This window comes from Streptomyces sp. NPDC057137 (assembly GCF_042670825.1).
Lineage (GTDB): Bacteria > Actinomycetota > Actinomycetes > Streptomycetales > Streptomycetaceae > Streptomyces.
In genome coordinates this window covers 1-57,671 of record NZ_JBHUUW010000020.1, presented here as the reverse complement: position 1 = coordinate 57,671, position 57,671 = coordinate 1, and the positions used below count along the sequence as shown (strand labels likewise).

At 71.9% G+C, this 57,671-nt stretch carries 36 protein-coding genes (1 of these 36 running past the window's edge); 20 read left to right on the top strand and 16 right to left on the bottom strand.

Features of this window, described 5'->3' with window-relative positions; genetic code table 11:
- The 9 genes from ACFT9I_RS18375 to ACFT9I_RS18335 all read left to right on the top strand — a co-directional run.
- Nucleotides 1-7,727: the 3' portion of an SDR family NAD(P)-dependent oxidoreductase gene (locus ACFT9I_RS18375; RefSeq protein ID WP_382565401.1), read on the top strand. 4,246 nt of this gene lie to the left of the window's left edge; 7,727 of the gene's 11,973 nt are visible here — the last part of the coding sequence; its start codon lies beyond the left edge, outside the window; it ends in the stop codon at nt 7,725-7,727.
- Nucleotides 7,728-7,839: 112 nt separating this feature from the next.
- Nucleotides 7,840-8,022: a DUF5302 domain-containing protein gene (locus ACFT9I_RS18370; RefSeq protein WP_382565399.1), complete on the top strand. Its 183-nt coding sequence runs from the start codon at nt 7,840-7,842 to the stop codon at nt 8,020-8,022.
- A gap of 678 nt (nt 8,023-8,700) precedes the next feature.
- Nucleotides 8,701-9,852 carry a DegT/DnrJ/EryC1/StrS family aminotransferase gene (locus ACFT9I_RS18365; RefSeq protein ID WP_382565396.1) on the top strand — a complete coding sequence of 384 codons (1,152 nt, stop codon included), beginning with the start codon at nt 8,701-8,703 and terminating at the stop codon, nt 9,850-9,852.
- A 49-nt stretch (nt 9,853-9,901) separates the two neighbouring features.
- Nucleotides 9,902-10,966 (top strand): glucose-1-phosphate thymidylyltransferase, encoded by a 1,065-nt coding sequence (locus tag ACFT9I_RS18360; protein WP_382565394.1) that lies wholly within the window; start codon nt 9,902-9,904, stop codon nt 10,964-10,966.
- Nucleotides 10,963-11,961, top strand: coding sequence for a dTDP-glucose 4,6-dehydratase (gene rfbB, locus ACFT9I_RS18355; RefSeq protein ID WP_382565392.1), 999 nt, complete (start codon nt 10,963-10,965; stop codon nt 11,959-11,961). The genes ACFT9I_RS18360 and rfbB overlap by 4 nt, the downstream gene beginning before the upstream one ends.
- Nucleotides 11,958-13,280, top strand: a complete 1,323-nt coding sequence (gene rfbH / locus ACFT9I_RS18350) for a lipopolysaccharide biosynthesis protein RfbH (RefSeq protein WP_382565391.1) — start codon at nt 11,958-11,960, stop codon at nt 13,278-13,280. Before rfbB ends, rfbH begins: the two co-directional genes overlap by 4 nt.
- Complete coding sequence (locus ACFT9I_RS18345; RefSeq protein ID WP_382565389.1) at nt 13,277-14,698, top strand: NDP-hexose 2,3-dehydratase family protein; 1,422 nt, start codon at nt 13,277-13,279, stop codon at nt 14,696-14,698. Before rfbH ends, ACFT9I_RS18345 begins: the two co-directional genes overlap by 4 nt.
- Nucleotides 14,695-15,705 carry a Gfo/Idh/MocA family protein gene (locus ACFT9I_RS18340; RefSeq protein WP_382565387.1) on the top strand — a complete coding sequence of 337 codons (1,011 nt, stop codon included), beginning with the start codon at nt 14,695-14,697 and terminating at the stop codon, nt 15,703-15,705. Before ACFT9I_RS18345 ends, ACFT9I_RS18340 begins: the two co-directional genes overlap by 4 nt.
- Nucleotides 15,706-15,757: 52 nt before the next feature.
- Nucleotides 15,758-17,014 carry a nucleotide disphospho-sugar-binding domain-containing protein gene (locus ACFT9I_RS18335; RefSeq protein WP_382565385.1) on the top strand — a complete coding sequence of 419 codons (1,257 nt, stop codon included), beginning with the start codon at nt 15,758-15,760 and terminating at the stop codon, nt 17,012-17,014.
- An 80-nt stretch (nt 17,015-17,094) separates the two neighbouring features.
- On the opposite strand, the gene ACFT9I_RS18330 is transcribed toward ACFT9I_RS18335, so the two are convergent.
- The 8 genes from ACFT9I_RS18330 to ACFT9I_RS18295 all read right to left on the bottom strand — a co-directional run bounded on the left by ACFT9I_RS18330 (nt 17,095) and on the right by ACFT9I_RS18295 (nt 32,395).
- Nucleotides 17,095-20,544, bottom strand: coding sequence for a CARDB domain-containing protein (locus tag ACFT9I_RS18330; RefSeq protein ID WP_382565383.1), 3,450 nt, complete (start codon nt 20,542-20,544; stop codon nt 17,095-17,097).
- 285 nt (nt 20,545-20,829) lie between these two features.
- A complete protein-coding gene (locus tag ACFT9I_RS18325) occupies nt 20,830-23,058 on the bottom strand; it encodes a DEAD/DEAH box helicase (RefSeq protein ID WP_382565381.1) in 2,229 nt (742 codons plus the stop codon).
- A gap of 191 nt (nt 23,059-23,249) precedes the next feature.
- Nucleotides 23,250-24,389: a ricin-type beta-trefoil lectin domain protein gene (locus tag ACFT9I_RS18320; protein WP_382565379.1), complete on the bottom strand. Its 1,140-nt coding sequence runs from the start codon at nt 24,387-24,389 to the stop codon at nt 23,250-23,252.
- A gap of 264 nt (nt 24,390-24,653) precedes the next feature.
- On the bottom strand, nt 24,654-25,922 hold the full coding sequence (locus tag ACFT9I_RS18315) for a D-arabinono-1,4-lactone oxidase (RefSeq protein WP_382565377.1): 1,269 nt from the start codon (nt 25,920-25,922) through the stop codon (nt 24,654-24,656).
- Nucleotides 25,923-26,029: 107 nt separating this feature from the next.
- Complete coding sequence (locus ACFT9I_RS18310) at nt 26,030-28,873, bottom strand: NHLP bacteriocin export ABC transporter permease/ATPase subunit (protein ID WP_382565458.1); 2,844 nt, start codon at nt 28,871-28,873, stop codon at nt 26,030-26,032.
- 79 nt (nt 28,874-28,952) lie between these two features.
- Nucleotides 28,953-31,244 carry an NHLP family bacteriocin export ABC transporter peptidase/permease/ATPase subunit gene (locus tag ACFT9I_RS18305; protein WP_382565375.1) on the bottom strand — a complete coding sequence of 764 codons (2,292 nt, stop codon included), beginning with the start codon at nt 31,242-31,244 and terminating at the stop codon, nt 28,953-28,955.
- Nucleotides 31,229-32,035 carry a hypothetical protein gene (locus ACFT9I_RS18300; protein WP_382565373.1) on the bottom strand — a complete coding sequence of 269 codons (807 nt, stop codon included), beginning with the start codon at nt 32,033-32,035 and terminating at the stop codon, nt 31,229-31,231. Before ACFT9I_RS18300 ends, ACFT9I_RS18305 begins: the two co-directional genes overlap by 16 nt.
- A gap of 132 nt (nt 32,036-32,167) precedes the next feature.
- A complete protein-coding gene (locus ACFT9I_RS18295) occupies nt 32,168-32,395 on the bottom strand; it encodes a type A2 lantipeptide (RefSeq protein WP_382565371.1) in 228 nt (75 codons plus the stop codon).
- A 1,024-nt stretch (nt 32,396-33,419) separates the two neighbouring features.
- Between ACFT9I_RS18295 and ACFT9I_RS18290 the strand changes: the two genes are divergently transcribed.
- The gene (locus ACFT9I_RS18290) at nt 33,420-34,724 is read left to right on the top strand and encodes a hypothetical protein (RefSeq protein ID WP_382565369.1); all 1,305 of its coding nucleotides are present in this window, start codon (nt 33,420-33,422) and stop codon (nt 34,722-34,724) included.
- A gap of 9 nt (nt 34,725-34,733) precedes the next feature.
- Here the strand turns inward: ACFT9I_RS18290 and ACFT9I_RS18285 are convergent, their stop codons facing one another.
- Entirely contained in the window at nt 34,734-35,741 is a 1,008-nt protein-coding gene (locus ACFT9I_RS18285) for an abortive infection protein (RefSeq protein ID WP_382565367.1), read from the bottom strand.
- A gap of 148 nt (nt 35,742-35,889) precedes the next feature.
- Here ACFT9I_RS18285 and ACFT9I_RS18280 point away from each other — a divergent pair, with 148 nt between their 5' ends.
- Nucleotides 35,890-38,559 (top strand): ATP-binding protein, encoded by a 2,670-nt coding sequence (locus tag ACFT9I_RS18280; protein ID WP_382565365.1) that lies wholly within the window; start codon nt 35,890-35,892, stop codon nt 38,557-38,559.
- Here the strand turns inward: ACFT9I_RS18280 and ACFT9I_RS18275 are convergent.
- From ACFT9I_RS18275 to ACFT9I_RS18265, 3 genes are all read right to left on the bottom strand, one after another.
- Entirely contained in the window at nt 38,544-38,744 is a 201-nt protein-coding gene (locus tag ACFT9I_RS18275) for a hypothetical protein (protein ID WP_382565363.1), read from the bottom strand. The two genes, ACFT9I_RS18280 and ACFT9I_RS18275, sit on opposite strands and share 16 nt — an antisense overlap.
- Before the next feature lie 68 nt (nt 38,745-38,812).
- Nucleotides 38,813-40,219 (bottom strand): D-alanyl-D-alanine carboxypeptidase family protein, encoded by a 1,407-nt coding sequence (locus ACFT9I_RS18270; protein WP_382565361.1) that lies wholly within the window; start codon nt 40,217-40,219, stop codon nt 38,813-38,815.
- Between the two features lie 290 nt (nt 40,220-40,509).
- Entirely contained in the window at nt 40,510-41,196 is a 687-nt protein-coding gene (locus ACFT9I_RS18265) for a formylglycine-generating enzyme family protein (RefSeq protein WP_382565359.1), read from the bottom strand.
- Between the two features lie 311 nt (nt 41,197-41,507).
- Here ACFT9I_RS18265 and ACFT9I_RS18260 point away from each other — a divergent pair, with 311 nt between their 5' ends.
- From ACFT9I_RS18260 to ACFT9I_RS18240, 5 genes are read left to right on the top strand one after another with little or no spacing between them, the layout of a single operon-like run.
- Entirely contained in the window at nt 41,508-43,274 is a 1,767-nt protein-coding gene (locus ACFT9I_RS18260) for a sensor histidine kinase (protein ID WP_382565356.1), read from the top strand.
- Nucleotides 43,271-43,678, top strand: coding sequence for a roadblock/LC7 domain-containing protein (locus tag ACFT9I_RS18255; protein WP_354605978.1), 408 nt, complete (start codon nt 43,271-43,273; stop codon nt 43,676-43,678). The genes ACFT9I_RS18260 and ACFT9I_RS18255 overlap by 4 nt, the downstream gene beginning before the upstream one ends.
- Nucleotides 43,675-44,046, top strand: coding sequence for a DUF742 domain-containing protein (locus tag ACFT9I_RS18250; protein WP_354605977.1), 372 nt, complete (start codon nt 43,675-43,677; stop codon nt 44,044-44,046). Before ACFT9I_RS18255 ends, ACFT9I_RS18250 begins: the two co-directional genes overlap by 4 nt.
- Nucleotides 44,027-44,638: an ATP/GTP-binding protein gene (locus ACFT9I_RS18245; protein WP_078074195.1), complete on the top strand. Its 612-nt coding sequence runs from the start codon at nt 44,027-44,029 to the stop codon at nt 44,636-44,638. Before ACFT9I_RS18250 ends, ACFT9I_RS18245 begins: the two co-directional genes overlap by 20 nt.
- 57 nt (nt 44,639-44,695) lie before the next feature.
- A complete protein-coding gene (locus ACFT9I_RS18240) occupies nt 44,696-46,279 on the top strand; it encodes a cytochrome P450 (RefSeq protein ID WP_382565353.1) in 1,584 nt (527 codons plus the stop codon).
- 54 nt (nt 46,280-46,333) lie between these two features.
- On the opposite strand, the gene ACFT9I_RS18235 is transcribed toward ACFT9I_RS18240, so the two are convergent.
- Both ACFT9I_RS18235 and ACFT9I_RS18230 read right to left on the bottom strand, forming a co-directional pair.
- Nucleotides 46,334-47,416 (bottom strand): terpene synthase family protein, encoded by a 1,083-nt coding sequence (locus ACFT9I_RS18235; RefSeq protein ID WP_382565351.1) that lies wholly within the window; start codon nt 47,414-47,416, stop codon nt 46,334-46,336.
- A gap of 477 nt (nt 47,417-47,893) precedes the next feature.
- Entirely contained in the window at nt 47,894-49,468 is a 1,575-nt protein-coding gene (locus ACFT9I_RS18230; protein ID WP_382565349.1) for a CAP domain-containing protein, read from the bottom strand.
- Nucleotides 49,469-50,048: 580 nt separating this feature from the next.
- Here ACFT9I_RS18230 and tdh point away from each other — a divergent pair.
- From tdh to ACFT9I_RS18215, 3 genes are all read left to right on the top strand, one after another.
- A complete protein-coding gene (gene tdh / locus ACFT9I_RS18225) occupies nt 50,049-51,080 on the top strand; it encodes an L-threonine 3-dehydrogenase (protein WP_382565347.1) in 1,032 nt (343 codons plus the stop codon).
- Between the two features lie 65 nt (nt 51,081-51,145).
- On the top strand, nt 51,146-52,333 hold the full coding sequence (locus ACFT9I_RS18220; RefSeq protein ID WP_382565346.1) for a glycine C-acetyltransferase: 1,188 nt from the start codon (nt 51,146-51,148) through the stop codon (nt 52,331-52,333).
- Between the two features lie 77 nt (nt 52,334-52,410).
- Nucleotides 52,411-53,325: a LysR family transcriptional regulator gene (locus ACFT9I_RS18215; protein WP_382565345.1), complete on the top strand. Its 915-nt coding sequence runs from the start codon at nt 52,411-52,413 to the stop codon at nt 53,323-53,325.
- A gap of 103 nt (nt 53,326-53,428) precedes the next feature.
- Here ACFT9I_RS18215 and ACFT9I_RS18210 read toward each other — a convergent pair whose 3' ends face one another.
- Both ACFT9I_RS18210 and xylB read right to left on the bottom strand, forming a co-directional pair.
- Nucleotides 53,429-54,550, bottom strand: a complete 1,122-nt coding sequence (locus tag ACFT9I_RS18210) for a hypothetical protein (protein WP_382565343.1) — start codon at nt 54,548-54,550, stop codon at nt 53,429-53,431.
- Between the two features lie 178 nt (nt 54,551-54,728).
- Complete coding sequence (xylB, locus tag ACFT9I_RS18205; protein ID WP_382565341.1) at nt 54,729-56,204, bottom strand: xylulokinase; 1,476 nt, start codon at nt 56,202-56,204, stop codon at nt 54,729-54,731.
- Between the two features lie 249 nt (nt 56,205-56,453).
- Between xylB and xylA the strand changes: the two genes are divergently transcribed.
- Entirely contained in the window at nt 56,454-57,623 is a 1,170-nt protein-coding gene (gene xylA, locus ACFT9I_RS18200) for a xylose isomerase (protein WP_382565339.1), read from the top strand.
- Nucleotides 57,624-57,671: the final 48 nt, after the last annotated feature.

Here is a 57,671-nt window from a genome sequence, read left to right as displayed (position 1 = left end):
TTGCCCCCGAGGGTTCGGTGCTGGTCACGGGCGGTACGGGTGAGTTGGGCCGGGCGCTGGCCGGGCACTTGGTCCGTGAGCGGGGTGTCCGGCATCTGGTGCTGACGTCGCGGCGCGGTCTGGAGGCGCCTGGCGCGGGGGAGTTGGTGGCGGAGCTGACCGACGCCGGCGCCGAGAGCGTGCAGGTGGTCGCCTGCGACACCTCGGACCGGGATCAGCTGCGTGCGCTGTTCACTTCTTCGGCGCGGTTGTGGACGGGTGTGTTCCATCTCGCGGGTGTGCTGGACGACGGGGTGATCACGGCGCAGGACGCGGAGCGTCTGGAGCGGGTGTGGGCGCCGAAGGCCGGGGGTGCGCTGCATCTGGACGAGCTGTCGCGTGAACTGGGTCTGGAGCTGGCGGAGTTCGTGCTGTTCTCGTCCGCCGCCGGTGTTCTGGGCGGCGCGGGTCAGGCGAACTACGCCGCTGCCAACGCGTTCCTCGATGCTCTTGCCGTACGCAGGCAGGCGGACGGTCTGCCCGGCCTCAGCCTCTCGTGGGGTCTGTGGCAGCAGGCCGGTATCGGTCTGACCGCCGGGCTCGGCACCGCCGAACTCGCCCGGCTTCGACGCGGCGGCATCGGAGCGCTGAGCATCAAGCAGGCTCTGGCTGCGCTGGACACCGCGCTCACCCTGCCGCACCCCCATCTCGTGCCCGTGAAGTTGGAGTTGGCGGTTCTTCAGCGGCGTCCGGAGGAGGTCCCGGCGTTGCTGCGGGGGCTGGTACGGGCTCCGCGCAGGCGGGCCGGCGAAGCTGCCGGCGCGCAGGCGGGGCTGCGGGAGCAGCTCGCGGCCCTGGCCGGAGCGGAGCGTGCCCCGTATCTGATCAGGCTGGTCCAGCGCGAGGCGGCCGTCGTCCTCGGCATCGACAACGCCGACGGAGTCGGCGCCGGACAGGTCTTGAAGGACCTTGGACTCGACTCCCTCATGGCGGTCGAACTGCGCCGCCGACTCGCCGCCGAGACCGGCCTCTCGCTGCCCTCCACCCTGGCCTTCGACCACCCCACCCCCACCGCCATCGCCGAACTCCTCCTCGACAAACTCTCCCTGACCGCAAACGCCGTCAGCCCGTCCAGGACGGCCGGTGCCCGCCGGCGGACCGCCGGCACGGCCGACGAACCCCTCGCCATCGTCTCCATGGCCTGCCGGCTGCCCGGTGGCATCTCCACACCCGAGGCGTACTGGTCTCTCCTCGCCTCCGGCGGCGATGCCGTCGGCGGTCTGCCGTCTCGCTGGGAGAAGCTGGACATCTACGACCCCGACCCGGAGGCGGTCGGCAAGAGCTACGCCCGCGAGGGCGGCTTCGTCCACGGCGTCGAGGACTTCGACGCGGCGTTCTTCGGCATATCCCAGCGCGAGGCGCTGTCGATGGACCCGCAGCAGCGGCTCGTCCTGGAGACCGCGTGGGAAGCGCTGGAGCGGGCCGGGGTCCGCCCCGACTCGCTGAGCGGCAGCAACACCGGGGTCTACCTCGGCGCCATGAGTTCCGACTACGGCGAGCAGGGACAACTCGACGCCTTTGACGGGTACCTGAGCACGGGCAACGCGAGCAGCGTCGTCTCCGGCCGGGTCTCCTACACGCTCGGCCTCCAGGGTCCGGCCGTCACGGTCGACACCGCCTGCTCGTCCTCCCTCGTCGCCCTCCACCTCGCCGCCAACGCGCTGCGCCAGGGCGAATGCGATGTCGCACTCGCGGGCGGCGTGACCGTTATGAGCACCCCTTCCCTCTTCGTGGAGTTCTCCCGGCTCAAGGGCATGGCCCCGGACGGTCGCTGCAAGTCGTTCTCGGCCGCAGCCGACGGCGCGGGGTGGGCCGAGGGCGCGGGTGTTCTGCTGCTGAAGCGGCTGTCCGTGGCCGAGCGGGACGGCGACCGGGTCCTCGCCGTCCTCCGGGGCAGCGCGGTCAACCAGGACGGCCGCAGCCAGGGCCTCACCGCCCCGAACGGACCCTCCCAGCAGCGCGTCGTACAAGCGGCGCTCCAGGCTTCCCGGCTGACCCCGGCCGACATCGACGCGATCGAGGCCCACGGGACCGGCACCCCGCTCGGTGACCCGATCGAGGCGGTGGCGCTGGCCGAGGTGTTCGGACCGGGCCGCTCCGACGACCGGCCCGTGTGGCTCGGCTCGTCGAAGTCGAACATCGGCCACGCCCAGGCCGCCGCCGGAGTCGCGGGCGTCATCAAGATGGTGCTCGCGCTCCAGCACGAGACACTTCCGAAGACACTGTCCGTGGAGGAGCCCAGCCCGCACATCCAGTGGGACGGCAGCGGCCTCGGCCTCCTCGGCAAGGCGCGGCCCTGGCAGCGGGACACCGCGCGGGTCCGCCGTGCGGGTGTGTCGTCGTTCGGCCTCAGCGGCACCAACGCCCACCTCGTCCTGGAGGAGGCGCCCGCGCGGGACACCGCCGAGGCGAAGGCGACCCCGGCGGACACCGTTCCAGGACTCCCTGGAGGCTCCGGCGTCCCCCTGCCGCTGGTGCTGTCCGGCCAGAGCGCGGAAGCCGTCCGCGACCAGGCGGGCCGCTGGGCGGAGTGGCTCACCGGGCGGAGCGACGTACGGCCCGCCGACGTGGCCGTCACGGCGGCCCGGCACCGTACCCACTTCGAGCACCGGGCGAGCGTCCCCGTCACGTCCGTGGCCGAGATGACCCAGGCCCTTCGGGTGCTCGCCGACGGCCGGACACCGGCCGGCGCCGCCCAGGGCGTGGCGGTCGACGGCGGTACGGCGGTGCTGTTCACCGGGCAGGGCAGCCAGCAGATCGCGATGGGCAGCCAGCTGTACGCGGCGCTGCCGGTCTTCCGCCGCGCGTTCGACGCGGTGTGCGCGGCGCTCGACCCGCACCTCTCGCGGGCGCTGGGCGATGTGCTGCTGGCCGACCGGGACAGTCCGGACGCGGTGCTGGTCCACGAGACCGAGTTCACCCAGCCCGCCCTGTTCGCGCTGGAGGTCGCCCTGTTCCGCCAGTGGCAGGAGTGGGGCGTGGAACCCGCCGCGGTCGCCGGCCACTCGGTCGGAGAACTCACCGCCGCCCACGTCGCGGGTGTCCTCAGCCTCGCGGACGCGGCCCGCCTCGTGGCCGCCCGCGGCCGGCTGATGCAGGCGTGCGAACGCGGCGGGGCGATGGCCTCGGTCGAAGCCGCGGAGAGCGAGGTCATCGACGTCCTCGCCGAGGTCGGGGGCCGGGTCTCGATCGCCGGGCTCAACGGCCCCCGGCAGACGGTCGTCAGCGGCGACGAGCGGGCGGTCGACGCCGTCGTGGCGCGCTTCGCAGGCCAGGGCAGGCGCACCCGCCGGCTGACCGTCTCGCACGCCTTCCACTCCCCGCACATGGACTCCATGCTCGCCGCGTACGAGTCGACGGCCGCGACCTGCGCCTTCAACCCGCCCGCCATCCCGCTGGTCTCCACGGTCACGGGCGCCTGGGCCACGGCCGAGGAACTGTCCGCGCCCGCCTACTGGGTGCGCCAGGTGCGCGACGCCGTCCGCTTCCTCCCCGCGATGCGGACGCTGGAACAGTCCTCCGTCGCGCGGTATCTGGAGTGCGGGCCCGCGGGCGTGCTGTCCGCCATGGGCGCGGAGTGCGTGAGCGGCGAGGCCGTCTTCACCGCCTCCCAGCGCGCTGCCCGCTCCCCGGAGGAGCCGGTGGACGAGGTGCGCGCCCTGATGGGCGCGCTCGGGGCGCTGCACGTGGCGGGGCAGGACGTCGACTGGGACCGGGTCCTGGACGGCGAACCGCTGCTCGACCTGCCCACGTACTCCTTCCAGCGGCGGCGGTTCTGGCTGGAGCCGGCCCACGGTGCCAAGCGCGACATCCGGCAGTCGGGTCTGACGGCGGGGGACCACCCGTGGCTGTCGGTGGCCTTGGCACTCGCCGGCGGGGAGGGGCACCTGCTGACCGGGCGGCTCTCGGCGGCCGAGCACCCGTGGCTGCGCGACCACGCCGTCCACGGCACCGTGCTCGTCCCCGGCACCGGTCTGCTCGACATGGCGCTCTCCGCCGTGCGCGCCGTCGCCGCGTCGGGCGTCGGTGAACTGACCCTCGCCCAGCCGCTCGTGCTCGCCGAGAACGTTCCGCTCCGGATCCAGGTCAGGGTCGGCCCGGCCGAGGACGGCCGGCGCTCCATCGGGATCCACAGCCAGCCGGAGACGACCGGGGAACCGGACGTCTGGACCGTGCACGCCACCGGTCAGCTGACCGACGACGCGCAGGAGGCACGTCCCGGCGAGCTGTCCGAGCTGCGGAGCTGGCCGGTGCCCGGCGCCGAGGCGCTGCCGCTCGAAGGCTTCTACGAGGGGCTGGCGGAGCAGGGACTCCAGTACGGTCCCGCGTTCCAGGGGCTCACCGCTCTCGCGCGCCGCGGTGACGTCGCGTACGGGCGGGTCGTCCTGCCCGAGACCGAGCAGGGCTCCGCCGACGCCTTCGGGATCCATCCCGCGCTGCTGGACGCCGCTCTGCACGTGCTGGCCGCCGTGGACACCGGGGAGCGGCCCGAGGGCACCGTGCTGCTCCCGTTCGCGTGGACGGACGTCTCCCTGCACGCGGCGGGCGGCACCGAACTCCACGTCCGCGTCGAGATTCAGGATTCCGGGAGCGACGGGAGCGACGGGACCGACGGGACCCACGGAGCCGACGGAGCGGAAGGGGCCGGCGGGTCCGGTGGCCGTACGGTCTCCGTGCTCGCCGCCGACCCCGGGGGCCAACCGGTCTTCCGGGCGGCCGGACTGGAGATCCGGCAGGCGGACGCCGCGCGGCTGCGCGCGGCCGGACCGTCCGTGGCCGACCACCTGTACCGGGTCGACTTCCAGCCGGTGGACCTGCCCGAGGCCGCCCCGGCCGCTGACGGCACCGTCGTACTCGGCGGCACCGGCGAGGTGGCGCGGCTCCTGGACGTCCCCCGCTTCGCGGACGTCGACGCGCTCCTGGCCGGAGGCGACCGCCCGCCGCTGCGGATCGTCGTCGACGCGACGGACCCGGCGCCGGGCACCGCGACCGACACCGCCGGGGAGACCCCGGGGGCGGCAGCCCGTACCGGCACCCTCGGGGCCCTCCCCGTACTCCAGCGCCTCCTGTCGGAGGACGACCTGGCCGACACCGAGCTGGTGTGGCTGACCCGCGACGCGGTCGCCGCCCGGCCCGAGGACGCGGTCGGCGCGCTCGACGCCGCCCCGCTGTGGGGCCTGATCCGCGCCGTACGGGGCGAGTACCCGGACCGGGTGCTGCGCCTGGTCGACCTCGACGGCGCCGGGACGGAGCCGGGAGCACTGGCGGCGATCCTCGCGTACGCGAACGAGCCGGAGCTGGTGCTGCGCGCCACCGGCGGCCACGCCCCGCGCCTGGTGCGCGCCGGGAAGGAGGCGGCGAAGGACGGCCCCCTCACGCCGCCCGCCGACGGGCCCTGGCGGCTCGACATCCGGGAGAAGGGCAGCCTGGACAGTCTCGAACTGGTCCCGGTGGAGGACCGGTCCGAGCCGCTCGGCGAGCACGAGGTGCGCGTCGCGGTCCGCGCCGCCGGTATGAACTTCCGTGACGTTCTCAACGCCCTCGGCATGGTCCCCACACCCGCGCTGGGTCTCGAATTCGCGGGCGTGGTGGAGGAGACGGGACCGGCGGTCACGCATCTGCGCCCCGGCGACCGGGCGATGGGCCTCGCCCTGGGCGCCTTCGGCACCGAGGTGCGCGGCGACGGGCACCTGATGACGAAGCTGCCGGACGCGATGACCTTCGAAGAGGGCGCGACGATTCCGCTCGCCTTCCTCACCGCCTACTACGCGCTCACCGAACTGGGCGGCCTCGGCGCCGGCGAGAAGCTGCTGGTGCACGCCGCCGCCGGCGGCGTGGGCATGGCGGCCGTGCAACTCGCCCACCATCTGGGGGCGGAGGTGTACGGCACGGCCGGCCGCGCCAAGTGGCCGACGCTGCGGGGGCTGGGGCTGGCGGACGAGAGGATCGCCTCCTCCCGGGACACGGACTTCGAGCAGCGCTGGCTGGCCGAGACCGGCGGGGCCGGTGTGGACGTCGTCCTCAACTCGCTGGCCGGGGAGTTCACGGACGCGTCGCTGCGGCTGCTGCCTCGCGGCGGCCGGTTCCTGGAGATGGGCAAGACCGACATCCGGGACCCCCGGAAGGTCGCCTCGGCACATCCGGGCGTCGCCTACAGCGCCTTCGACCTGATGTCGCTGGAGCCGGTCCATCTGCACCGGATGCTCACCGAGCTGTCGGAGCTGCTGGACCGGGGCGCGGTCGTACCGCTGCCGTATCTCTCCTACGACGTACGGGAGGCGCCCGGCGCGTTCCGTTACATGGCGCAGGGGCGGCACACCGGCAAGATCGTCCTCACCGTGCCGCGTGGGCTCGACCCTGAGGGCACCGTGCTGATCACCGGCGGTACCGGCGAACTCGGCCGGCGCGTCGCCCGGCACCTGGTCCGCGTCCACGGCATCCGGCACCTGGTACTGACGTCCCGTCAGGGGCCGGCGGCGCCCGGCGCCGCCGAGCTGACAGCGGAACTCCAGGAGGCGGGCGCCTCGTCCGTACGCGTCGTGGCGTGCGACGTGGCGGACCGCGAGGACGCCGCCGCGGCCGTGGCGGAGGCCGGGCGCGCGCACCCGCTGACCGGCGTGGTGCACCTGGCGGCCGTGATCCACGACGGGGCTCTGGCCAACCAGACCCAGGACACGTTCGCCCGGGTTCTCGCCCCGAAGGTGACCGGCGCCTGGCACCTGCACGAGCTGACCCAGCACCTGGACCTGGCGGCCTTCGTGCTCTTCTCGTCCGTCGCGGGCACCCTCGGCTCGCCCGGCCAGGGCAACTACGGCGCCGCCAACGCGTTCCTCGACGCCCTGGCCGTCCACCGGCGCCGCCGCGGGCTGGCGGGCACCAGTCTCGCCTGGGGTCTGTGGGAGCAGGACGGGGCCGGACTGACGGCGGGGCTCGACGAGGCGGGGCTGGTCCGGATGCGCCGTCAGGGCGCCCTGGCGATGAGCGAGGATGAGGGGCTCGGACTGCTGGACGCCGCGCTGGTACGGCCCGAGGCCCACCTGGTGCCCGCCAAGTTCGACCTGAGCCGGCTCCAGAGCGCCGAGGAGAGCCAACTGCCCGCCCTGCTGCGGCTGCTGGTGCGGTCCAGGCCCAAGCGGGCCGCCCGGTCGGAGAACCGGTCGTCCGGGTTCCGGGAGCAACTGGCCGCACTGCCCGAGGAGGAGCGTCTCACCTCCCTGCGCGGCTACCTCCAGCAGGAGATCGCCTCCGTACTCGGCCTGCCCGGCCTGGAGGCCGTACCGCTCGACAAGCCGATGCGGGTGTTCGGCTGGGACTCGCTCATGGCGGTCGAGCTGAGGAACCGCATCGTGAAGGACCTGGCGCTCGTCGTGCCGAGGACGCTGGCGTTCGACTACCCGACACCGGAGGCGATCGCCGACTTCCTCCACGGCCAGCTCTCCTTCGACGAACAACCGGTGGCCGACGACACACCCCCCGGTGACCCGGCGCAGGCGGCGCAGTGGGCCCTGGCCCGGATCGGCGCCGACCAGCTCCACCGCAGCGGTCTGCTGGAGCGGTTGCTCGAACTCGCCCGGCCCGGCCGGGAGCAGCCGGCCGACGACGCCGCCACCGCCGCACTCGAAACCGCCGAGGAACTCACGGACGACGAGATGGACCGGGCGCTGGACGCGGTCCTCGGCACCCGCTGATCCCGCCCGGCCCGGGACCGGCACAACCCGTCGCCTGTCCGAAACCAGGTCTCGCCGGTTCTGGAATTCTGCGCCAGGCTGGCACTGTCCCCCCGATAAGAAGGAGACGCATATGACGGAGACGCCGAGCAACAACGCGAACGAGGAGTCGGCTCGCGACAAATTCCGCGAGGCGCTCGAGCGCAAGAACGGCCTCCTCAGGACCCAGCAGGCCCATGAGGAGGGCCGTATGAAGGTCAAGAGCATGAGTGGTCAGGCGGGCAAGAAGCGGTACTTCCGGCGGAAGACCGGCTGACCCCGCGGTTCGCCCGCTTCTCGTCATGCCGTCGGCACGGTGTTCCCGTGTCGGCGGCATGACTGTTTTCCGGCGGGAAAGCACGGCCCCCCGGATTGCGGCTCGAAAGTCGCCACAAGAACACTGGAGGCCGGATTCATTTTCGCTCGAAACTCACTGGAGAATCGCTGGAGTTCCGCTTGAGGAAGCGCCCGGAATCCTCGCGGAGGCGGCCCGCAGGGGTCCCCGAGCGCCCTTCGCCCCACCGTGGACCGGGCCCTGCCACCTATTCAGGCCACCTGCGCCGACCCGACGGCCGCCGCGCGGACCGCTGCCGCGGCGCCGCCGCGTGGCCGTCGGGTATCCGCCCCCATTGCTGGACCCACGAGTGGACAAGGCTTCCGTTTGGGCGTGTCGAAGAGGTGCTGCGCAGGACTTCGGCCGCCGATTTGACTCCACTGTTTCCCGGTGAATTCGAGTCGCCGGCGATGAGTTTTACTTCTCGTCCGGACGGTGTGCCATCCCGATGCCGCCGCGTAATTCGGGTAACCGAAAATGGCGCATGCGGTGGTATGCGGCTCGAAGCTCGCTGGAGCTGCGTTGACCGGGCCGAAGGCGGGAGTTTACCTTCTCTTTAATCAGCGATGGGGTATCCATTGCGAGGTGTCCCGTTCACGCCGCCTCAGGAGAGTCGCCAGCATGATCAATGTGTTTCAGCCCGCACTCGGTGAAGAGGAACTTGGCGCCGTCGCAGAGGTATTCGCCGAGAACTGGCCCGGACACGGCCGGCGCACCCAGAAATTCGAGGCGGAATTCGCGCACCATATCGGCGTGGACCCCGACCAGGTGATTTTCCTCAACTCCTGTACGTCGGGGCTCTTCCTCGCGGCGCAGACGCTCGAACTGGGACCCGGCGACGACGTGGTGCTGCCCTCGGCGGTCTTCGTCGCCGCGGCCAACGCGGTGGCGGCGTCGGGCGCGCGCCCCGTCTTCTGCGACGTCGACCCCCGCACCTCCAACCCGACCGCCGCCCACATCGAGCAGGCCCTCACTCCCCGTACCAAGGCGGTGCTGGTCCTCCACTACGGGGGCTATCCCGGCGACATCGAGGCGATCGCCCGGCTCTGCCGGCAGCGCGGGGTCACCCTCATCGAGGACGCGGCCTGCTCCGTGGCCTCCCGCGTGGGCGACACCGCCTGCGGCACCTTCGGCTCCATCGCCGTCTGGAGCTTCGACTCCGCCAAGGTCCTGGTGACCGGCGACGGCGGCATGCTGTACGTCCGCGACCCGAAGCTGGCGCGCCGCGCCAGGACACTCGCGTACCACGGCCTCAAACACGACAGCGGCTTCGCCGCCGCCCGAGTCTCCCCCCGGTGGTGGGAGCTCGAACTGGAGGCGTTCGGCCGCCGGGTGGTGGGCAACGACCTGACGGCGGCCCTGGGCAGCGTCCAGCTCGCCAAGCTGCCGGCGAACGTCGCCCGCCGCCGCGAGATCGCCCACCTCTACGACCGGCTGCTCGCCGATGTCGACGGCGTCCAGACGCCCCCCGCCCTGCCGGAGGGGCACCTCTCCACCCACTACTTCTACTGGGTCCAGCTGGCTCCGGAGATCCGCGACGACGTGGCCGCGGATCTGCTGGCCGAAGGCGTCTACACCACCTTCCGCTACCCGCCGCTGCACAAGGTCCCCGCCTACGGAGCCGGGGACACGTCACTGCCGGGCAGCGAACAGGTCGCCGCGCGCACCCTCCTGATCCCGCTGCACCAAGGGTTGGACGACACCGAGGTCCACACGGTGGCGGGCACCCTCCGCAAGGCGGTGGAACACCGGAGCACCGTACGACGGACATGACCCGGACCGCGTTCCGGCAGACCACCGACCCCCACGAAAGGACACCACCGTGAAGGCCCTGGTCCTCGCGGGTGGAGCGGGCACCCGCCTGCGCCCGCTGAGCTACTCCCTGCCCAAACAGCTCATCCCCGTCGCCAACAAACCGGTCCTCCAGCACATCGTGGAGAGCATCCGCGATCTGGGGGTGACCGAGATCGGCATCGTCGTCGGCGCCCGGGACACCGCGCTCGCCGACGCGATGGGTGACGGCTCCCGGTACGGGGTCGCCTTCACCTGGATCCCCCAGGACCGGCCGCTGGGACTGGCCCACGCCGTCCGCATCGCCCGGCCCTACCTCGGCGACAGCGACTTCCTGATGTATCTCGGCGACAACATGCTGCCCGACGGAGTCGCCGGCCCGGCGGCGGAGTTCCGGGCCCGGCGCCCCGCCGCGCAGCTCGTCGTGAGCCGGGTCGCCGACCCCCGCGAGTTCGGCGTCGCCGAACTGGACGGCGAGGGCCGCGTCGTCCGGCTGGCCGAGAAGCCGCGGCAGCCGCGCAGCGACCTCGCGCTGACCGGGGTCTACTTCTTCACCCCCGCGATCCACCGGGCGGTGGAGAACGTCACCCCCAGCGCGCGGGGCGAACTGGAGATCACCGACGCCATCCAGCTCCTGATCGAGGAGGGGCTCACCGTACGGGCCGGCCACTACCGCGGCTACTGGAAGGACACCGGAAGGGCCGAGGACGTCCTGGACTGCAACCGTCATCTCCTGCGCTCGCTGCGCCCCCGGCTGGCCGGGCACATCGGTGAGGAATGCGAGATCTCCGGGGCCGTGGTGATCGAGGAGGGGGCCCGGGTGCTCCGCTCCCGGATCACCGGTCCGGTCGTCATCGGCGCCGGCACCGTCGTCGAGGACAGCCACATCGGCCCCGACACCTGCGTCGCCTCCCACTGCACGCTGCGCGACGTCCAACTCTCCGACTCCATCGTGCTCGACGGCGCCACGCTCAGCGGAGTCAGGGGGCTGTACGGCTCCGTCATCGGACGGCACGCCCTCGTCACCTCCGGCGAAGGCACCGAGCGGCACCGGCTGCTGGTGGGGGACCACACCCGGATCGAGGTGGCGGCGTGAGGCTCCTCGTCACCGGCGCCGCCGGCTTCATCGGCTCCCAGTACGTCCGCACCCTCCTCGACGGCGGCCACCCCGGCCACGAGCGGGCCCGGGTCACCGCACTGGACCTGCTGACCTACGCGGGCAACCGCGACAACCTCCCCGCGTCCCACCCGCGGCTGGAGTTCGTCCACGGCGACGTCTGCGACCAGGCGCTGCTGCGTGAACTGCTCCCGGGCCACGACGCGGTCGTCCACTTCGCGGCGGAGTCGCACGTGGACCGCTCCCTGCGCTCGGGTGCCGACTTCGTCCGCACCAATGTCGGCGGCGTCCAGAGCCTCCTGGAAGCCTGCCGGACCACCGGAGTACGGAGGGTGGTGCACGTCTCGACCGACGAGGTGTACGGCTCCCTCGCACAGGGCTCCTGGACGGAGGAGAGCCCGCTCGCCCCCCGCTCCCCGTACTCCGCCTCCAAGGCGGCGGGCGACCTCGTCGCGCTCGCCTACGGGCACAGCCACGGCGTGGAGGTGTCGGTCACCCGGGGCGTCAACACCTACGGCCCCCACCAGCATCCCGAGAAGCTCATCCCGCGCTTCGTCACCAACCTGCTGGACGGGCTCCCCCTGCCCCTCTACGGCGACGGCCGCAACATCCGCGAATGGATGCACGTGCGGGACCACTGCGACGCCGTCCACCGGGTCCTGTGCGACGGCCGGCCGGGCGAGATCTACAACATCGGGGGCGGCACCAGCCGGACCAATCTGGCCCTCACCGAACAACTGCTGGAGCTGTGCGGGGCGGACACCTCCATGATCCGCCGCGTCCCCGACCGCAAGGGCCACGACCTGCGCTACTCCCTCGACGGCAGCAAGCTCCGCGAGGAGCTGGGCCACACCCCGCGGGTGCCGTTCGACCGGGGACTGGCGGAGACCGTCGAGTGGTACCGCGCCAACCCCGGCTGGTGGAAGCGGACCAAGGACGAGTCCGAAGGCGACGAAGGCGGGTACGGAACATGACCGGGACAGCCGACATCGACGCCAACAAGGCGCTCGTGCTCGACGCGGCGCTCAAATACCACGTGGACCAGGAGCGGACCGGTGGCTTCGTCCCCGGTGTGAGCGAGATCTGGCCCTCGGGCGCCGTCCTCGACGCGGACGACCGGCTGGCGCTGGTGGAGGCCGCGCTCGACCTGCGGATCGCGGCGGGGGAGAGCAGCAGGAAGTTCGAGTCCCGGTTCGCCCGGCTGCTCGGCGCCCGCAAGGCCCACCTGACCAACTCCGGCTCCTCCGCCAACCTGCTCGCCCTCACCGCGCTGACCTCACCGGCCGTGGGCGACCGCCGGCTGCGGCCGGGGGACGAGGTGATCACGGTCGCGGCGGGCTTCCCCACCACCGTCAACCCCATCATCCAGAACGGCCTGGTCCCCGTCTTCGTCGACCTGGATCTGCCCACCTACAACACGACGGCCGAACGGGTCGCGGAGGCCATCGGGCCGAAGACCCGCGCCATCATGATCGCCCACGCACTGGGCAACCCCTTCGAGGCCGCCGAGATCGCCCGACTCGCCGAGGACCACGGACTCTTCCTCGTCGAGGACAACTGCGACGCCGTGGGCACCCGTTACGGCGGACGGCTCACCGGCACCTTCGGGGACCTGAGCACCGTCAGCTTCTACCCCGCGCACCATCTGACGATGGGCGAGGGCGGGATGGTCGTCACCTCACGCCCCCACCTGGCCCGCGTGGTGGAGTCGCTCCGCGACTGGGGCCGGGACTGCTGGTGCGAACCCGGCCACAGCGACACCTGCTTCCGCCGGTTCAACTACCGGATGGGCACCCTGCCGTACGGCTACGACCACAAGTACATCTTCACCCATATCGGCTACAACCTGAAGTCGACGGACCTCCAGGCCGCCCTCGGCCTCTCCCAGCTGAACAAGCTCGACGCCTTCACCGAGGCCCGGCGGCGCAACTGGCGGCGCCTGCGCGAAGGGCTCGACGGCGTCCCCCATCTGCTGCTCCCGGAACCCACGCCCGGCAGCGAGCCGAGCTGGTTCGGCTTCGTCATCACGGTCGACCCGGCCGCCCCGTTCGAACGGGCCGCGCTCACCGACCACCTGGAGAGCCGGAAGATCGGCACCCGGCGGCTGTTCGCCGGCAACCTCACCCGGCATCCCGCCTACGCGGACCGTGAGTACCGCGTCGTGGGCGACCTCGCCAACAGCGACCTGGTCACCGGCCAGACCTTCTGGATCGGGGTCTACCCCGCCATCACCGAGGAGATGACCGACTACATGGTGGCCACGGTGCGCGACTTCGTACGGAGCAACACATGATCGCCACCCGGACACTGCTCCCGCGCCACGACCCGCACCTCGCCACCCGGCTCGACCGGTCGGCGGCGCACTCCGGGGCCGGCGCGCACCTGCGGACCGAGGACGTCCCGCGATGGCTCGCCGAACGCCGCCGCGCCCACCGCTTCTCCGTCCGGCGGATACCGCTCGGGGACCTCGACGGCTGGCACACCGACCCGGCCACCGGCAACCTCACCCACCGCAGCGGCCGTTTCTTCACCGTGGAGGGGCTGCGGGTGACGGTGGACGAAGGACCCGTCACCGAGTGGCGGCAGCCGGTCATCAATCAGCCCGAGATCGGTCTCCTCGGCATACTGGCGCGGGAGTTCGACGGCGTCCTGCACTTCCTCATGCAGGCCAAGATGGAACCCGGCAACCCCAACCTGGTCCAGCTCTCCCCGACCGTCCAGGCCACCCGCTCCAACTACACCCGCGCCCACCGGGGTTCGCCCGTCCGCCATCTGGAGCACTTCCTCGGCCCGGACGGCACCGAACCACCCGCCGGGGGCCGTCGCGTCCTCGCCGACGTCCTCCAGTCCGAGCACGGCTCATGGTTCCACCACAAGTTCAACCGCAACATCCTCGTGGAGACCGACCACGAGGTGCCCGAATCCCCGGACTTCCGCTGGCTCACCCTTGGCCAGCTCGGCGAACTGCTCCACCACGACAACCTCGTCAACATGGACGCCCGCACCGTGCTGGCCTGCGCCCCCGTCACCCACACCGACGGCTCCGCCTACGCGCGCCACACGGACACCGAACTGCTCTCCTGGCTGACCGGCGAACGGGCGCGGCACGACGTCGACGCCACCCTGATCCCGCTGAAGGAGGTGACCGGCTGGCACCGCGACGACTGGTCCGTCGACCACGACCACGGACGGCACTTCTCCGTCGTGGCCGTCTCGGTGGAGGCCGCGAGCCGGGAGGTCGGCGGCTGGACCCAGCCCCTGTTCGCACCCGTCGGCACCGGGGTCACCGCGTTCCTCACCCGCCGTATCGGCGGCGTCCCCCACCTGTTGGTCCGGGCCGCCGTTGAGGGCGGCCTCCAGGGCGGCGTCGAGCTGGGACCCACCGTCCAGTGCACCCCCGGGAACTACGCACACCTTCCCGAGGCCGCCCGTCCCCGTTTCCTCGACACCGTCCTCGGCGCCCCGCCTTCGGCGATCCGTTACGAGGCGGTGCACTCCGAGGAGGGCGGCCGGTTCCTCGACGCGCGCAGCCGCTACCTCATCGTCGAGTGGGACGAGCCGGACGGCGGGACCGCCGACATCGACACGCCCCCCGGCTACCGCTGGATGACCCCCGGTCAGCTCGGCTCCCTCGTCCGGCACGGCCACTACCTCACGGTGCAGGCCCGCACACTGCTGGCCTGCCTGACCACGGGGGCCCTCCGGTGGTGAGACTCCACGACACCGTCCGCACCGCCACGCCCCCGGCGCCCGGGACCCGGCCCGTCCGGATCGGGGTCCTCGGCTGCGCCGAGATCGCCCGGCGCCGCATGCTCCCCGCGTTCGCCGCGAGCGCCCACACGCGGCTCGTCGCCGTCGCCAGCCGGGACGCGGCACGGGCCCGCTCCACCGCGGCGCCCTACGACGCCCGGCCCGTGCACGGCTACCACCCGCTCCTGGAACGGGACGACATCGACGCCGTCTATGTGCCGCTGCCCGCCGCCCTGCACCACACCTGGGTGGAGGCCGCCCTGCGCGCGGGCAAGCACGTCCTCGCCGAGAAGCCCCTCACCACCGAAGCGACCGGCACCGCGCGGCTGTTCCGCCTCGCCCGGCGCGGCGGACTGGCGCTGGTCGAGAACGTCATGTTCGTCCACCACCCGCAGCACGAGACGGTGCGAAGGCTCGTCGCCGACGGCGCCGTGGGTGAACTCCGTTCGTTCCGGGCCGAGTTCAGCGTCCCCCGGCTCCCCGCGGCCGACATCCGCCACCAGCCCGAGCTGGGGGGCGGAGCGCTGTGGGACACCGGCGTCTATCCCGTACGCGCGGCACTGCACTTCCTGGGCCCGCACCTGGAGGCCGTCGGCGCGGTACTGACCAAGGACCGCGGACTCGGTGTCGACACCAGCGGCGCCGCCCTGCTGCGCACCCCCTCCGGAGTCACCGCACAGCTCGCCTTCGGACTCGACCACGGTTACGCGTCGGCCTACGAACTCTGCGGCAGCCACGGCCGTATCAGCGTCGACCGGGCCTTCACCCCACCCGCCGACCACGCCCCCGTCGTACGGATCGAGTCCCGCGCCGGCCGCCGGGAGATACGACTCGAACCGTGCGACCAGGTGGCCGCCGCTGTGTCCGCCTTCGCGTCGGCCGCCCTGCGAGGGGAGACCACCGGCGCGCACAGCCGGCGCCAGGCGGGACTACTGGCGGCCGTACGCGACCTGGCCGACCCGTCCTGACCCCTCCGGGCCCCCGGCCCTCCACCGCAGAACCCACTCCGAGGAGCTTTTCATGCGCGTTCTCTTCGTCACGGTGCCGCTGGCGAGCCACGTCTACCCGAGTGTCTCCCTGGCCCACGCCCTCCAGTCGGCCGGGCACGAGGTCCGGTTCGCCTCCAAACCCGGGGTCGAACAGCTGATCACCGGCTGCGGCCTCCACGCGGTCACCGTCGGCATGCCCGCCGACGAGGACCATGTGAACGAGGGAGACGTGCCGATCGACGCACTCGCCCTCGACCCGGACGACCCGGAGAGCTGGCGCTCGGTGCGCCGCTATCTCACACCGCGCGTCGTCTCCGCCAACTTCCGCGCCGACGACGGCCGCGGGCGGGGCGGCGTCATCGACGACCTCGTCACCTACTGCCGGAGCTGGCGGCCCGATCTGGTCCTCTGGGACCCGGCGTTCCCCGCCGCCGCCATCGCGGCCCGCGCGAGCGGCGCCGCGCACGGCAGACTGCTGTGGGCCCTCGACACCGTCGGTCACATCCGGCACAGGACGCTGGAGGAGATCGGGGACGACGGCGCCGACCCCGGGCTGGATCCCCTGGTCGCCGCGATGCAGCCCGCCCTGGAACGGTACGGCGTCGAATTCGGCGAGGACCTTCTGCTGGGCCGGTGGAGCCTGGACCCCGTACCCGGGGACGCGCAGCTCCGGGCCCCCGGCCACACGTACCACCCGATGCGCATCGTCCCCTACAACGGCGCCGCCGTGGAACCGGAGTGGCTTCGGACGCCGCCCACCCGGCCCCGGGTGTGCCTGACCTACGGGGCTTCGATCCGGGGGTACGCGCCCCGCTTCGCCACCGTGCCGCTCCCCGTCCTCATGGAGGCGTTCGCCGGGATGGACATCGAGGTGGTCGCCACACTGAACGACGAGGAGACCGCCGAGGCCGGCCCGATCCCGGACAACGTCCGGACCGTCGACTTCGTCCCGTTCACCCAACTGCTGCCCACCTGCTCGGCCATCGTCTACCAGGGCGGCGACGGCACCTTCGGCTGCGCCGCTCCGCTGAGCCTGCCGCAGCTCATCAACCTGTCGCCGAAGTGGGGCGAGATCGCGGTCTCCCGGTTCGTGGAGCGGCGCGGGGCCGGGCTCGTCATCGACCCCGGACGGGCCACCGCCGAGGACATCCGCGAGCAGTTGCACCGCGTACTGACCGAGCCCTCGTTCCGCAAGGGGGCCGAGGAGCTGCGCCGGGAGGTGACGGCCCTGCCGACGCCGCACGCCGTGGTGCCGCTGCTGGAGCGGCTGGCGGCAGCCGACTCCTGACGGAGCGTCACGGGCCTCTTCGCACAACCGCGGGCCGGGGGAAGCTCCCCCGGCCCGCGCCTGTCGCGTCTACGGCGCCGTCAGCGTCGACCACCGCCCGTCAGTTTGCCCGACAGGGGCGCCGCCGCCGGGCCGCCCGTGATCACGAAGCCCGAGCCCGGCTGGGTGACGATGTTGCCGTCCGCCGAGTTGGTGATGGTCACGTTCGTCAGGGCCGCGCTGCCGCGGGCCCCGCTCATCGCCAGGATGCCGGCGCCGTTGTTGGATTTGTCGATCTTGACGTTGTTGATCACGACGCCCGGCATGGTGCCGCCGCCCGTCTTGAACTGGATGCCGTCGTACGTCGAGTCGTAGATGTCGGTGTCCCTGATCGTGACGCCGGGGATGTCCCGGCTCGCCGCGAACAGGGTGATCGCACCGAACTCCTGGTCCTCGTTCCAGAAGGCGCCGCCCGTGCGGTGGAGCGCGTTGTTGGCGATCAGGGTCTGCCCGGAGAAGGGCAGGGGGTCGTGGTCGGTCGCCAGCATGATGCCGGGGTAGTTGGCGGTGTCGGAGACGATGTTGTTCTCGATCTTGTTGCCGTAGCCGCCGTAGACCGCGATGCCGGTCGCGCGCCAGGGCAGTTGGATCGTGTTGTTGGTGAACGAGTTGTCGTGCGCGACGTCGACCGACGTGTCCTTGACGTACCGGTTGGCCCAGACCGCCAGGGAGTCGTCGCCGGTGGTGCGGAACGAGGAGTTGAACACCTTTGAATTCCGCGTGCCGTTGGTGAAGTTGATGCCGTCGGCGTACGTGTTGCGGATCCGCATGCCGGTGAATTCGAGGCCGTCGGCGGGGCCCCAGAGGGACGGGATGTTGTCGTAGTCCCGGCCGACCCAGGCACCCACGTTGGCGTGCTCGATCCAGACGTTGGAGATTTTGGTGTTCTTGCCGAACCGGCCGTTGAGGCCGACGCCGCCCTCGGCGTTGCCGTCGCCGCCGCGGATCCGGCCGGAGCCGAAGATGGCGATGTCGGAGATCTTGGTGTTGTCGTCGATGTCGAAGCCGAAGTTGCCCTCGTGCGGGTGGTTGATCCCGCCCGCGTTCTGCGGCTCGGTCAGGGTGTAGAGCTGTGAGTGCCACATACCCGCGCCGCGGATGGTGACGTTCTTGATGCCGATCTGGTTGAACTGCCCCTGGTTCAGCGGGTCGTCGGTCAGGATCTTCTTCTCCTGGCGCCACTGGCCCGCCGGGATCCAGACGCACGCGATGACATCGTTCTGGTCGGCGGTGACCGCCGCCTGGATGGCGGTCGTGTCGTCGATCCCGTCGCCCGGCACCGCGCCGTAGTCCGTGATCGAGGTGCACTCGGCGGGCTTGGCCGCCGGAGCCGCCACCTGCTCCAGATCGATCAGGTCGATGTAGTAGAAGGACGCGCTGTCACCGGCGTCGCGCTGGAGCTTGAACTTGGTGCCCGCCGGATAGGTCGTGGACAGCAGGGAGTTGGCCTCGTCGAACAGCCGACGGGCGTCGGCCTGCGGCGTGTTGGTCAGGGCCTCGGGGCCGTCCGTGTTGCCGTACAGCCAGCTGTGCTTCGAGGAGAGGTTCAGCTTCTTCACGAAGGTGTTGTTGGCGTACAGGCTGATCGTCGCCTCGGTGCCGCCGCCGTTCGGGGCGTCGGGGATCGAGTTGCGCACCACGATCGAGTTCGCCGGGTTGGTGGACGTGAACTCCACGAACTGGCCTGTGCTGTTGAGACGTACCGACTTACGGCCGGAGGACTCGGAGCCGAAGTTGGTGTGCCCGAAGGTGCGTACGGCGTCGGCCTCCACCAGGGTGCCCTGGTATGTGCCGGCCTCGGCCTCGTACTCGACGTACGGGACCGCCGCCCCGCGCCCGACCACGATCGAGCGGGAGAAGGAGTTGTTGGTCTCGTTGGTCTCCGTCACGACGTTCGTCGCGTCGGCGGTGGCCACGATGTTGGCGCCGCCGCTGGTGGCGGTCCAACTGCCGTTGACGCTCACGTTCGTTGTCGCGCCGGCCGCGATCGACGCGGTGTTGGTGTTCAGCGTCGTACCGCCCACCGCCACCCTGGTGACCGTGGTGGCGCCGGAGGCGGTCGTGCCGCGGTTCTGTACGGCCACGGTGAAGGTGACCGAGGCCCCGACGGCGGGGTTCTGCGGCGTCGAGCTGACGCTCAGCACCTGGAGGTCGGGCCCGGGGGCCTGTCCCACGACCAGTGAACCGGCCGCGGTGAAGCTGTTGTTGTCGTTGTCCTGCTCGACGATCGTGTCGGTCGGGTCCACCACCGCCGTCACCTTGTAGCTGCCCTCGCCGCGCTTGCCGGCGGCGACCTGGACGGTCTGTGAGGCACCCGCGGCGAGAGCGCCCACGGAGGCGCTGCCCGCGACCGTTCCGCCGATGCTGACGTTGACGGTCGTCGGGCCGGACGCGGCCGTGCCGACGTTGCGCACCGTCGCGCTCACGGTGGTCGCGTCGGTCTCCACCGGGGCGGTGGGGGACCACGAGAGCGCGGTGACGGTGAGGTCCGGGTTGGGCGCGGGCACCCCGATGACCTGGAGTTCGGCGACCTGGCCGCCCTGCGCGCCGGTGTTGGAGAAGATCTGGAGCTGCAGGTCGGCGACGCGCCCGGTGACCGGGATCCGTACCGAGTTCTGGTTCGTCGCCGGGTTGAAGCTGTAGTCGGCGCGCGCCTTGAGCGAGGTGAAGCCGGTCGCGCCCTGGGCACGGCCGAGCACCTGGATGTTCTGGGTACGGGCGCCCCACGCCGCGTCGGGGTTCAACTTGACCACGACGGAGGTGATGTCGGCCTCGGCCCCGAGCTTCACCGTCAGGTTCGACGGGTGCCCCGCGGACTCCCAGTACGTGTTGAGCTTGTCGTCGTTGGCGTTGGCCGCGACGAACGTGTGGATCGTGGAGGACCCCTCGATCGGCTTGCCACGCGCCAGGTCGGTGCCGTCGTCACCGGGGTCGGGGTCGCCCGGGTCGCCGGGGTCCTCGCCGGCGGGGCCGTAGATCCCGAACTCGGAGATCTGCGCCGCGGGCCAGCCCGTGTTGCCGGTGATGTTCAGCCGTACGTAACGGACGCTGCTGGAGGGGAAGTCGATGGTGACGGTGTTCGCGGTGGAGGGATTGAACAGCCGTCCCTGCGACGCGGAGAGGGTGTTGTAGCTGTTGCCGTCGGTGCTGCCCTGGACGCTGAGAGCCTGGGTGCGGGCCTCCCAGGTGGTCGGGAGCTTGAGCACCACCTGGTCGACGGCGACGTTCGCGCCGAGGTCGATCCGGAGGGTCTGGGGGAACGCGTTGTTCGGACCCTCCCAGTACGACGCCTGGTTGCCGTCGGTGACGTTGGAGGCGGGGTGGTTCCCCTCGGACCCACTCGCCGACACGCTCTTGCCGGTCGACTGGTTGGGGCGCTCGGCCGCCGTGGCCGAGAGGGGGGTGAGCCCGACGGCGATCAGACCGGCCATGACGATGCCGGTGATCAGTCGCCAACTGAGCTGTCTGGGTCTGAGCTGCTTCCGTCTCATGTGGTCCTCTGTTCGGTTGGAACGAGGGGGCAGGGGTGGCGCGCTGCCATGAAGTTGCGAGAAGAGACTTAAGAAATTGAGCCACTTGCTTACTTTTTTGCGATTCACAGGTTGCAATCATGTCAACGGCTTGTCAACGGTTTTCGCAGAGGTAACACGGCAGTTGTCCGGGGGAGTTGGGCACGGCAGCCGTACAGGCGAGTTGGGCGTGGGAGTCGGGCACGCGACTTGTGCGGGGCACGACGAACGCCCCCGCCGGTCACGGCAGGGGCGTCGGACGGTCCGTCAGAGGGTGGGAGCGGCGGGGCCCGGCAGGAGCGCCATGCGCTCCTGCTCCTCCGCGACGATCTGCCGGGCCAGCGACTGCTCCGAGATGTCGACCGCGTCGGGCGTGGACTCCGCGACGTCGCTGTGCCGGGCGTACGCGTCGAAGAGGCGCTGCTTCGTGCCCAGCAGGTGCAGCATCCGCTGGTCGACACTGTCGGCGGTCAGCAGCCGGTGGACCTGGACATGGCGTATCTGCCCCATGCGGTGCGCGCGGGCGACGGCCTGGGTCTCCAGCGTGTGGGTGACCTGTGGCTCGCACAGGATGACCACGGACGCGGCCTGCAGATTGAGGCCGGTGCCGCCCGACTGGATCTGGCTGAGCAGGACCGCGTGCCCGGACGCCTCGGCGAAGCCGTCCACCAGCTCCTGCCGCCGGGCGGTGGGCACCCGGCCGTTGAGCGGACCGAAGACGGTTGGAGCGGAGCCGGCGGTGGAGGCCGGGCGGAGTGCTTCCTCCGCGGCCGTCAGCACCTCGCGGAAGAAGGAGAAGACGACGACCTTCAGACCGTTCGACGCGGCCTCGGCGACGAGTTCACGCAGCCGCCGGAGCTTGGCCGACGTGGCCGGATCGGCGTACGCCGCGCGCCGCATGGCCATGAAGTTCCCGTCCGTCACGGCCTGCCGGTAGGCGGCGCGCGCGGCGGGGCTGAACTCCTCCCACTCGTCGACCTGTTGCAGCTCGGGCAGTTCGGTCAGGACGTCCTGCTGGTTACGGCGCAGATACGCGGGCGCGACCGCCTTGCGGAAGATCTCGGAGCCGATGGCCGCGTCGCCGTCACGGATGCCGGGCAGCAGCTCGGGCCGCAGATGGCGCACCAGATTGCGGAACTCGCCGACCCGGTTCTCCATGGGCGTCCCGGTCAGGAACAGGACATGGTCCGTACGCGCCGTCCAGCCCTCCACGGTCCGGGAGCGCCGGGTCTCGGGATTCTTCACATAGTGCGCCTCGTCCACGACGAGCATCCCGACCGTCACATCGTCGGGGACCGTGAGGGAGCCGAGGAGGTCGTACGTCGTGACCGCGACGTCCCCGTGCCGCGTCCACTGCCCCAGCGCCACCGACCGGTCCTGGCCGTGCACCCGGTACGCGCGCAGCGTGCTGCGGGACTCGATCTCGCGGATCCAGTTGATGACGACGCTGGCCGGGCAGACCACCAGGAAGTGTGTACGGCCTTCGGCCTTGAGGTGCGCGAGGGCCGCGATCGCCTGGATGGTCTTGCCCAGACCCATCTCGTCGCCCAGGATCACCCGGCGCTGGGCCAGCGCGAACCGGGCCCCGAACGCCTGATAGCCGCGCAGTGACACCCGCCGGTGGGTGTCGTCCAGCCGCTGTGTGCGCACGCGCTCCGAGATGTCACCGGGCAGGAAGCCCTCGGTCGCGTCGACGTCCGGGGTGACGTCGGAGAGTTCGGCCAGGAGGACGAGATAGTCGGCGGGCCGCACCTGGAAGTCGAGCCACGCCTCGTCCGCCGGGAGGACGGGCCGCAGCAGATCCGTGGCCGCTTGGGCGAGCAGGAGCGGGACCTCACGATCGGCGGCGTCGTCGAGGAAGGCGTCGACCAACTGGACGGCCCGCTGCGCCAGTTGCCTGCGCCGCTTGCCGGTGACCAGCATGCGCAGCCGGTCGCCGGCCGGGCGTGCCCGGGGCAGCAGCGGGGCGAGTTCGGCGTCGATCCGCGCCGCCGCCGCGAGGGCGCGGGGGATGTCGGGTCCCGCGTTCACCAGCCGGCTCAACGCGGTGACCAGGGTGGTGGCGTGCGGATCGTCGATGTCGTCGGCGTCCAGCCGGACGGCGACGTGCTCCGCCATGGCCTCCGCGAGCCGCCGCGCGGCGGCGATGGCGTGACCCGCGCTCTGCGTGCCGATGCCGGGAACGCCGCGGAGCTCGTACGCCGTCGCTCCGAGCACCTTCCCGACATCGGTGTACCCGGCCTGTTCGAGCGTGCCCAGCCGGAGCCGGCCCTCGGTGACATCGGCCAGCCGTGAGACGGGGATGCCCGCCAGTTCCTGGCGGACCAGGGCGTCGCGCAGCGGGGTGATGGCGCTCAGGACACCGCCGCGTACGTCGGCGTGATCGGCGGCCACCCGGCGCGCCGAGGCGAGCAGCCGGTCGGCCCGGTCGAGCACGGCGCGCGCGCCGCCGCCCACCGGCACCAGCTTCCCCTCAGGCCCCGCTCCGTCGCCCATGACGCCTCTCGTGGTTCACCGCGACCGGTCGAATTCCGGTCGAGCGACATGATTCCACGGGGGTACGACATCGCCGGGCGGCCGAATTCGGCGCGCCCGGCGATATCGGGACGGTGGTGCGGTGCGTCCTGCGGTCGGTGGTGCGGTGGATCGTGAACCGAGGTGAACCGCCGCGTCGAACCGCCGCGGAACTAGGCGGCCATGGTCCACCGCTGGCCGGCGCCGCCGGCGCAGGTGCGCAGCTCCAGCTTCGTACCGTTGGCCGTTCCGCCGGCCGTCGGCGTCAGGCACTTGCCGGAAGCGACGCCGACGACGGTGCCGTCCGCGTTGACGCGCCACTGCTGATTGGCCGTGCCGCGGCAGTCCCAGATGATGACCGGGGTGCCGTCGGCCGTGGCGGCGCCGCTCGCGTCCAGGCAGCGGTTGCCGTACACGCGCAGCTCGTTGGTGGCCGTGCGGGCCCACTGCTGGTTCGACCTGCGGTGGCAGTCGTAGACGACCGTCCGCGTGCCCGTGGTCGTCACGGCGCCGTCGACGTCGAGGCAGCGGCCCGACTGCGCGTTGACGAGCGTGCCCTGACCGGTTGCCGCGAGCGGGACGAGGCTGGCGGGCACCGAGCGCAGCGCGTTGTACCAGACGGTCGCCATCTTGGCGTAGCCCCCGGCGTTGGGGTGCACGCCGTCGGCGAGGTCGGCCACCGTCAATGCCCTGTACATGTCAACCAAGTGGACGCGTGGACCCTTGCTGTTGACGATGGCGGGCAGCGCCGCGTTGAACGTCTTCACCCGGGCTTCGAGGCCGGCGTTCGTCTCCGGCGTGATCGTCGCGACGAACAGCTCGATCCGCGGCTTCTGTTGGAGGATGCGGTCGATGAGGTCGGAGAGCCGGGCCGGGGCGTTGGCCAGGTCGTAGTTCTGGTTCACATCGTTCGTGCCGATCTGGAGCATGATCGTGCGCGGGTCGCTCGCGGCGAGCCAGCCGTCGATGTTCGAACGGAGCTGGTCGATGCGCCAGCCCGAGTGGCCCTGGTGGTCGTGGTCGCCCAGCTCCGGCGGACCGTTGACCTGCGAGCCGACGAAGTCGACCGTGTAGCCGCCGCCGGCGAGATGCTGCCAGAGATTGATGCGGTAGCCGCCGGGGATGTTGTGCCCGTGGGTGATCGAGTCGCCGAGCGGCATGATCCGGACGCCGCCGTTGGACTCCGTGGGAGCCGCGGGAGCGGCCGGTGCGGCGGTCGCGGGGGCCTGGGTGAGGGTCATGAGTGCCGCCGTGACGGCGAACACGAGGAGGCTGAGGAGAGCTTGCGTACGGCGTGAGGCAGTTCTTCGCAAGGCAGGTCCTTCCTACGGGCCGCCGGGGAATGGGGGGTGCGCGTGGTGCGTCCGGTGGTGCGTGCGCGCATGGAGGGAGGTGCGGGGGGTGAGTGGCGGCCCTGTTGTAGATACCACCGGCCGGTGCCTTCGGCGAGGGATTGCGCAACGATGTTGGCAAATTGGCGGTGTTCGGCCACGGCCCGACGCTCTTCCGGCCAGGAACGAAGGTGAAGGGCCAGGGAACGGAGGCTTGTGATCAGCCCTCGTGATCAGCCCTCGTGATCAGTCCTCGAACAGCAGTCGGCGCAGGAAGTTGTTCATGAACTTGCCCGCCGGGTCCAGGGAATCGCGCAGCGCCAGGAAGTCCGCCATACGCGGGTAACGGCCGCGCAGCTCGGCCGGCGCCGTCGTGAACACCTTGCCCCAGTGCGGCCGCGCGTCGAGACCCTCCAGCGCCGCTTCCAGCCGCGTGATCACCGGCACCACCGACGCCGTGTCCTTGACCCAGGTGAAGTGCAGCGCGACCGTGTCCCGGCCCTCGGCCGGGCTCAGCCACAGCTCGTCGGCGGCCACGGTGCGCACCTCGCAGACCTGGAGCACGGGCGCCATCACCGGTCCCAGCCCGGCCACCGCCCGTAGCGCCGCGACGGCGTGCCGGCGCGGCACCAGATACTCGGACTGCAGCTCCTCCCCGTTGCTGGGGGTGAACTCGGCCCGGAAGTGCGGCAGTCGGGCGTGCCACGGCCCCGGCACCCCGCGCTGCTCGGTGCAGTACGTCGCGGGCATGCCGGGCACGGGATGCATGGGCCCGGTCGCCGGTTCGGCCCAGGGGAAGTCCGGTTCGGGGGAGTCCGGCGCGGGGCCGGCGAGGCGCTTCAGCCAGACCTGACCGAAGCGCGGGGCGCTCCAGTCGGTGAACAGACTCACGCTGTACGCCGCCGAGGTGATCGCGTCGAAGTGCTCCTCCAGCACGGCCAGCGGCAGCCCGGTGTGGACGGACTGCCGTACGTCGAAGGCCGGAACCAGGTCCAGGGTGAGCGAGGTGACCACCCCGAGCGCGCCGAGCGCCACCACGGAACCGGCGAAGCGGTCGGCGTCCCGCTCCCGGTCCAGCGTCAGCGAGTCGCCGTCCGCGGTGACCAGCTCCACGGCGCGTACGGCGGTCGCGAGCGAACCGGAGGCGTCACCGGACCCGTGCGTGCCGGTGGCGACCGACCCCGCCACCGAGATGTGCGGGAGGGACGCCATGTTGTGCAGGGCAAGACCCTGGTCGTGCACCTTCCGGGCCAGTTCCGCGTACCGTACGCCGCCCGCGACGCGCACCGTACCGGCGGCCGTGTCGACGTCCACGGTCCGGGGCAGCTCGGCGAGCGAGACCAGGGCGCCGTCGGTGTCGGCGATGCGGTTGAACGAGTGGCCGCTGCCCAGCGCCCGTACGCGCGAGCTGCCCGCGACGAGCGCGCGCAGCTCGTCGAGCGTGGCCGGGCGGTGCACCCGGTCGGCGGAGAAGACGATGTTCCCCGCCCAGTTCGATCCCGCGCCGTCAGCCACCGGCCACCCTTCTCGTGGATTTCCGACTCGATTCGACCACGCGCCGCCCCCGCACGCGCACGCGCCCCCCGCTCACTGACGGCTGACCGCCCGCGTCGCACCGGCGATCAGGCCAGCTGACGCCGTACCAGTTCGTGCAGTCTGCCGCCGGTGTCCGCCAACAGGGCGGCGGGCGGGCCCTGTTCGACGATTCGCCCCGCGTCCATGACCAGCACGCGGTCCGCGTCGAGGACCGTCGACAGCCGGTGGGCGATCACCAGGCGGCCCGCGTTCAGCTTGCGGGTGCTCTCGATCACGATCCGCTGGGTCTCGTTGTCCAGCGCGCTGGTGGCCTCGTCCAGGAAGAGCAGACGCGGGCGGCGGACCAGTGCCTGGGCGATCATCAGGCGCTGGCGCTGGCCGCCGGAGATGGCGCCGCCTCCGGCGATCATGGTGTGCAGGCCCATCGGCATGCGTTTGATGTCCGCCGCCAGCCCCGCCATCTCGACGGCCTCCCAGACCTCCTCCTGCGAGAACGTCTCGGCGCCGCAGACGCAGTCCCAGATGGAGCCGGTGAGCGGCTGCGCGTTCTGCAGGACGACACCGCACTGGCGGCGTACGGCCGCCCGGTCGAGAGCGGCCAGGTCCTGGCCGTCGTACAGCACGCTTCCCGTGACCGGCCGGTCGAAGCCGATCAGCAGCCGCAGCAGCGTCGACTTGCCGCAGCCGCTGGGGCCGACGACCGCCACGAACTCGCCGGGCTCCATCCGCAGCGACACGTCGTCGAGCACCAGCGGGCCGTCGTCGGTGTAGCGGAAGGAGAGCTTCCGGGCCTCGATCCCGCCGGTCAGCACGCCGGGCCGGGCGCCCGTGTCACCGACCTCGGGCGCCTCGTCCAGGACCGGCTTGAGCTGCTCGAACATGGGCAGCACAGCGGCCACCGACACCAGCGCGCCGGTGAGCTGGGTGACGGAGGTCAGCAGCATGGTCACCGCGGTGTTGAAGGTCAGGAACTCGGCGGCCGACATCGTGCCGCGCGCCGGTCCGGCCAGCAGCATGAACATCACGAGGGAGCAGAACGGCAGATACACCGCGTCCAGGACCGTCGTCAGATTCTTGATCCGGCCCGCCCGCTGCTGGAGTTCGCGCGAGCGGGCGAAGCCGCGCGCCCACGCCGCGTACGCGAAGCCCTCGGCCGCGGCGACCCGCAGCTTCGGGAGCCCGCGCAGGGTCTGGAACGCCTGGTTGTTGAGCTTGTTGCCGAGTTCGACCAACTGCCGCTGCCAGCGCAGTTGCCACAGCCCCATGCCGAGGAACACGGCGCCGATGACGACCAGCATGCCCATCGCCGCCAGGGCGAGCGGGACACTGTGGACCAGCAGCAGCACGAGGCTCATCGCGCCCACCGCCGCCGATTGCACGAGCACCGGCCCGAGGCCCGACAGCACCCGGCGGATCGCGCTGACGCCCATCGCCGCGCTCGCGAGTTCACCGGTGGAACGCTCGGCGAAGAACTTCGTCGGCAGCCTCAACAGCCGGTCCCACACGGCGGGTTGGAGCGTGCTCTCGATACGGCCCTCCATCCGCAGGATGGTGAGGCTCTGCGTCAGCATGAAGGAGGCGGAGACGATGCCGGTGATCATGACGGCGAGCGAGACCTGCGTGATCAGATCGGTCCGGGCACTCGGCACGTACTCGCCGAGCACCCGTCCGGTCGCGAGCGGCACCAGTGCGCCGAGACCCACGGTGACGAGGGTGGTCAGCACCAGATTGCGCAGATCCACGCCGTTGCCGCGCAGCCCGAAGCGGAGCAACCGCCAAGGTGTCATGGCCTCTTCGGGCAGCGGGCGGTAGAACATCACGGCGCGCGGCTCGAAGTCGTCGGCGTTGTGCGCGCCGACGCGCAGCCGCGCCCCGGTGGCCGGGTTGACCGCCTCGTAACGGCCGCGCCGCCGGAGCAGCGCCACCGGGGCGCCGGACTTGGCCCGATGGCCCACCAGCGGTCCGGAGTCGGTCCGCCACCACGGGCCGTCGAGCCGGACGGCGCGGGTACGGATCCGGGAGGCGACCGCGATGCGTTCGACCGGGCCGACGCGGTCGTCGAGGGGGGTGCCCGCGCTGCGGGAGTGGTCGGAGAGGGTGATGCCGGAGGCCGCCGCGACCAGCTGGCAGACCGCGAACGTCGCGTCGCGGGCGGCGTCGCCACCGGCCGCGCCCACGTCGTCGCCCCCGCTGCCGGGGCGGCCGATGGACGCCACCAGCGCCTCGTCCGCCCGCGCACGTACCGCCTCACCGGCCTTGATCCCGGCGGCAGTTCGGTCCTCGTGCGCGCGCTCCTGCCGCTCGATCCAGTGGTCGACGGCCGACAGCAGCCGGTGCTGCTGGTTGATCATCCGCTGCCACATCGCGCCGTCGACGAGCAGATCGCCCGCCGCGTCCGCGCTGTACGAGGCGCCGTACCGCACGCTGCCGGGCGAGACCGGCATCCACAGCACGTCGTCGTCGGACACGGCACCCTCGGTGGACGGGCGGGTGTCGAGCGGCGTCTGGAACAGCGCGCCGAGGCCGCGCGCGGCGCCGAGGGCGAAGGCGTGCTCCAGGGGGGTCGGGACCGGGGCCGCGTACGGATCGGTGTAGGTGGCGGTGTACGGGTCGGTGTACGGATCCATGTACGGGGCGGGTGGCGGCGCGTACAGCTCCCGCAACGCGATCCGCCGCAGCGCGCAGTCCTGCGACGGCCTGCTCAGCAACGTGTGCCAGGGGCCCTCGACCGGCCCGAGGAGCAGCGTCCCCGCTTCCAGGCGGCCGAGGAAATGCCACTGCCCCCGCTCCGCCGCGTCGACGGCGAACAGGTCGAGCGCGCCCCCGACGACGAGCCACAGCACATGCGGGCCCTCCAGCGGCACGTTGCGCAGGCCGGCGCAGTCGACCGGTGTGCCCAGCGCCCCGAGGGCGTGGATCACCGGGTCGATGCCCGTCCCACCCGGCCCTGCTCCCGCCCCTGCCGCCGCTCCGGCTCCCGCTCCCGCCCCCGCCGTCGGGGAAGCCACGTCAGTACTCCTTCACCAGGTGCGCGTACGGCCCCCCGGCGGCGACCAGCTCCTCGTGCCTGCCGCGCTCCACGACCGCCCCGTGGTCGAGCACCACGATCTCGTCGCTGTCGCGCACCGTGCTCAGCCGGTGTGCGATCACCACGCACGCGCAGCCGCGCCGCCGCAGGTTGTCGATGATCACGCGCTCCGTCTCGGCGTCCAGCGCGCTCGTCACCTCGTCGAGTACCAGAATGCTCGGGCGCCTGACCAGCGCGCGGGCGATCTCCAGCCGCTGGCGCTGACCGCCGGAGAAGTTACGGCCGTCCTGCTCGACCCTGCTGTGGATGCCCTCGGGGCGGCGCGCGATCACGTCGTCGTAGAGCGCGGCGTCCTTGAGTGCGGTGACGACGGCGTCGTCGGGTATCGAGGGGTCCCACAGGGCGACGTTGTCCCGGACGGTGCCCTCGAAGAGGAAGACGTCCTGGTCGACGAAGGACACCGACGCGGCGAGCGCGCTGCGGGAGATGTCCTCCAGGCGCTGCCCGTCGATACGGATCGTGCCCTCCCACGGGCTGTAGAGACCCGAAATGAGCCTGGAGACCGTGGACTTGCCGCTCCCGGAACCGCCGACCAGCGCGACCTGCTGCCCCGGCCCCACCGTCAGGGAGAAGCCGTCGAGCAGCGGTGCGTCCAGCGGGCTGTAGCCGAACACGACGCTCTCCAGCTCCACATGGCCCGTCAGCCGTCGCGTACTCGCGTCCGGCTGCTGCCGCGAGTAGAGCGGGTCGACGGGAAAGCTCTCGACGTCCTTCAGCCGGGCCACGTCGGCGGCGAAGTCCTGGATCCGGCCAGCCACCCCGTTCAGCCGGGTGATCGGCGCGGTGAACCGCACCACCAGCGCCTGGAACGCGACGAGCAGACCGATCGAGATGGCCCCCTCCACCGCCCGCAGCCCGCCGATCCAGAGGATCAGCGCGCTGTTGAGCGTCGCGAGCGTGGGCGCGACCACGGCCAGCGCGGCGCTGGGCACACCGAGCTTCTGCTGCTCCTCCAGCGTCGTCGCGTGCTGCCCCGCCCACCGCCGGAAGTACCCGTTCTCGCCGCCGGTCGCCTTCATCGTCTCGATCAACTGAAGGCCGGTGTACGAGGTGTTGGTGAGCCGCGCGCTGTCCGCCCGCAGTTTGCGCGTACCGGTGGCGCGCAACTGGATCACGATGCGCATCGCGACGACGTTGAGCAGCGCCATCAGCACGCCGACGACGGTGAGTTGGGGGTCGTACGACCACAGAAGCGCCGCGTACAGGATCACCACGACCCCGTCCACACCCGCCGCCGCCAGGTCCCGCGCCAGTGTCTCGGCCACCGCGTCGTTGGACTGGAGCCGCTGGACGAGGTCGGCGGGGCTGCGCTGAGCGAAGAACGTGACCGGCAGCCGCAGCAGATGCCGCAGGAACCGGGCACCGCTCAGGGTGGACGAGATGACACGCCCGCGCAGCAGGTTCGCCTGTTGGAGCCCGGTCAGTACGGCGGTGAGTACCACCATCGTCGCCATGGCCGCGAACAGCGTTCCCAGGAGGGACGTCTGACCACCTATCAGGAACATGTCGATGTACGTACGGCTCAGCGCGGGCACCGCCGCGCCCACCGCCACCAGCAGCAGGCTGGCGAGCAGCGCGGCCAGCAGGGTGCCGGCCGTGCCGCGCAGACGCGCGGGCATGGCGCTCATGATTCCGGGCTTACGGCCGCCCCGGCGGAAGTCGGCGGTCGGCTCGAAGACGAGGACCACGCCCGTGAAGCTGGTGTCGAAGTCGTCCGCCGGGACGAAACGGCGGCCCTTGTCGGGGTCGTTGATGTGCACACCCCGGCCGCCGGGCCTGCGGCCCATGCCGTCGTACACCACGTAGTGGTTGAACTCCCAGAACAGGATCGCGGGCGCCCGGACCTCGGCGAGGGCTTCCGCCTCCATCTGCATGCCCTTGGCCTGGAGGCCGTAACTACGCGCCGCCTTCAGGAGATTGGAGGCGCGCGAGCCGTCGCGCGACACACCGCACGCGATGCGCAGCTCCTCCAGGGGGACATGGCGGCCGAAGTGGGCCAGCACCATGGCGAGGGAGGCCGCGCCGCACTCCAGGGCCTCCATCTGGAGGACGGTGGGGGTGCGGACGGCCTTGGGCCTGGGCGTCCCGGCGGCCGTCCGGGCGCGCTTGGCGGCACGGCGCCGTCCGGGCGGCGGCTGCTGGTGCTTGCGCTGCTGGTGCTTCCGCGGGGCCGGGGGAAGCTGGTGCCGCCGCGGGCTCACGGGAGCAGCCAATCGATCGGGTGCTGTTCGGTCAGCCGGATGGAGCCGGTGGCCAGGGTCATGGACTCGACGGCGTACGGCGGTCCGTCCGGCGACGACCAGGCGTAACCGGACTTGGTGGCTGACGATGCGTCAAGTCGCACCAGTACGGCGACAGGTGGGCCCTCGCGGGAGAACTGCTCGCCCAGCTGCGTGCTGCCGAGGAACCCGGTGATGCGCCTGCTGGTCTCGGCGACCCGCCCGACGGCTTCGACCCGGCCGCGCAGCACGCCGTACCGCTGCTTCGGCACCGACTGGACGGTGACGTCGACGGAGGCGCCGACGGGTACGGTCGCTCCGCTCTCGGCGGGCGCGTACAGCATCACGCTCAGCGGGTCGTCGGCGTTCTCGACCCGTTCGACCGCCGCGACATCGGCGCCGGTCGTGATCACGGAGCCGGCGGCGGCCACCAGGGTCGTCAGCCGTCCGGCGGCGATGGTGCGGACCACGGTGCTGCCCTCGGCGGTACGGACCTTGACGAGGGGGGAGTTGGCGGACACCCGCTCGCCCTCCTCGGCGAGTACGTCCGTGATCTGGCCGGCGACGGGGCTCTGGAGGACGTAACTGCCCTGCGCGTGGGTGAGGATGCCGGGTGCGCCGAGGGTCGACGAGACGCTGCCGGTCACCGCCCAGACGGCCGCGGCGGTCATGACGACGACCGTGACGGCCAGGACGAGACAGCCCTGGGGCCGCGCGAAGCGGACCGGCAGATCGATCTCCTCGGGCGACTGCAGCTTGGAAAGGGCCTGTTGGCGAAAGTGCACGACGCGCTTCCCTCATTGCTCGGTGTTCCGACGCTCACGCCCGTTCGCCGGCGTGGGCCACGACCGACGCCGCGTCGGCCGTGTGCCCGGGACCCGGGGCACACGGCCGACGCGGCAGAGCTGGGTCTCAACTCAGAGGCCGGAGACCAGGCCCGTGGCGAGACCGGTCACACCCGACGTGCTGATGCCGGTGGCACCCTCGACGGTGCCGACGACGCCGCCGACCGTGCTGGAGACGGGGACGATGGAGTCAACGGTGCCCGTGACGGTGCCGACGAGGCCTCCGACGAGACCGCCCGACACGTTGTCGAGGTCGCTGTCGGAGATTTCCTGGGTCTCAACCTGGGGGGAGTGGTTCATGATGTGAGATTCCCTTCGCATGGCTTTCACAATGGCCGCGACCGGTTTCGCCGTACTGGCGCACCGGCCGCCGCAGCGGTCGTCATGGCGCTTCCTTCGGATTTCCGGGTATCAGGATTCGGATATCCGGCGAATGGCACCGGGGGTGACTTCCGCAGTGCGATGGATCAAAGCACGCGGGCATGCCGAGTAGCCAACTCGATGCCGAACGAGCGGGCCGGGCCGTGGCGTTGGTCCACCTCGAAGTGCGTGAATGTCCATCGCTTGGTGGCAGCTTCTTCACGCGACCGACCGCCTCGAAATGGACATTCCCCTATCAAGGCCGTACGTGTGGGCCGCAGTAGGTACGGACCTGGCGGCGGACTGTGTTCGCCTGCGTATTCGGTGTGCAGATTCGTCGAAGGAGACAACCGGGGAGACGAGTGCCGGAAGTCCGGTGTGGGCTGCACGGATTCCCTGGTCACGGTATTTCCGGGGAAACGGCGCGGCTTCCAGGAGAAGGCAACATAAACGCATAACGGCGTTGCGCCGGACGCGGGGGAAATCGCCGCCTTCCGGCCGGTCGCCGACCAGTTCACCGCCGTCGGCACCATTTGTCGCTCAGTGTGCGGGATCGCCGCTTCTGTCTGATCCGACCCCCGGAGACCTCTGAAGGACTTTCAGCTCCAGCGAGGAATTCCGTGCGTTCTTCACCGAGATCCGGACCGAGATCCGGCCGTACGCCGATGCCATCGAAGAGATGCGCCACTGGACGCCGACCGAAGTCGTCGGCATCGACGCGCCGGTACGCCACAACCTCCGGGGCTTTACGGCCGGGCCGGGGGCAGCGACGCATTAGCGTTTCTTCCACCGCTTCTACGAAATCGTCGGTTCGGCGGTGTATTCGGCGGCCCGCCGAATACACCGCACACCAAGGCGGTTACGAGAACGCCGGACTCCCCGCCGACCCGGATTTCCACGCGGCGTTCCTCAGCCACCGGTCGTCTCCGCCGTCGCCCCGACCGCCGCGCGGTAGCCTGCGGCGATGACCGGCCCCGGCTCCGACCCCGATCTCGCCCTCGAAACCGTCAGCGGCGCACGCCAGACCCTCACCGTCGTCCTGCCGGTCCGGCTGCACCGCACACCCGACGCCGGCTCCGGCTGGGCCGAAGGGCCGTACCCGTTCGAACTCGGCAGCCGCCGCACCGACACCGCCACCCGGTCCCGGTACTTCGCCCCCGCCTCCGCCCGCGTCCTCTACGGGACCCCGGACCGCCCCTGCCGCTGGCACCGGCCCCTCTCCGTCACCCACGGGGGCCTGCGTCTCCTCGGCCTGGAGATCCTGCGCACCGCCACCGCCCGCAACGCCCAACACGCCCTCGCCGTAATGCACTTCACCCTCGACGGGCCGCTGCTCCCCGTCCTGCGAGCCATCGGCCACCGCCCCACCGCCGGACCCGAACCCCTCACCGGCCCCCTCGACCCCACGGCGCTGCTCGACGGCATCGCCGACGTACGCGACCGGGCAGGCACCTTCGCCCTCGCCCGCCCGTACACCGTCGCGTTCATGACCCCCGAGGCCCACCACACACCGGCGCTGCGCCCGGACCCCGAAGCGCTGCTGCCGCCGACGGCCGACCGCTGGCTCTGGCAGCTGGCCTCCCGGTCGAACCCGGGCGACCTCCCGCTCGCCCCCGAGAGCGCCCCGCACCACGACGCGTCCACCGTGCGGATATCCGCCGACTGGAGCGCCCTCGTGCTACGGCACGGCGCCGCGTTCCTCGGGCACCGGGCCGACACCGGTGACGGAGACTTCTACGACTTCGGCGCCCTGCACGCCCGCACCGTCTACCTCGACGCCCTGCTGCTCGGGTCGCTCCAGCGCGACCACATCGACGAGCTGACCGAAGAACTCTCCGAGGTCTTCGACTCCGAACGCCTCACCCGCCGGGTGACCTCGCTGGAGAAGAACATCGCCCGCTTCCGCAGCACCTACTGGCGCCAGCACCTCACCGCCCACGGCCCCGCCAACGGACTGCTGCTCGCCTTCCAGCACCAGCACCGCCTCCCCGACCGGTTCGCCGAGATCCTCGCGGAGGCCGCCGACTACAGCAGACTCGTGCAGACCCTGGAGAGTCAGCAGATCAGCGGCGCCCTGGGAGTCCTTACCATCCTCGGCCTGCCGCTCGGCACCGCGCTCGGTGTCCTCCAGGTCCTCGGCGACGAATCCGTCCCCCATCTCCTCGCCGCCCTCGCCCTGTCGATCGCCACGACGGCCGCGGCACTCACCACCCGCTACGGCCGCCTGGTCCTGTCCTCACTCCGGGGCGGCGGCGGGAACCAGCGCTAGCGACAGGCATCAGGAGAACCGTCGCGCCAGCGCCCGGAACGACTCCTTCTGCTCCCAGCCGCCGTCGACCGCCTTCAGCAGACCGAAGCTCCCCATGTCCAAGTCGCGCGCCGGGTCCGGGGAGTACGGCTTCGACGCGGCGAACTCGTAGACGTACGCGCCGTGGACGCCGTGCGCCTCGTACAGGTCGAGCAGGTCCGTCAGGTAGTCGGCCTGTTCCTGTTCCGCGCGGACATAGGGGCCGTCGAGGACCGGGGGATCCGCCGACCAGTCGATGATGTCGAAGCCCGACGGGCCGGCCGCCGCCGCGCCCTCGAAGGTGCAGCAGCCGAACTCGGTGATCAGAAGCGGCTTTCCCCGGTCCAGATGGGCGCGCAGGCCGTCCGTGTAGTGCTCGGTGTTGTAGGCCGTCCGGTAGTAGTTCTGACCGACGAAGTCGAAGCCCGACCAGTCCACCTGCTCCCACAGCGCGCCGCCGTACGTCAGCCGGCCGCCGAAGCGCGCGCGGGCCACCTCGACCGCACGGGCGAGGGTCACGTTCAGTCTCTCGCTGAACTCCGGCATACGCGGCCACCACTCCGGGTCCGCCAGCTTGGCCGAGCGCTCGCCGAACGTGTCGCCGGGCATGAGCCCCGAGCCGAAGATCGTCAGCTCGCAGCCCACGTTGAGGTCGACGGCCCCGTGGCGTTGCCGCAGCCCCTCCGCCGCCTCGGCCGTCGCCGCCAGATGCGCCAGCGTCGCGTCCGCGTCGCCCTCGATGAGCCGGGGCTGCAACCAGACATGCAGGCCCGCCTCGGCGGCGAAGCCCGCGTACGCCGTCAGCCGGTCGATGTCCGTGCCGAACAAGGTGACCGAGTTCGCGTGCAACTCGCCCCGGATGAGGGCCATATGGCGCCGTACGACCCCGTCCGGCCAGGGCGGCGGGGCCGAGCCGCGGCCCGAATAGTCCGTTCCCGTGTTGTAGTTGACGCCCTTCCAGACCAACGGCGCCGCGCGGTTGGTGAGTTCTTCTCGCATGGTGTGACCATAGAGACACCGGACGCGTACACGTGATCGATCAGCACCGGCCGAAATCGTCCGGATCCGCGCCGATCCCTGCCCACACGCGGGACGGGCGGGCTAGGGTCGTGACCTGACCTGCACGCCCGTTCACCTAAGGAGGGTGATGGTGCCCCCGCCTTCGGGTTCGGTCGACCTCCCACTCCTCGAACGCGAGCCCGAGATCGCCGCGGCCGCGAACGCCGTCGAGGGACTCTTCGGAGACACACCGACCGGCGGACTCCTCGTCTACCGGGGCGCCGCCGGACTCGGCAAGACCGCTCTGCTCTCCGAGGTCCGGCGCATGGGGGCCGGCCGCTGCACGGTGTGGTCGGCGCGCGGCGGCGAAACCGTGACCTCCGTGCCGTTCCACGTCGTACGGCAACTGCTGCAGCCCGCCCTCACGGCGCACGGATCCGGCGACGTACGGGACCTGCTCGGCGACGGGTACGACATCGTCGGCCCCGCCCTCGGAGTCGCGCCGCCCGGCGAGCGGCCCGCCGACCCGCAGGGCGTCAGGGACGGCCTGGAAACCCTGTTCCGCCGACTCGCCGAGACACTGCCCCCGCTCGTCGTGATCGTCGACGACGCGCACTGGTCCGACCTGGAATCCCTCGCCTGGCTGGCGTCCTTCGCCCGGCGTACGGGCGGCCCGCCGATCCTCGTCGTCGTCGCGTACCGCAGCGAGGACGCGATCGGCGAATGCGCCCACCTCCTGCGGGCCCTCGGCGAGAGCGCCAGACTGCTCGTCACCCTGAAGGCGCTCACCTCCGAAGCCACCGCGAAGCTCGCCCGCGCGACGCTCGGTGAGCACGCGGACGACCCGTTCTGCCGCGAGGTGTGGGAAGTCACCGGCGGGAACGCCTACGAAACCGTCGAACTCCTCGCCAAGGCACGGGACGAGGCCCTGAACCCCGTCGGAAAATCCGCCGACGCCCTCAGCGCGCTCGGCGCCATGACCCGCGGCACCGGCCTCATCGCCAGGCTGGAGGAGCTGGGCACCACCACGACCCGCTTCGCCTGGGCCGCCGCGATACTCGGCACCGACATCTCCCTCGAACTCGTCGTGTCCCTCGCCGGAATGGGGCCCGCGGAGGCCGCCGACTGCGCCGAACGGCTCCGGACGGCCCGCATCCTCATCGGCACCGACCCGCTGGAATTCGTCCACCCCCTCATCGCCACCGCCGTCTACCGCGCCATCCCCTCCGCCACCCGGACCGCGTTCCACGGCCGGGCCGCCTGGCTCGTCACCCGCAGTGGCCGGGGCGCCGCCCTCGCCGCCCGGCACCTCCTCGAAGTCCACCCCGACAACGACGCCGAACTGGTTCAGCAGTTACGCGAGGCCGCCGCCGAACACCTCGCGGTCGGCGCCCCCGACGCCGCCCGCCGCTGCCTCGAACGCGCCCTGACCGAACCGCCGTTGCCCCGGATACGGGCCGAAGTCCTGTACGAACTGGGCTGCGCCACCCTTCTCTCGTCACCGGCCACCACCGTCGGCCACCTCCGCGACGCGATCGACACCCAACTCCTCGACGAGCGCCTGCGCGTCGACGCCGTCTTCCGGCTCTCCCAGGCACTCACCCACAACGACCAGACACGGGAAGCCGCCCGGGTCGTCGCCGCCGAAGCGGCCCGCACCCCGTCCGGACCCGCCCATATGCGCCTCAAGGCCGCGCACTTCCTGTGGGAAGGCGTCCAGGACACCGAGGACGACGGCAGGGCCCGCGCCCGCCGCCTCGCCGAGACCGCCGCCGGACTCACCGGACGCGACAACACCGAACGCGTCCTGCTCATGCTGCGCGCCTTCGACGCCACGGCGCGGGGCGAGAACGCCGAGGAGATCGTCCAGATCGCCGAACGCGCCCTGGTCGACGGCGCGCTCGCCCCCGGCACCGGCTGGACCAGCACATCCTGGGGCTTCGAACCACCCGCCCTGCTCGCGCTCTCCTTCGCCTTCGCCGACCAACTCGACCGTGCCGAGACCCTGTTCGACGAAGGCATGCGCGCCTTCGAGATCTCCGGCTGGAGCGGCGGCCATCTCGCCTTCGCCCATACGCTCGTCGGCTACGCCCACCGCAGACGCGGCCGTCTCGCCGACGCGGAGACGTATCTGCGCGAGAGCCTGCGCCTCGCCGACCGGGTCGGCGACCGGCTGCCGATGCACTGGAACGGCATCTGCATGCTCGTCGACACGCTGCTCGCCCGCGGCCACGTCGAAGAGGCGCGCGAGGCCGCCGAGCGCTACGCCTTCGAACCGCCGTACGCCTCCTCCCTCGCCATCCCCGACGCGCGGTCCGTCCGGGGCCGGCTGCTGCTCGCCCTCGGCCGTACGGAGGAGGCGATCGCCGAACTCGAAACCACCGGGCGGGCGTTGACGGCCCGAGGCCGGCACAACGGGGTGGTGGCCACCTGGGCGATCGATCTCGCGCGGGCACTCGCGGACGTGAACCCGGAGCGCGCGGCCGAACTCGCCGCGTACGCCCGGGACCGCGCCGAGCGCTTCGGCACGCACACCGCGATCGGTGTCGCGCTGTGCTGCTCGGCGTCCCTGGCGGAGAGGCCGGCCGCGGTCGAACTGCTCGCCGAGGCCGTCACCCACCTCGAAGCGTCACCTTGCCGGTACGAGCTGGCGGTCGCACGCGTCGAGTACGGCATCGCCGCGCGATCGGCGCCGGACCTCGGCCGGGGCCGGGTGCTGGCCGAGTCGTGCGGCGCGGACGGACTGGCGGAACGGGCGCGGGCGGCGCTGGACGACATGCGGACGGTCGGGGACGGCGCGGGTCACCGCCAGGACTGAGGACCGCCGCCGCGCCACTCGACCGTGTCGGCGTCGGTCATCCGCGCGGGATCGATACCTGCCCGGCGCAGCAGCTCCGCCACGTCGGCCGCCCGGCGCGCGCGACCGGCGTCATGGCCGTCCACCCAGACCCGTCGGCCGCCGCCGCACGGCGGCTGGACCACGGCCACCACATGATGCGTCATGCGTCCACTGTGTGTGCTGTCGCCGCCGACCGCATCCGCATCGCGCGCCGTGTCCCGCGCCCCCGCGCTCATGGCAGCGGCTGCATCCGGTGCGGGTCCGCCGGTTCCCGGCGTCGCCGCGCGCCGCGCCGTACGAGGAACAGCGCCAGCGCGGCGAGACACGCGGCGCCGATGAACGCGATCGGCACGATGTACCCGAAGGGCGCGGACGGCTCGTCGGCCGGTTCGGACCCTGTCGCCGCCGCGAGGTGCCCCGCCCCCGCCGCCCCCGTCCCCGCTGCCGTCGCCCCCGTCGCCCGCGCTCCCGCCGCCGGCCGTACGGTGTCCGTGCCGCCCGGCCCCGTCGCCCGCCCGGCCCGCGCGACCGGTCCCTGCTTCTCCTCCTCGGCCGCCTGACGCGGCGGGGTCGGCGGCCGGGGCGGCTCCAGCGACCCCACGGGGGTGACGGCGGGCGCGGCCGCGAAGCCCCAGTCCAGCAGGGTCCGGGCCTCCTCGTACACCGCCTGCGAGGCCCCGGACTGCGGATTCATCACCGTCGCCAGCAGTGTGCGGTCCCCGCGCCGGGCCGCCGCGACGAGCGTGTTCCCCGCGTTCGTGGTGTAGCCGTTCTTGACACCGATCAGCCCCCGGTAGCGCTGCACCCCACCGGCGCCCGTCAGCAGCTTGTTCGTGTTCTGGATGCCGAACGTCGAACCGTCACGGCCCGGGAACTGCGCCTCGACGGTCGCGCAGTGCTCCGCGAAGGCCGGCAGTTTCAGTCCGGCGCGGCCGAACACCGCGAGGTCGTACGCCGACGACACCTGACCCGGTTCGTCGTAGCCGTCGGGGGAGACCACATGGGTGTCCTTCGCCCCCAACTCCCTTGCCTTGGACTGCATCTGAGTGATCGTCGAGTCCCAGCCGCCGTTCATCCCGGCGAGGACCCGCACCGCGTCGTTGCCCGAGCTGAGGAAGACACCGCGCCACAGATCAGCCACGTCGTACGTCTGGCCGGGGGCGACGCCCACCAGGCTGCTGCCGTCGCCGATCCCCGCCAGGTCCGCCTCGGTCACGCTGTGCCGGGCGTCCGAGGGGATACGGGGCAGCACGGTGACGGCGAACAGCGTCTTGAGCGTGCTGGCCGGCGGCAGCGCGCGGTGCGCGTCGCGGGCCGCGAGCACCGCGCCCGTGCGCGCGTCGGCGACCACCCAGGAGAGGGCGGAGACATCCTTGGGCGGCGCGGGCGCGCCGGCCGCCGCGCGCACGTGGGTGCCGGGCCGGTACAGCAGTGCGGGGTCCGCCGGCCGCGAGACCTCGCGGCCCGGGTCGGCGCGTGAGCCCGCCGTGACGGTGGAGGCGGCGGTGGTGGCGGCGGTGGCGGTGGCCGTCGGGGTGGACACCGACACCGGGAGGAGGGTCAGCAGTCCGGTCAGCCCGGTGGTCAGAGCCACCGTGCCGGCGAACGCGGGGCGGCGCAGGATCGATCTGATGATCATTCAGCCACCGTAGGAACGGACCGCGTCGCGCGCACGGCTGCGTGAGCCGACCGGAGGTATCCCCGTCCGGCCCCGTCCGGCCGCCGCCGCCCAGGAGCCCGAAGCGGCGCCGGTCCAGGAGCCGGGCGTGTGGGGACATGAAGGCACAGGCCCCGCTGAGGTTCGGGTTGTGGGTGAGGTCCATGGGACGAGTCTGGGCGGTCGGGCCACCGACGGTCTTGAACGAAAGGGGCCTCGAAGCCACTGCCCCATGACCGGGACCGCCCCGGGTCCGAGTCACCGCAGCGCGGTCACCCCGACCGGGCGAGCCGGAACCCGAGGTCGTCGACGCGGAAGGTCGGGTGGCTCTTGCGTCGGCACGACGCCCGGCACCCCCGGGGCACGTCGTACGCGCCGCCGCCCCTGAAGACCCGGTACGGCCCGTAGACCTCGGGGTCGTAAACGTCCCAGCACCACTCCCACACATTGCCGATCATGTCGTGCAGCCCCCACGCGTTCGGGGCCCGGGTCGCCACGTCGTGCACCCGGTCGTCTGAGTTCCCGCGATGCCAGGCGATCTCGTCCAGCTCCCCGTAACGGACACCGGACGTGCCGGCCCGGCACGCGTACTCCCACTCCGCCTCGGAGGGGAGGCGGTACCCGTCGGCCTCCCGGTCGCGGACCACGCCCTGCCCGTCGGCATCCCCCGGCGCGCCCGCGCTCGTGCCCCCGTAGCAGGGGGCCAGCCCGCTCGCCTCCGACAGCAGGTCGCAGAACCGGACCGCGTCCAGCCACGAGACCTCGGTCACCGGGGTCCTCGGCCCCGCCGGACTCTCGGGCGCCTCGCCCAGCACGGCGCGGTACAGCTCGCGGGTGACGGGACACGGCGCCAGCCGGAATGCCCCGACCTCGACGGTCCAGTCCGTCTTCGTGCCCTCGTCCCGAAGGACGATGTCTCCGGCGGGGATCTCGATCATGGGCTCGGCGACGGCCTTCATGCTGTGATCGTACAACCGGCCCCCGGACCTGCCCGGTTCGTCCCGCCGCAGCCGGCAGGGGTACACGGCCCCGTCATTCGAACTGGTGTCGTCACTATGTGTGGGGCTCTCGAAGCTCTCCGTGCAAAAAGCGCGAGTCTATGCCTGTCGAGTGCGCCCGCGCACGAGGTTTATGAATATGCCGATGCGGTGTTCTGCCCGCACTAAGCTCTCGCGGAGCGCGCCGAGTTGATACGGAATCAGGCGCTTGTTCCCATGTGCCGCAATAGTTTCGAATACCCGACCCCTGAATCGACCGCCAGAGGGCTTACATGGTTCGTGTTGAAGCACCCATGAATGATCAAGCGTCACCCACCGTTCGCGCGCTTCTGCTCTCCGCGGCCCTGATGGCGACGGCAACGGCCGTCGTCGTGGTCTTCGTCGCCGACGCCGCCCGGATACCGGTCGCGTTGTACGGCGCCGTCGCCACCGTCCTCGTCGGCTGGGGTGCGAGGGAGATCGCTCGCAGGGGAGAGGCGACGCGCGCCCTGCACACGCGGTACGGGCACCATGTCGCCTTCCTGGAGCGGCGCATCGCCGAGCACGACAGCCAGAGCGTGCGCCTCGGCAAGGAACTGATGCCGCTCGCGATCCACCAGCTCCGCCGGGGGAACTCACCCCAGGAGGTCATGCGCGTCATCGTCGACGGCGACGAGCGCTACCGCGAACTCCCCGACTCGCAGCGCGCGTTGCTCCGCGCGATCCTCGACATCGTCGACGACGAGGAGGCCATGCGCGAGTCCGCGCAGCGCTCCTTCGTCAACATCGCCCGCCGCGTCCAGTCACTCGTGCACCAACAGGCCAGCGAGCTGCGGGAGATGGAGGAGCACCACGGCCGTAACCCCGAGGTCTTCGACGACCTGCTGCGTATCGACCACGGCACCGCCCTCATCGGGCGGCTCGCCGACAGTGTCGCCGTACTCGGCAAGGCCCGGCCCGGACGTCAATGGCCCAGGCCCGTACCGCTGTTCAGCGTGCTGCGCGGTGCGATGTCCCGGATCCTGGAGTACCAGCGGGTCGATCTGCACTCGATCGCCAAGGTCGCCATCGTCGGCACGGCGGTCGAACCGCTGATCCACGCGTGCGCCGAACTCCTCGACAACGCCACCCGTTACTCGCCCCCGCAGACGCGTGTCCATGTGACCGCCGTCGAGGTGCAGACCGGCATCGCCATCGAGATCGAGGACGGCGGCGTCAGCCTCAGCGAGGAGGCGCGGACACGGGCCGAGCGGATGCTCGCGCAGGCGCAGGCCGGTATCGACCTCAACGACCTCGGCGAGACACCGCGGCTCGGCATGGCGGTCGTCGGCCGCCTCTGCCAGATGTACAACCTCCAGGTCTCGCTGCGGCAGTCCGCGTACGGCGGCGTCCGCGCCGTCCTCGTCGTACCGCGCGACGTGGTCACCACCGGGCCCGCGCCCGGCATCGCCCACGGCATCGGCGCGACCGCGATGGGGACCGGTGGCACCGAGCTGCCCGAGATGCGCAAGCGGCGTACCCCGGACGCGGCGGCCCCGGCCCCGGATCCCGGGTCCGGCCCCGCCGCCGAACCCGCGCCCGCCCCGGCCGCCGTTCCCGCTCCCCGCCCGGCCACCGGTCCGGTCCGGCCGGCGCCCGTCAAGGCCGCCATGGAGGACGACGTACCCGTCGTCACCGAGTGGACGGCGAACGGTCTCCCGCAGCGCCGCAGCCGTGGCAGGGCACCGCTGGGCTCGCACAACATCGTGCGGACACCGGCGCCGCGCCGCTCGAACGGCACGTCCGCCGGTACGCAGGGCGCCGCGAACGGGACCTTGCACGGGACCTCGCACGGGACCTCGAACGGCACCGGGGAAGCCCCTGGGGAGCCCGGCCCCGGCATCTGGCTCGAAGCCTTCACCAAGGCGGTCAACGGCGACCCGCACCCGCAGGAGCCGTCGACCGGAGCGACAGGTGCCACAGGTGCGACAGGTGCCACGGGCACAGGGGACGCGCCGCCGGACCGGCCCGGCGACCGCGGCGAATCAGACGACGTGTGGGGCAAAGGGGACCTGAAGTGATCCAGCAGCGTGCCAACTTGGACTGGATGCTCAAGGAGCTCGCGGACGGGGTTCCGCAGGTTCAGCAGATCGTCGTGCTCTCCGCCGACGGCCTGCGGATCGCCCGGCACGGCGGTGACCCCGACGTCGCCGACCGTCTCGCCGCCGCCTGCGCGGGACTTCAGAGCCTCGCCGCCGCCGTCGCCGCCGAAATCCCCATGAGCGACGGCCGGATGCGTCTCGTCGTCATCGAAGTCAGCGGCGGATTCTTCTACTTGATGGAAGCGGGCAAGGGCGCCTACCTGGCCGTACTCGCCGACGAGACGGTCGACGCCGGACTCGTCGGCGCCCGGATGCGGGACATGGTCGTCCGGATCGGCGCCCATCTGACGAGTCCGCCGCGACATGACGGGCACACCGGATGACTCCTCCCCGACGAGAACGCAGGCTGCCCGGGGCGGACGTGGGGGACCCGGAACGGCTGTACGTGATCACGGGTGGCCCGGACGGCGCCAAGCGCGCATCGCTCGACCTCGTCACCATGATCGTGGCACGCGAGGCCCCCTCACCGACGGTGCCGCCCGAACAGGCCGCCATCCTGCGGCTCTGCGGGGCGCCGCTGTCCGTGGCCGAGCTGTCGGCGTATCTCAGTCTGCCGTTCAGCGTGGTGACGGCGCTGCTGACCGACCTCCTCACGACGGATCTGGTCGAGTCACGCGCGCCCGTCGCCCGCGCCACACTCCCCGACAGGTCCCTTCTCGAAGCGGTGATGCATGGACTCCAGAAGCTCTGACACGATCACAGGCCCCCGGAGCGAGGACGTACTTCCCACCACGGCGACATCCGCGGTGAAGGTCGTGATCGTCGGCGGATTCGGGGTCGGCAAGACCACCATGGTCGGGTCGGTGAGCGAGATCCGCCCGCTCACCACCGAAGAGACCATGACCCAGGCCGGCGTCGGCGTGGACGACAACTCCGGGGTGGAGAGCAAGACCGCCACCACCGTCGCCATGGACTTCGGCCGGATCAGCATCAGTGAGCAACTGGTGCTCTATCTCTTCGGCACCCCCGGCCAGGAACGCTTCTGGTTCCTCTGGAACGGCCTCTTCGAAGGAGCCCTCGGCGCCGTCGTCCTCGTCGACACCCGCCGCCTCGAAGTCAGCTTCGACGTGATCGGGCGGCTGGAGGAGCGCGGCGTGCCGTTCGTCGTCGCCGTCAACACCTTCCCCGACGCGCCGAGCCATCCCGTCGAGGCGCTGCGCACCGCGCTCGACCTGCCCGACGAGGTGCCGATGGTCGACTGCGACGCGCGGCTGCGGGCGTCGAGCCGCGATGTCCTGCTGACCCTCATGCGCTATCTGCACTCGCTGGCGCTGCCGGCCTGATCCCCCTCCTCCCGCCCCTTCCTTCTCCCATCCCTGGCTCCCATCCCTGGAGTGACCGTGACAACGCCCTATTCGCACCGGCCGGGAACGGACGACCACGCCGCCCCGCCGCCGGGCTGCCCGGCCCACGGCCTCGTCGCCGACGCCTTCGGCGGCGACCGCCCGGCGCCCTCCGGGCTGCGACGGCTCTACGGCCCCGAGGCCGAGAACGACCCCATGGGCCTGTACGAGAAGCTGCGCGCCGAGCACGGCTCGGTGGCGCCGGTCCTGCTGCACGGCGACGTACCCGCCTGGCTGGTCCTCGGCCACAGCGAGAACCTGCACATGACCCGTACCCCCTCCCAGTTCTCGCGGGACTCCCGCCGCTGGCGCGCGGTCAACGACGGCAGCGTGCCGCCCGACCACCCCCTCGCGCCCGTCTTCACCTGGCAGCCCATCTGCGTCTTCGCGGACGGCGCCGACCACGAGCGGCTGCGCGGCGCCGTCACCGACTCGATCGGCCGGATCGACCACCGGGGCGTACGGCGCTTCATCAACCGCTACAGCAACCGGCTCGTCAACGACTTCTGCCAGGACGGCAAGGCCGATCTCGTCAGCCGCTTCGCCGAACATCTGCCGATGATGGTGATGGCGCAGATCCTCGGTATGCCCGAGGAGTACAACGAACAACTGGTCCAGTCCGCCCGCGACATGATCAAGGGCACCGAGACGGCCGTCGAGAGCAACGCGTATGTGATGGGGGTCCTGGACCGACTGGTGGCCCGGCGCCGGGCGGCGCCCGACGAGGACTTCGCGAGCTGGCTCGTCCAGCACCCGGCCGGGCTCACGGACGCCGAGGTCGCCCAGCATCTGCGGCTGGTGCTCATCGCCGCGTACGAGACCACGGCCAACCTCATCGCCAATGTGCTCCGCATGGTCCTCACCGACCCGCGCTTCCGCGCCCAGCTCAGCGGCGGCCACATGACACTCCCCGAGGCGGTCGAGCAGACCCTGTGGGACGAGCCGCCGTTCACGACCATCTTCGGCCGGTGGGCCGTCGGCGACACGGAGTTGGGCGGGCAGCGGATCAAGGCGGGGGACGCGCTGGTCGTCGGGATCGCCGCCGCCAACGTCGACCCGGTGGTACGGCCCGACGTCAACGCCTCCATGCAGGGCAACCGCGCCCATCTCGCCTTCAGCGGCGGCCCCCACGAGTGCCCCGGCCAGGACATCGGGCGCGCCATCGCCGACACCGGCATCGACGCGCTGCTGCTGCGGCTGCCCGACCTTCAACTGGCCGTGCCGGAGGAGGACTTGCGCTGGTCGGCGTCGCTCATGTCGCGGCACCTCCAGGAGCTGCCGGTGACCTTCGCCGCGCGTCCGCCGCAGGATGTCGCCGGGCCGCCGTCGGCGACGCCGCAGCACGCGCCGCGCACCGAGTGGCAGGTGGAGTCGCCCCGCCCGGTGCCGGCGCAGGGCCCGTCCGGTTCGTCCGGTCCGGCCCCCGTACCGCCGCACGTAGCGCCGCCGGTGCCGGTGGCGCCCGCCGGGTCCCCGCCGTCGGAGGCGCCGACGCCGGGCGGGCTGATCCCGGCGCAGCGCGGGCCCGGCGCCCCGGCGCGGGCATGGCAGGCGGTGGTGCGGTGGTGGCGAGGGTACTGACGGACTGAGGGGCGCGGTGGTGGGAGCGGTCGGACGGTCAGGACGCGGCGTCCCTCAGGACGTGGTGTCCAACTGCTCCCACCACCACGAGATCGTGGGGATCGGCAGCGGTTCCCGGCCCGCGTCGGAGGGGTACGGCTTCCACCAGCCGCCCGGCTGCGCCGCCGGTCCCGACGGTACGGAGTAGCGGGGACAGACCGACGCCCAGTCGAGATGGCCCCGGACGAACTGCCCCAACCCCTCGATGTAGCCGCGCAGTTCACTGCTCGCGTCCGCGAGGACCTGTTCGCTCAGCCGGCCGAGCAGCACCATCACCCGGTCCCGCATCGCGACCGCGTGCTTCAGCGCCGCACTCGGCTCGCAGCCGAGTTCCTGGCAGAGCACGTCGATCAGATTGAGGTCGTCGCCCGCCCGCAGCAGTTCCTTGTTCCGGGAGTAGAGGTCGTTGTCCCAACTGACCAGCGTCCAGACGATCTCGGTGAGCGCCTGGACGCGCGGGTCCGCCAACTCCTCGTCCGTCACGGAGAATCCGCCGACGATCTCGATCATCGCCGTGGACGGCGCCATCCCTATGGCGCGCATCCACAGGGTGATGTAGTCGTTGAGGGACGGGAGTTGGGCGTTCCGGCGCCAGGACGCCTCCCACACCAGGCCCGAGGTGTACACCCGCATGGCGTCCGTCCAGCGGCGCAGCTGCTGCGGGGACGCGTACTGCTCCAGCTCCGTCCGCAGCGCGCGTAACGCGGCGGTGTGCGGGGAGTCGGCGCGGGAGTTCGCGGCCGGGGCCTCGACCGCGCGCAGGATGCGGGAGGTCTCCTGGGCCATCAGATCCGCCGTGGCGTCGGTCTCGTCGCAGACGCCGTCGTCGAGCGAGAAGAGCACGGCGTGCAACTTGGCCATCAGGGTGAGGGGTTCGAGCTTTCCGTACGGCATCGTCGACGCGGCGAGCCCGCCGAAGTCGCAGAGGGCGAGGCGCTTGCGCTGGTGCTCGTCGGTGTCGAGATTCTGCCGCAGCATCCAGTCCACCGTCAGGTCGTTGAGGACATGAACGCCGGGATGCACGGCGGGTTCCACCGGACAGTAGAACGGTACGGCCGGTAGCTGCCGGGCCAAGGCCTGTTCCTCGACGCACGTCATGACCGGCCTCCTGGGGGATGTGTGGGCGCAGGGCTGGTTCAGTGAGAATCTGGTGCGGGGTGGCGTAGGGCGGTCGCTGTTCGAATGGAGCGTATCTGCCCATGACGGTTCGTCAATAACAGTTCGAGCGCCCCACGCCTGGCCAGAATTGACCGTATGTGGAGTGGCCGGGATCACACGCGGAGGCCGTGTCGGGGGGTTCCCATGTCAGGGCGGGTGCGGGGTTTCCCGTGCGGCAGCGGAGAGATCGGTTCCGGCAGAATCTGTGCGGTTGAGTTCAATCCGCGATTGAAATAGTCCTGATCGTGCTCGATACGTCACGGGCCGGTGGCCGAAAGAGACAAAGTACGTGGGGTCCCTCAGCCCGCGCGGGGCGCCCGCCGGGCTCGCCCATCCACTGGGCTCCTGCTGGGCTCATCCGGCGGGGGCATCCGTCAGGCTCATCCGTCGGGCTCATCCGCGCGGCCCGCTCAGCCGTCAGCCGCGCGCACCGAACGCCTGGGTCCACCACGGTCCGCCGGACGCGTCGTGGACACCCACGCCGATCTCCTTGAAGGCGCAGTTCAGGATGTTGGCCCGGTGGCCGGGGCTGTTCATCCAGCCTTCCATCACCTCGGCGGGCGTCTGCTGGCCCCTGGCGATGTTCTCGCCGTAGGTGGTCCACCGGTAGCCCGCCGCCGTGATGCGGTCGCCGGGGTCCTTGCCGTCCGGGCTGTTGTGGTCGAAGTAGTCCTTCGCCGCCATGTCCTGGGAGTGCCGCAGCGCGGCGGTCGCGAGCTGCGCGTTGGCACTCACCGGTTCACAACCGGCCTTGGAACGCTCGGAGTTGACGAGTGTCGTGACCTGCTCGGCGAAGCCGCCGCCGCCTCCGCCCGGCTGGGGTTCGTTCGTCGTCGGCTTCGGATCGGGCTTCGGCGCCGGATCGGCGGTGGAGGGACGCGGGTCGGGTGCGGACCTGCTCGGCTCGGCCGCCTTCTTGGACGGCGAGCGGGTCGGCGAGGGCGACGGGCTCGCGCTGCTGCCGGACGGGGAGGGACTGACGGACTCCGCCGTGCGGCTCGCCGCCGACTTGGGCTCCAGCGTCTCCGGTTCGACGGCGGACGACGCGCGTGACTCGTCCTGGTCCTGCTCGCCCGTGACGTACTGGGCGACGCCCGCGGCGGTGAGCAGCGCGGCGACGGCGGCGGTCACGGTGACGGCGCGGCGCCGTTTCGCCCGCCGGTCGCGGCGCGCGGTGTCCCTGGCCTGCGTACGGCTCCCGGCTCCACCGTCGCCGCCCTCGCTGTGCGAGGACACGGACGTGGTCGGTGACGGGTCCCTGCGCGCGCCGACCGGTACCAGCGCGAGCCCGGCCACAAGGGTGTCGGCGGGCACCAGGCCGGCCGCGTACCCGGAGCAGACGGTGCAGTCGTACGTGTGCCCGGCTATTCGCTCTCGCCAGAGCGGGGACGCCGTGCCGTTCCAGCCGCCGACGATTTGCTCCAGCAGGACACACGGCGGCTCCGCCGACAGCGCGCGCACCACCACGCGAGCGGTGTCCAGTTCGTGCCACATCCGCTCGACCCGCGCGTCCACCTGCTGCGAGTTGGCGGCCAGGGCGGCGGCGACCTCGGGCCGGGTGAGTTCACCGGCGGTCTCCAGCCACCACAGCGCCGCCAGCGTGTGGTGCTCCCGGTCGACCCAGCGCGTGGCCTCGGCGACCTCCCGGTGCTGACCGGACAGCCCGAGACGGCTGATCATCAGATCCACGAAGTCGAAGTCGGCGCGGGGGAGGGCCGGGTCGTACACGTAGTCCGCGTGCTCACGGATCCGGGCGACCGCGGTGGTGACCAGATACGAGCGGAAGTCGGCCGGGCGGCGCAGCCCGCCGAGGCCGTTGAGGACCTGCCGCACCGTGTCCCGTGCCACCGCCCGCACTTCCGGGTGGCCGTGCAGGGCGTGGCCGACGAGCTGGTGGACCAGCGGCAGCGACTCGTCGCCGAGTCGGTCCATGGCCGACCGGTCCCCGGCCTGCGCCGCCTTGACCACTGAGGCCTTGAACGGACTGCTCACGCTGTCTCACTCCCACTCATGACTCGCGGTGGGCACCGATCGTAAGGGGAACGGCGGAGTCGCACCTCCCCGATGCCGTACTCAGCTCCGCACAAGTGGTCGAATTCATATCAGGCCACCCGTCCGGATCCGTGCGCGCGTACGGCGATTCCCGCCGCAGGGCCTACGGCAGCGCGTGCAGGGGAGCGTGGTCGGCCATTTCGTCCCCCAGGCCGAGGTCCCGGAGCGCACGGACCGCGTTCGCCGGGGGGTAGAGACCGGCGCCCAAGGTCTGTCCGTCAGAATGCGGGGCTTCTTCCCAACGGGTTCCTTCCCGGCGACGGGCGGTCCTGTCGTGCGCCACGCACCGGGCAGTTCGATCATCGATTCCAACCGTTGGCCGAATCCGCCCACCAGGGCCACGGCGTGAAGCTGCGCTGTCGACCCGCTTAAGAAATCCTCGATGGACTGCACGGTCGCGGCGGCGGCAGATTGGTGCCGACGTCGATCAGAGTCACTCGCGTCAGTACTCGCGTAAGCACTCGCGTAAGCACTCGCGCCCGTACGAGTGTCCGCGCCCGCACCACCTGGAGCCGCCCGGATGAAGGCACTTGTGAAACTCACGGCCGAGCCGGGGCTGCGGCTCACCGATGTGCCCGAGCCGGAGGCCGGCCCCTCAGACGTACTCATCAAGGTGCTCCGCACCGGCATCTGCGGCACCGACCTGCATATCCGGGCCTGGGACGGCTGGGCGCAGCAGGCGGTGGAGACGCCGCGTGTGCTGGGCCACGAGTTCGTCGGCGAGGTCGCGTCCGTCGGCAGCGACGTCCAGGACATCGCCGTCGGCGACCTCGTGAGCGGCGAAGGCCACCTGGTCTGCGGCCGATGCCGTAACTGTCTCGCCGGGCGCAGGCATCTGTGCCGCAGCACGATCGGACTCGGCGTCGGCCGCGACGGCGCGTTCGCCGAGTACGTCGCGCTGCCCGCGTCGAACGTCTGGGTCCACCGCGCGCCCGTGGACCTCGACATCGCGGCGATCTTCGACCCGTTCGGCAACGCCGTCCACACCGCGCTCAGCTTCCCCCTGGTCGGCGAGGACGTGCTGATCACCGGCGCGGGCCCGATCGGCATCATGGCGGCGGCCGTCGCCCGGCACGCGGGCGCGCGCAACGTCGTGATCACGGACGTCAGCCCCGAGCGCCTGGAGATCGCCCGCAAGGTCGGCGCGACGCTCGCGCTCGACGTGTCGGACCCCGACATCGGCATCGCCGAGGCGCAGCGCCGGCTCGGCCTCAAGGAAGGCTTCGACATCGGCCTGGAGATGTCCGGCCGCCCGGAGGCGATGCGCGACATGGTCGACAACATGACGCACGGCGGCCGGATCGCCATGCTGGGGCTGCCCGCGCGTGAGTTCGCCGTCGACTGGGCGAAGATCGTGACCTCGATGATCACGGTGAAGGGCATCTACGGCCGTGAGATGTACGAGACGTGGTACGCGATGACGGTGCTGCTCGAAGGCGGCCTCGACCTCGCGCCCGTCATCACCGGCAGCTACGGCTACGAGGACTTCGACGCGGCCTTCGACGAGGCGGCCACGGCCACCGGCGGCAAGATCATCCTCAACTGGGCCTGATCCTCCCGGGTCCGGCGCCCGCCCCCTCCTCCGTAAGACCTCCCCTGCTCACCCTGGAGCCCCGCATGTACGCGTCCGTCCGCGACGACCTCCGCGCCACCCTCGACGAGATCCGCGACGCCGGTCTCTTCAAGCCCGAGCGCGTCATCTCCACCCCGCAGAACGCGTCCGTCAGCGTCTCCGCCGCCTCCGGTGACGTCCTCAACTTCTGCGCCAACAACTACCTCGGCCTCGCCGACCACCCCGAGGTCGTGGCCGTCGCCAAGGACGCCCTCGACCGGTGGGGCTACGGCATGGCCTCCGTACGCTTCATCTGCGGCACCCAGGAGATCCACAAGGAGCTGGAGGTCCGCCTCTCCTCGTTCCTCGGCCAGGAGGACACGATCCTCTACTCCTCCTGCTTCGACGCCAACGGCGGCGTGTTCGAAACGCTCCTCGGCCCCGAGGACGCGGTCATCTCCGACGCCCTCAACCACGCCAGCATCATCGACGGCATCCGGCTCTCCAAGGCCCGCCGGCTGCGCTACGCCAACCGCGACCTCGCCGAGCTGGAAACGCGCCTCAAGGAGTCCCAGGACGCGCGCCGCCGCCTCATCGTGACGGACGGCGTCTTCTCCATGGACGGCTACGTCGCGCCCCTCGCCGAGATCTGCGACCTCGCCGACCGCTACGACGCCATGGTGATGGTCGACGACTCGCACGCCGTCGGCTTCGTCGGCCCCGGCGGCCGGGGCACCCCCGAACTGCACGGTGTGATGGACCGCGTCGACATCATCACCGGCACGCTCGGCAAGGCACTCGGCGGCGCCTCCGGCGGCTACGTCGCCGCCCGCGCCGAGATCGTCGCGCTGCTGCGCCAGCGCTCGCGCCCGTACCTCTTCTCCAACTCCCTCGCCCCGGTCATCGCCGCCGCCTCGATCAAGGTCCTCGACCTGCTGGAGAGCGCCGACGGGCTGCGCGAGCGGCTGAACGCGAACACGGCGCTCTTCCGTACGGAGATGACGGCGGCCGGGTTCGAGATCCTGCCCGGCGACCACGCCATCGCCCCCGTCATGATCGGCGACGCCGCCGAGGCCGGGCGGATGGCGGAGCTGCTGCTGGAGCGCGGGGTGTACGTGATCGGGTTCTCGTACCCCGTGGTCCCGATGGGGCAGGCGCGGATCCGGGTCCAGCTGTCGGCGGCGCACTCGACCGAGGACGTACGGCGGGCGGTGGCGGCGTTCGTGGACGCGCGCGAGGCGCTCAAGGCCTGACGGCCCGCGGCCGGGCCCGGTCCGGTCCGGGTGGTCGGGCCGCCCGGTCCGGCGCCGCGACCTGGCAGTATGGCCGAATGATCGACCCCCGGCGGCTGCGCATCCTGCGCGCCGTGGCGGACCACCGTACGGTGACCGCCGCGGCGGCGGCGCTGTACCTGACCCCGTCGGCCGTCTCCCAGCAGCTCGCCGCGCTGGAGCAGGAGACCGGCCACGCGCTGCTGACGCGCAGCGGCAGGGGCGTACGGCTGACGGCGGCCGGAGAGATCCTGCTCACGCACGCCCACGAGGTCCTCGCCCAGCTGGAGCGGGCCGAGGCGGAGCTGGCGGCGTACGCGGGCGGCGCGGCCGGTGAGGTCACGGTCGCCGCGTTCGCCACGGGGATCGCCGAGGTGCTGGCCCCGGCGATCGCGCACCTCGCCGGGTCGCACCCGGGCATCCGCGTACGGGTGCGGGACTCCGAGGGCGACGAGAGCCTGCCGCTGCTGCTCGACGGCCAGGCGGACGTGGCGCTGGCCGTCGAATACCGGGGCGCGCCCACCGAGGACGACCCGCGCCTGTCGCGCGTACCGCTCTACGCCGAGCCGTTCGACGCGGTCCTGCCCGAGGGGCATCCGCTCGGCCGCGAGGCCGAGGTACCGCTCGCGGGGCTGTCGGACAGCGACTGGATCAGCCCGTACCCGGGCAACCCGTGCCATGAAGTGATGCGCCTCGCCTGCGAGTTGGCGGGCTTCGAACCGCGCCTGGTGCACTCGTCGGACGACTTCCGCGCGGTGGTCGCCCTCGCCGGCGCCGGCGCCGGGGTGGCGCTCGTGCCGCGCTCGGCGCTGCGCGGGATGGAGCTGAAGGGCACGGTGGTACGCCCGGTGTCCGGCCCGCCCGCCACGCGCCGGGTCTTCGCCGCGGTCCGCAGGGGCGCGGACCACCACCCGCTGATCCGCCCGGTCCTGGACGCGCTCACGGAGTCGGCGTCGGGCCTGACGACGGGCTGACCGAGCGGTCCGGCGCTTGCCGGCACCCCCTGGGCCGTGCCTGACAGATCCGGCCTGGCGCGCCCCGCCCTCCGGGCGGCCGGCGCCACTCGTCAGACACGCCCTACGCGAGCAGCCACACGATCAGCGCCAGCACGATGATGATGACCGCTCCGGCCGCGATCAGCCGCTGCTTCAGCCGGTTCGAGAGCGTCGAGACGACTTCGAGGCTGCGGGCGCCGGGGAAGACGTGGAAGACCCGGTTCGGGTCGTCCATCAGCTCCACACAGGCCAGCGGGCAAGTTTCGAGAGTCACCCGCCGGGACAGTTCCACCCTCCCGCGAGCCAGGTGGGTCGCCACGGCGGCACGGTGCTCGCCGTCCACGCCGAAGGGCACCGCGTCGTCCGCCGGGACGTCACGCGGCTGCCACCGCGCCGCGGAGGTCAGCCGGTCCCGGACCTTGTCGGGCCAGTCCGGCTTGGGCAGCGACAGGGACGCCGTTTCGTGCGCGTACTCGACCGTCCCCTCCACCCAGTGGGTGAGGCTGCCCTTGCCGCCGCACACGTCGTGCGTCCCGACCCCCTGCCCCGAGCAGCGCGCACAGGTCTCGCGCCCCCGGCCTTCGCAGTGCGGGCACCGGATCCGGCCCCGGCCCGAGCAGCGCGGGCACGCGGCCTCCGGCGTGCCGCACACCGTGCACGTGATCCGTTGAGCGCCGGGTGCCGTGGCTCCCGGACCGGTCGCGGCGGGGCGGGCCTTCGTCGTACGCGTACGGCGCCTGCCCGTCTTCTCGCACTCCGTGCACGGTGCGACATTCAGGCACACGTCGCACGGCGGCGGCTCGTTGCGGCAGGTGCACGGATGGCCGCCGCTGCCCGAGCAACCGGCGCACTGCTGCTGGCCGTTGTCGCACGGACAGGGCACCGGCCGGTAGGAGCCCGCGCGGATCAGGGTGAGCCTGCCGGGTCCTTCGGGCGCCGGCAACGGGTGGTCCGTGATGGCGCCTTCGTAAAGAGGCAACGCCGACAGATCCTTCGTACCGAAGGCGGTCCGGGGTGTCTCGTGGCGTCGTTCGGTGAAGCGGACGACCTCGCAGCGCAGCAGTTGCCGTCGCTTGACGTCCCGCAGCCGGACGCCGCCGATCGCCGCCCCGCCGCCCCTGGCCGCGTACGGGGCGAGGGCCTTGAGTATGTCCGCGTCGGGCAGCGCGTCATCGAGCGCGTCGTCGTACGGTGCGTCGGACATGGGCGGGTCTCGTCCCTCCTCCGGCGCGCGGCGACGCCGCGCAACCCGCAGGGTAGGTCGGCCCCTGACCCGCCATCAAGAGGGCGATCCGGGCCAGGCACCGACGCGATTCCCCGCGCCGGTGCCCCATGCGCCCCGTTCGTCCCGCAGGTCCTAGGACGCCCGGCCCCGCGCGCCCCTACGACAGCAGGCTCGGCGCAGCCAGGTCCAGCACCGAGCCGACGCGCTCCCAGGTCTCCATGTCCCGTGCGACCGACGGGAGTTCAGGGCCGTCCCCGGTCTTCCAGGACGCGGCGATCGCCACCGGGTCCTCGCCGGTGGCGGCCGACGCCGCCAGCGCCGCCGCGCCCAGGGCGACCAGTTCGCCGCTCTCCGGCACGATCACCGGGCGGCCGGACAGGCGCCGTACGGTCTCCACCCACGTACGGCCCTGGGCGCCGCCGCCCACCAGCCGCAGCGGCCGCGTCGCCACCGCCGGGTCGGCCGGGTCGAGGCCGCAGGCGCGCAGGACCTCGTCGAGCGCGCGCAGGACCGTGTACGCCGCACCCTCGTACGCGGCCCCCAGCAGCTGCTGCGGCGTCGTGTCGTGCCGCAGGCCCGTCAGCAGACCGGAGGCGGTCGGCAGGTCGGGGGTGCGTTCGCCGTCGAGGTACGGCAGCAGCACCGCCTCGCCGCCGGGTGCCACGTCGTCGCGGTCGAGGCGCAGCAGCTCGGCGACCTTGTCGACGGCGAGCGTGCAGTTCAGGGTGCAGCCGAGCGGCAGGAACGTACCGTCGGCCGCCGCGAACCCGGACAGCGCCGTCGACGCGGGCCTGGTGCGCGTGGCGGCGAAGACCGTGCCCGACGTGCCGAGGCTCAGCACGGGGTGGTCCAGCAGCCCGGCGCCGCCGAGGCCGAGGCCGACGGCCGCGCTCATGTTGTCGCCGGTCCCGGCGGCGACCGCGATACCGGCGGGCAGTCCCAGTTCCTCGGCGGCGGAGGCGGTGAGCGAGCCGACCCGCGCGCCGCCGGTCGGGGCGACGGCCGGCAGCAGCGACTCGTCGAGGCCGACGAGCGCGAGCAGTTCGGGGTCGTACGCCCCGGTCGCCGTGGAGTACCAGCAGGTGCCCGACGCGTCGCCGGGGTCCGTGGCCGCCGTACCCGCGAGGCGTTCGGTGAGGAAGTCGTGCGGCAGCCGGACGGCCGCGGCCGCGTCGGCGGAGGCGGGGTCGTTCTCCCGGAGCCACTGCCACTTCGCCGCCGTCATCGAGGCGACGGGCACGGATCCGGTCCTGGCGATCCAGGCGTCGGGTCCGCCCAGTGCGTCGGTGAGCGCGGCGGCCTGCGGGGCGGAGCGGGTGTCGTTCCACAGCAGCGCGGGCCGCAGCGGCTTCCCGGCCGCGTCGAGCACCACGAGGCCGTGCTGCTGGCCGGCGACCGCTATGCCCGTGACGGCGGACGCCGGTACGCCGGACTCCTTGAGCCCCATGGCGACAGCCTCGCGCAGCGCCTGCCACCACACCTCGGGGTCGGTCTCCCGAGCCCCGGCCTCGCCCGTCACCCGGTGCGGCGCGCGCCCGACGGCGAGCAACCGTCCGGTCGCCGCGTCGGTGAACGCCGCTTTGGTCGACTGGGTGGAGCTGTCGACGCCGATGACCACCTGGCTGTGGGGCACGGTCGTACCTCTTCCGTTTCCGGGCTTGCGGCGGGATTTTGGCCGCAGGCCAACAAATTACGTGATGTTGTCGTGCATCCGGCAGGGATAGGTGTCATTTCCATGTCCGAAGCGGCGTTCGACGCCTCGGACAGGGTTGGACGAACGCGGGGTCTTTTCCGTGCCCACCCAGACGTGCATTATTAGTCATGTCAGGAAACAAAAAGGTCTGCACCTGCTGGACCTGAGGTATCGAAGGCGGCCAGAGAAATGACGGATCGTTTCACTCCCACCCCCGCGGACAAGTTCAGCTTCGGTCTGTGGACGGTCGGCTGGCAAGGCAGGGACCCGTTCGGAGACGCGACGCGCCCGGCGCTCGACCCCACGGAGTCCGTACAGCACCTCGCCGAACTGGGCGCGTACGGCGTGACCTTCCACGACGACGACCTGATCCCCTTCGGCTCGTCCGACGCCGAGCGCGAGGCGCACATCAAGCGCTTCCGGCAGGCGCTGGACACCACCGGGCTCGTCGTGCCGATGGTGACCACCAACCTCTTCACGCACCCGGTCTTCAAGGACGGCGGCTTCACGGCGAACGACCGCGACGTCCGCCGCTTCGCGCTGCGCAAGACGCTGCGCAACATCGATCTCGCCGCCGAGCTGGGCGCCAAGCGGTTCGTCGCCTGGGGCGGCCGGGAGGGTGCGGAGTCCGGCGGTGCGAAGGACGTGCGCCTGGCGCTCGACCGGATGAAGGAAGGCTTCGACCTGCTGGGCGAGTACGTCGTGTCGCAGGGGTACGACATCAAGTTCGCCATCGAGCCCAAGCCGAACGAGCCGCGCGGCGACATCCTGCTGCCGACCGTCGGCCACGCGCTCGCCTTCATCGAGCGCCTGGAGCGCCCGGAGCTTTACGGCGTCAACCCCGAGGTGGGCCACGAGCAGATGGCCGGGCTGAACTTCCCGCACGCCATCGCGCAGGCCCTGTGGGCGGGCAAGCTCTTCCACATCGACCTCAACGGCCAGCACGGCACCCGGTACGACCAGGACCTGCGCTTCGGCGCGGGCGACCTGCGCGCCGCGTTCTGGCTGGTGGACCTGTTGGAGACGGCGGGCTGGGACGGCTCGCGGCACTTCGACTTCAAGCCGCCGCGCACCGAGGACTTCGACGGGGTGTGGGCGTCCGCCGCCGGATGCATGCGCAACTACCTGATCCTCAAGGAGCGCGCCGCCTCGTTCCGCGCGGACCCGGAGGTCCAGGAGGCGCTGCGCGCCTCGCGCCTGGACGAGCTGGCGCAGCCGACCGCCGCCGACGGCGTGACCGCTCTGCTGGCCGACCGCACCGCGTACGAGGACTTCGACGTGGCGTCCGCCGCGAGCCGCGGCATGGCCTTCGAGCAGCTGGACCAGCTGGCCATGGACCACCTCCTGGGCGCCCGCTGACCGGCACCGGGACGACCGTGTCCTGACACGACCGCGCACGCGGGGCGC

Coding starts and splice junctions, on each gene's coding strand:
- ACFT9I_RS18370 (WP_382565399.1), top strand. CDS start 7,840: ATGACGGAGACGCCGAGCAACAACGCGAACGAGGAGTCGGCTCGCGAC.
- ACFT9I_RS18365 (WP_382565396.1), top strand. CDS start 8,701: ATGATCAATGTGTTTCAGCCCGCACTCGGTGAAGAGGAACTTGGCGCC.
- rfbH (WP_382565391.1), top strand. CDS start 11,958: ATGACCGGGACAGCCGACATCGACGCCAACAAGGCGCTCGTGCTCGAC.
- ACFT9I_RS18345 (WP_382565389.1), top strand. CDS start 13,277: ATGATCGCCACCCGGACACTGCTCCCGCGCCACGACCCGCACCTCGCC.
- ACFT9I_RS18335 (WP_382565385.1), top strand. CDS start 15,758: ATGCGCGTTCTCTTCGTCACGGTGCCGCTGGCGAGCCACGTCTACCCG.
- ACFT9I_RS18330 (WP_382565383.1), bottom strand. CDS start 20,544: ATGAGACGGAAGCAGCTCAGACCCAGACAGCTCAGTTGGCGACTGATC.
- ACFT9I_RS18325 (WP_382565381.1), bottom strand. CDS start 23,058: ATGGGCGACGGAGCGGGGCCTGAGGGGAAGCTGGTGCCGGTGGGCGGC.
- ACFT9I_RS18295 (WP_382565371.1), bottom strand. CDS start 32,395: ATGAACCACTCCCCCCAGGTTGAGACCCAGGAAATCTCCGACAGCGAC.
- ACFT9I_RS18290 (WP_382565369.1), top strand. CDS start 33,420: ATGACCGGCCCCGGCTCCGACCCCGATCTCGCCCTCGAAACCGTCAGC.
- ACFT9I_RS18285 (WP_382565367.1), bottom strand. CDS start 35,741: ATGCGAGAAGAACTCACCAACCGCGCGGCGCCGTTGGTCTGGAAGGGC.
- ACFT9I_RS18280 (WP_382565365.1), top strand. CDS start 35,890: ATGGTGCCCCCGCCTTCGGGTTCGGTCGACCTCCCACTCCTCGAACGC.
- ACFT9I_RS18275 (WP_382565363.1), bottom strand. CDS start 38,744: ATGACGCATCATGTGGTGGCCGTGGTCCAGCCGCCGTGCGGCGGCGGC.
- ACFT9I_RS18270 (WP_382565361.1), bottom strand. CDS start 40,219: ATGATCATCAGATCGATCCTGCGCCGCCCCGCGTTCGCCGGCACGGTG.
- ACFT9I_RS18265 (WP_382565359.1), bottom strand. CDS start 41,196: ATGAAGGCCGTCGCCGAGCCCATGATCGAGATCCCCGCCGGAGACATC.
- ACFT9I_RS18260 (WP_382565356.1), top strand. CDS start 41,508: ATGGTTCGTGTTGAAGCACCCATGAATGATCAAGCGTCACCCACCGTT.
- ACFT9I_RS18250 (WP_354605977.1), top strand. CDS start 43,675: ATGACTCCTCCCCGACGAGAACGCAGGCTGCCCGGGGCGGACGTGGGG.
- ACFT9I_RS18245 (WP_078074195.1), top strand. CDS start 44,027: ATGGACTCCAGAAGCTCTGACACGATCACAGGCCCCCGGAGCGAGGAC.
- ACFT9I_RS18235 (WP_382565351.1), bottom strand. CDS start 47,416: ATGACGTGCGTCGAGGAACAGGCCTTGGCCCGGCAGCTACCGGCCGTA.
- tdh (WP_382565347.1), top strand. CDS start 50,049: ATGAAGGCACTTGTGAAACTCACGGCCGAGCCGGGGCTGCGGCTCACC.
- ACFT9I_RS18220 (WP_382565346.1), top strand. CDS start 51,146: ATGTACGCGTCCGTCCGCGACGACCTCCGCGCCACCCTCGACGAGATC.
- ACFT9I_RS18215 (WP_382565345.1), top strand. CDS start 52,411: ATGATCGACCCCCGGCGGCTGCGCATCCTGCGCGCCGTGGCGGACCAC.
- ACFT9I_RS18210 (WP_382565343.1), bottom strand. CDS start 54,550: ATGTCCGACGCACCGTACGACGACGCGCTCGATGACGCGCTGCCCGAC.
- xylA (WP_382565339.1), top strand. CDS start 56,454: ATGACGGATCGTTTCACTCCCACCCCCGCGGACAAGTTCAGCTTCGGT.